Origin of the sequence: Agrobacterium sp. B1(2019) (assembly GCF_008274755.1) — a bacterium.
Taxonomy (GTDB): domain Bacteria; phylum Pseudomonadota; class Alphaproteobacteria; order Rhizobiales; family Rhizobiaceae; genus Agrobacterium; species Agrobacterium salinitolerans.
In genome coordinates, this window is record NZ_VTPB01000001.1 from 2,667,672 (window position 1) to 2,725,342 (window position 57,671).

Sequence of the window (57,671 nt, forward strand, 5' to 3'; positions counted from 1 at the left end):
ACAAAACGGATCTCAGGCAAAGCAGCCTATGTTTTTCGTCAGCCCGCCTCAGTCACCGAGCAATTGCTTGTCATCCGGGTCGCGATGTTCCACGAGCTGCTGCTTGATGTGACGTAACGTCACCATCGATCGTTGCCGTTGATGATAGGCAGCAAGCGTCGCCAGAACATCGACGGCGGCCAGATAGGCGTAGCGCGATGAGGTGGGGCGGAAGATATTGTTTCCCTCGGGCACATTGACAGCCACCACCATGTCTGCGGCCGCAGCGACTGGCGTGTCGCTCTGGGTGAGCGCAATGGTAGTTACCCCCATTTCCCGCGCCAGCCTGAAACACTTCACCAGTTCCATGTTGCGGCCGGAAAAGGACGAGCCGATGACGACATCTTCCTTGCGCGCAGCGGCGGTCATCATCAGCTGCATGCTGTGATCGGCGCTGGTCGAAACGCGCAACCCCAGACGAAACAACCGGTTCTGGATTTCCGAAGCGATCATCGAGGAATTGCCGCCCGCGCCGAAGGCATAGATCATGCCGCTATTGGCGATCCTGATCGCCGCTTCATCGGCAAGGGCTGGATCGAGCGTCCTGTGCAGCAGGAAAAGCGCTTCCTGCGCCTTGGCGAGCACTTCTTCCGCAACATCCGAGGGTCCCGTGCTGGAGGGTTCGGAGGTGAGATATCGGATACCCACATAGGCCGTCTTGGCGAGGCTGACCTTGAAATCCGAAAAGCTCTGGCACCCCAGCCGACGGCAGAACCGCGTCACGGTCGGCGGAGACACTTCGGCGCGGGCCGCCAGCTCGATGATCGAGGCATTGACGGCGAATTCGAAGTCCGAAACCAGAATATCGGCAATCCGTCGCTCAGACTGCGAGAATTGTCCCCTGTCTTCCTGTATTCTTGCAAAAATATCCATGTTCACCGGTCTCCGTTCCGCCAAAACTTAAGGCTTGGCCCCGTTTCCGATGCACCCTAAGAAAGCGCGCCCGTCAACCGCATAGATGCATGACTCTAGGATGTTTCGTCTTGCTGACGACACCACGCACACCTTTGATTTGAAAATTATTTTCTTTGTTGATTGAGAGATGAGCATATGCCAACAATCAACACCAGAGAAATCTCCAAATCTTGAAAATAATTTCAACAATGGACCAAAACCATGCGTGATCCCTTCAAAAACCCTTTTCCCGGAACAGACATCGCCCGCCATTCCATCTGGGAGATGCTGGTAACGCGTGACATCGATGCGTTCCTTGCCGCCGACTGGTCGAAGGTCGCGAATGACTTCGTCGAGGACGGCTTTCTCGGCATCAACGCCAACCGGGATGCGAACCCAAACAATTGGCGCCTGTCCTTCCCTTCGCTCAGCGCCTATCGCGACGAGTGGCTGCGGCAGGCGCAGGATTTTCAAACCCAGCAATTCGCAGAGGACCCGCGCGATGCGATCTTTGCGACCACCACGCTGGAAGAAATCGAAGTGGAAGGTGAGACCGCGCTGGTGCGCAAGAAGTTCGACGGTGGGCTTCGCAAGGCCGATGGCAGCTTCGACGTCATGAAATGGCAGACGCTCTATTATTGCCGGCTGCATCAGGGACGCTGGAAGATCAGCGGTTTCACCGGCTACATGCCCAACCCCATGCCGTGATGCAGAAGACATCTTGACAAGCTTTGCATGCCGGGTCGCGAGCCCGGCTTTATTTTTTCGTCTGGAAAGAGCAGGAGAATGCTGCCGGAGACGGATCGCGTCAGGAACAGCCGGGCATGGAAAAACAGATAACATGGCCCGGCTCCTGCGCCTTATTGGATCAGCTTGAGGACTGAAAGATCGACGCGCCGCTCCAGCGCAATACCGCTTTCGTCAAACAGATGGCAATCCGATGCCTTGATACCGGTGACGATGGGCTCATCCACGACCACAGGTGCGGAGCCGGAAAGCAGCGCGCAATAATTCTCACCCGTCGGCGCGACACCATAAGCAATGGTATTGACCCCGAGCCGCTCGATCACGCTGGGTGCGACCGTGACATTGAGGTCGGCCGGTTCGAGACCGGTATGTTCCGGGCGGATGCCGAGCGTCAGCTGCGCGCCTTCAAGACCGGCACGGGGCTCCACCGGCACGGTGATCGTCTGGCCCTCATAGTCCACAGTCACACCCTCGGCGCTGACGGATTTGCAGGTGACCTTCAGGAAATTCATTTTCGGGTTGCCGATGAATCCTGCCACGAAGAGATTAGCCGGCTTGTGATAAAGCTCGAGCGGCGCGCCGACCTGGGCGATTTCGCCGGCATTCAGCACCACGATACGGTCGGCCATGGTCATGGCTTCCACCTGGTCGTGGGTGACATAGATCATCGTCGCCTTCAGCGTCCGGTGAAGATTGGTGAGTTCGATGCGCATGTCAGCGCGAAGGGCAGCGTCGAGGTTGGAAAGCGGCTCATCGAACAGAAATATTTTCGGCTCGCGAACGATAGCGCGGCCGATCGCCACGCGCTGGCGCTGGCCGCCGGACAACATGCCGGGGCGCTGCTGCAGACGCTGGTCGAGCTGGAGGATTTTGGCCACACCCTCGACCTTCTGCTTGATCTTGTCCTCTTCCATCTTCTCGACGCGCAGCGGAAAAGCAATGTTTTCAAACACCGTCATGTGCGGATATAGCGCATAGGACTGGAACACCATGGCGATGCCGCGCTTGACCGGCGGCAAGTCATTGACCTTTACGCCATTGATGACGACGTCGCCGCCGGAAATATCCTCAAGACCGGCGATCATGCGCAGCAATGTCGACTTTCCGCATCCCGAAGGACCAACAAAAACGACGAACTCGCCATCCCTGATGTCGAGCTGAACGCCCTTGATGACTTCGAAATGTCCATAGTTCTTGCGGACGTTGTTGAGATAAAGCTGACCCAAGACTTGCCTCTCCCGGCAGCGGCCGACATCAGGCCGCGTTCAGAGATGTTCCGAAACAGGGGCAAAGCCACACCGGATCGGAACCGTTGAAAAACAGGGGAAAGAGCATCCCGGAAGACGCAAGGCATTCCCTCGGCGAAACTTGCCGGATGCGGACGGCCCCCGCCCGCATCCGTGCTCATGAAAGATTATTTATACTGCTCGAGAGCCGAAGCCGCTTTCTTCGCGGCATCTTCCGGTGTTGCCTGGCCCGTGACGACAGACTGCACCATCTCGATCATCGTGTCCTGGAAACCCTTGTAGTCCGTGAAGAGCGGCTCGGGACCGCCATAGGCGATACCGTCGATCAGCGGCTTCCAGAAGGGATCCTTGGCGATGAATTCATCGACCTTCGGCGACGGACGCAGCGGGGTGAGGCCGGCGCCGCCCTGCAATTCGTATTCACCCTGCGGACCAGGCGAGGTGATGAATTTGGCGAATTCGGTCGCCTTTTCTTCCACGCCCGTTCCCTTGAAGATCGCAAGGCTATCAGTGATGAGCAGCGTGCCGGGACCCTTGGCTTCCGGGCCGAGCGGCAAGGTCGCGATGCCCCAGTTGATCTTGGTTTCCTGCAGGCGCGTGGCCGCACCAGAACCGGCCTGGATCATGCCAACCTTGCCGTCGAGGAAGATGGCGCGAATTTCGTTCTGCTCATAGGCAGTCGGGCCTTCGACGGAATAGGGCGTAATGTCCTTGTAGGCTTTCAATGCCTCGACAACCTGCGGGCTGTCGACCGTGATCTTGTCGCCGTCGATCACCTTGCCATTATTGGTATAAACCCAGTGCATGAACTGGTGCATGGTGTTGTCAAAGGTCTTCGCGGACAGACCGTAACCGGCAACGCCGGTCTTTTCCTTGATCTGCTTGGCGAAGGCGATTTCTTCGGCCCAGGTCTTCGGCGGCGTTTCAGGATCGAGACCTGCCTGCTTGAACAGGTCCTTGTTCCAGTAGAGCGCCTTGGTCGAGAAGGCGACCGGCACGCCCCACTGCGTGTCTTCGAAAGTGACCGTATCGACGATGTTGGGGTAATAGCTTTTCTTTTCGTCTTCCGTCATCGGCACCGGAACGATGAGATCGTTCTGCGCGAACTGCTTCAGCGTGCGCGAACCGACATAGGCCATGGCGACCGGCGTGCCGGCAGCGGCGAGCGTGGTCGCCTTATCCTGGCACTGGGCCCAGCCGACGACTTCCGGCACGACCTTCCAGCCCTCGTTTTTGCCTTCCCATTCCTTGATGTACTTCTCATGAATGGGGTCCATCTTGTCGCCGCAATAGATCCAGCTGATCTCCTTGTCGGCGGCGTGCGCCGTCACCGTCGTAAGGGCAGTGGAACCGGCGAATGCGAAAGCGCAGAGCGCCAATCCGTAATGTTTCAGTGCCATAGGTAGTCTCCCGTTTTGGTGGTCGTTCCGATTGTTGATTATTTCACCGCGCCGGCGGTAAGGCCGCTGACGAGATATCGTTGCATGAAGAAGATCACGACCATTGCCGGCGCAATGCCGACGAAGCTGGCCGCCATCAACTCATTCCAGATGACTTCCTGACGACCGAAATAAGCGAAGAGGCCGATGGGCAGCGGCATATATTCGGTCTTGGAATTGAAGGTGAGCGCGAAGATGAACTGCTGGGCATAGGCGCCGATGAAGGTGGTGATGGAAACCACTGCGATGCCCGGCATCGCCAGCGGCAGGATCACCCGGCGGAAGGTATAGAAATAGCTCGCACCGTCCACATAGGCCGCTTCTTCCAGTTCCCGCGGGATACGCAGCATATAGGTGCGCAAAAGCCAGATGGCGGTGGGGATCAGGAAGGCCGCGCCGGGAATGATCATTGCCAGATAGGTGTTCAGCACACCCATGTTGCGCATCAGCCGGAAAAGCGGGATCAGAAGCACGGCGCCCGAGAACATGTTGATCGCGAGAAACGCGCCAAGCAATTGCCCGCGTCCGCGAAACTTGAAACGGGCGAAAGCATAGGAGGCCGGCACCACCAGAATAAGGACAATGATGGTCGAAATGGTGGAGATGAAGAAGGAGTTGAAAACGTAGCGGGCAAAACCGGGAACGCTGACCCACATGGTCCGATAGGCCTCGAAGGAACCGTTTTCCGGCCAGAACGTGTAGGGCGATGAGAAAAGCAGACTGAGCGGCTTCAGCGAAACCAGAAATCCTTCCACGAAGGGCGCCAGCACGAAAGTCAGGAATACGGCGATTCCGCAATAAATCCCGACGATTTCATACCATCTGTAGCGGTTGATCATCGCATTCTTGTCGGTCATCGGCTGGCCTCCTGCGAGATGCGGCTGGTGATGCGGAAGTAGAAATAGGTAAAGATCGACAGGAAGATGCAGATCAGCACGGCGCGCGCAGCACCTTCACCGTATTTGTAAGAGCCGATCGCCGTCTTGTACGTGTCGATGATCATGGTCGTGGTCTGGCCAGTCGGACCGCCCTGCGTCAGGATCCAGATGATATCGAAGGAATTGAAAGTCGAAATCAGCGAGATCATCGACATAGTAATCATCGCGGGCAGCATCAGCGGCAACGTGATGCGGCGGAAGCGGTAGAGGCGGCTTGCCCCGTCTGTCCACGCGGCCTCGTAGAGGTCCTGCGGGATGGCCTGAATGGCGGCCAGCAGATAGAGCGTGACCATCGGCACACCGATCCAGACGTCGGTGATGATCGTTGCCCAGAAGGCCGTATTGCCGTAGGCGAGGAACGCGACCGGCCCATCCACCAGACCGATGTTCTGGAGCACGCCGGAAATCATGCCGAACTGGCCGTTATACATCCAGCCCCACATGAAGATGCCGATAGCCATCGGCACGATCCATGGCGGCATGGTCAGGAGACGGAACAGCGCCCGGCCAGGCACGGCCGAATTCAGCAGAACCGCACCCAATGTGCCGATAATCATCTTTATCGAGACGGAAAAGAACGTCCAGATGAAGGTCCGCGTGATGACATCGGCAAAAGTCGCGTTGAAAATCTTCTCGTAGTTGATGAAACCGACCCAGTTCGTCGTTTTTCTAAGCGACGCATCGGTAAAGGACAGGATGAAGGTATCGACGAGCGGATAAGCAACGATAACCGTGATGTATAAAAGCGCCGGCAGAAGAAGAAGCCAGGCAAAGACGACCGCGCTGCGTTTCGCATCCATCGCGCCGCCCCCTCAAGCCGATTTCACGGCGGGGGATTTCAGCTGACCGTGCAGTGCAAGATCGTACTCCTCCCATACCGGCTTGAGATCGATCACCTTGCGGCCATGGCGCGCTTCGTCCATGGCAAGCGCCAGAATGCCGGCCTCGATCGCGTCGAGCGCGGAAACCGGCAAGGGCGCACCCTTGACGATATGGGCGATGACATCCTCAGCCATCTGCTCGTCCGCACCATAATGCTGTGAGAGCGCGGTTGCCGCCGAATAAGTCTTGGCTACGGTTTTTTCATTGGTCCGGGCATTGTGCACGTTCAGGAAGCCGCGCACGAAATCGCCCTCTGCCATGCCCTTGGCGCCGATGACGCAGAAACGGCGGAAATCGTCGGGAACGTTGAGATTGGTATGGAAGGCAAGCGATGCGCCGTTCTCATATTCGACGATGGCCGTCTGGTAATCGATGATGTCGCCGTCGCTGTCAAAAACCTTGTCGGACCCCATCCAGCCGCTCGGCTTGCGATGGTAGACCTCCATATCGTTGATGCCGTCATTCTGCGGCGCGTTTGCCGGCGTGAAGCTCTTGCGTCCGCCAAAGCTCGACACGAAACGCGGCCGCGCACCGACCACGCCATTATAGAGATCGAGGTCGTGGCAGCATTTTTCCAGCATGAACGAGCCGGAGTAATTTTCGTAACGTCGCCAGTCGCGCATGAAGAATGCGCCGTGATAGGGCGGGATATGCTCCGAGGCCTCGATGGAAACGACATCGCCCAGCTTGCCTTCCGCCTGTGCGGCGCGCAGATCGCGGTAGAGCGGGGAATAACGCAAAACGAGACCAACGAGCAGCCGCTCGTGACCATGCTTGTTGAGCAACCGGGCAAGCTCGAGGCTTTCCTCGATGCTGACGACGATGGGTTTTTCCGAGAAGATGGTGCAGCCGGCCTCAAGCCCGATACGGATATGCTCCAGATGCATGTGGTTCGGCGAGCCGATCATCAAGAGATCGAATTTTTCGTTTGCGATCAACGCCTCGGGACTATCGTAAGTCTTGCCGGCCGAAATGCCCTTTTCCTGCAGGCCCGGCAGGCCCGCCGGCGCGGGATCGACATAACCGACGATCTCGAAATCCTTGTCGATCTCATGAAAAACGTAGCCCAGATAACCGAGACGGAATCCGAGTCCGATAATTCCCACCTTCATGAACTTTGTTCCCTGTTCATTCGTAATTCATTTTCGCAGACGCGACCATTTCTCTGCTGGTCGTCCAGTTATCTGCGATAATTTCTTGCCACGATGAAATTAATTTTCACAACGGTCAAGCTAAATTCGATTTCGCAAACGCTGCCGCAAGTCAGAAACCGATTTTTCCGGCGCGACGGGTACGAAACGGATCGCCGCCGACCACCGACGCAAAAAACAATACCAAAAAAATGCCAATCGTCCAGAGCAATTCCGTTATCGGGAAAATTTTTTTGGTTAATGCGAAAATATCAAGCATCTAGCCTTATTATTTGGCAAAAAATCGAAAAAACCACCGAGTAATCGTACAAATCCAGCAATGGTTCTATTTTGGTATTGCCGATTGCGTGGCATATGATATAGCCAGAGCCGGCCATATCGCCGACCACATGGATCGTGACAGAGGTTATGGATGAACGGGGCAGCGCTTAATCTGGACGACCTGCAATCAGGCGGCGGCCCGCTTTACCTGAAGCTGCGCCAGACGATTGAAGACGCCATCAATGGCGGCCGCCTGAAGCACGGCGACGCCTTGCCACCGGAGCGGGATATCGCCGAAAGCGCCTGCGTCAGCCGCGTCACGGTGCGCAAGGCGGTGGACGATCTCGTCCGCGACGGTCTTCTCGTTCGCCGGCACGGCTCGGGTACTTTCGTCGTCAAGCCCATCACCCGCATGCAGCAGCCCCTGACCAAACTCACCTCGTTCACCGAGGACATGCGCCGGCGCGGAATGACGGCGAGTACCCGCTGGCTGGACAGGGGCCTGTTTCACCCGACCGGAGACGAGATGATGACGCTCGGCCTTTCCCAATCGGCCATGGTGGCCCGGCTCACGCGCCTGCGGCTTGCCAATGACCAGCCTATCGCGCTCGAAATCACTAGCCTGCCGGGCGATATTCTGCCTGACCCGCAACTGGTGGAAAACTCGCTTTATCTGGAGCTTGAGAAAAACGGCATTCGCCCGGTGCGCGCCATTCAGCGTATCTCCGCCCGTAACCTCACCGATGAGGAAACATTGCTGCTTGGGGTTCCACCGGGCTCGGCAGCGCTTTCCGTTCAGCGAATGGCCTATCTGGAAAGCGGGCGCCTCATGGAAATATCCCGCGCGCTGTACCGCAGCGACGCCTATGACCTCGTCGCCGAACTGACGATGGGGCCCGAGTGACAAATCTCTTGATCAAGGACACGAAACGATGACAACCCTGATGCGCCAGGAAATCGATGAGATTCCCGATGCAGTCGCTCGCCTGCTGGACAATGCCAATGCCGACTTCCGCGAAGCCGGAGGCAGGCTGAAGGCCCGTGACCCGGCCGTTATCGTCACCATTGCACGCGGCTCCTCCGACCACGCCGCGCATTTTTTGAAATATGCGATCGAATTGCAGACCGGGCTTCCGGTCGCGTCGCTCGGCCCCTCCCTCGCTTCGATCTACCAGACGAAGCTGCGGCTGGACCGGGCAGCGGCCTTCGCCGTCTCGCAATCGGGTAAAAGCCCTGACATCGTCGCTCTGTCGGAAAGCGCCCGCAAGGGCGGCGCGCTCACCTTTTCACTTGTCAACACCCTGCCCTCCCCGCTCGGGGAAGCAGCCAATCACGCCATCAATATTCAGGCGGGCCCCGAAAAAGCGGTGGCCGCAACCAAATCCTTCGTCAACTCCATCGTCGCCGGCCTCGCGATCCTTGCCGAATGGACGGAAGACCGCCTGCTTGCCAAGGCCGTCAGCGCCCTGCCGCAGAATTTCGCCAAGGCGGTCGCGCTCGACTGGAGCCAAATCGGCGAGGCGGTCCAAGGTGAAGAATCGCTTTACATGCTGGGCCGCGGTCCCGCCCTCGCCATCGCAGCGGAAGCCGCGTTGAAATGCAAGGAAACCTGCGAGCTCCACGCAGAGGCCTATTCGTCGGCGGAAGTCATGCACGGCCCCGTTTCACTGGTCGCACCGAAATTTCCCGTCATCGCCTTTGCCGCACGTGACCGCGCCGAAACCTCGGTGACGGATATCGCGGCCGGCCTCGCCGGCAAGGGCGCAAGTGTTTTTGTCACCTCCGCAAAGGGCAACCCGGCGAAGTCCCTGCCTTTCGTGGAAACCAATCATCCGCTGACTGACGCCCTGTTGCTGATCGCACCGTTTTACGGCTTCATCGAGCAATTGTCGCGTGCCCGCGGCTTCAACCCGGATGCGCCGGTGGCGTTGAAAAAGGTGACCGAAACCCAATGAGCAGCAGCAAGGCATTTGTCGGCGCCCGTATTTTCGATGGCGTCGCGTGGCACGAAGGCAAAGCGCTCGTGACCGGTGATGGCCACGTTGCCGACATCGTCGACCGCGTATCCGTGCCCGCAAACGCCGACATCTTCGACGCGGAAGGACTGTTCATTGCGCCGGGCTTCATCGACTTGCAGGTCAACGGCGGCGGCGGCGTGATGTTCAACAACGAGCCGGATGTGGAAGGCATTGCCCGCATCTGCTCGGCCCATGCGCAATTCGGCACTACGGCGCTGATGGTCACCCTCATAACAGACAGACCGGATATCACAGCCAAAGCCGCCGAAGCCGGCATCGCCGCGCACGAAGCAGGGGTGCCCGGCTTTCTCGGCCTGCATTTCGAAGGGCCGCATCTTTCTGTCGCACGCAAGGGCACCCATGACCCGGCGCTGATCCGAAAGATGGAAACGGCCGATCTTGCTGTTCTGACGGGCTGCAAGGCGAAGCTTCCTTTTGTGCTGACAACCATCGCCCCGGAAAACGTAACCGCGACGCAGGTCACAGCGCTGCACAAAGCCGGCATCGTTGTCAGCCTCGGCCATACCGATGTGGGCCTCAGCGTCGCGACGGCCTATGCCGAGGCCGGCGCATCCATGGTGACACATCTCTTCAACGCCATGAGCCCGCTCGGCCATCGCGAGCCGGGACTGGTGGGCGCGGCACTTTCGAACGGCAAGCTGGATTGCGGGCTGATCGCCGATGGTTTCCATGTCGATCCCGCAGCGATCGGCATTGCGCTTCGCGCCAAGACTAGTCCCGGCCGCATTTTCCTCGTCACTGACGCCATGTCCACCATCGGCACGCATGATGACGGCTTCGAACTGAACGGCAGGCGCGTCTATCGCAACGGCGGCAGGTTGACGCTGGCCGACGGCACGCTGGCGGGGGCGGATATCGATATGCTTTCCTGCATCCGTTTCATGCATGAAAAGCTGGCGACACCGCTGGAAGAGGCCTTGAGAATGGCGTCTGCTTATCCCGCCGAGGCGGTCGGCGCTTCCGGCAAGGGTAAGCTCCTGCCCGGCTTCGATGCGGATTTCGTCATGCTGACACCCGACCTTCAGATGCATTCGACATGGATCGGCGCAGAAAAAATCCACGATGCCACCCGTTCCGGAGCCTGAATCATGATCGTTTGTTTCGATATAGGCGGAACGACCATCAAGGGCGCGGTTGCCTACGCTCCCGACGATATTCGGCCCGTGCCGCGCATCCCGACGCCCAAGACCAGTTTCGAAGACTTCGCCGCCGGCCTGAAATCCATCATCGACAATAGCGGCGGCACACCCGCCTGTGTGTCGCTGTCGATTGCCGGCGTCATCGACCCCGACACCGGCAAGGCCACTGTCGCCAATATTCAGAGCATCCATGGCAGGGTCTTGAAGGACGAGCTGGAAAAGGCGCTGAACCTTCCCGTCATCGTGTCGAACGATGCGGATTGCTTCGTGATCGCTGAATCGGAAATCGGTTCCGGACGGGGTCATCGCGTGGTCTTCGGCGTCATCCTCGGAACGGGTGTCGGCGGCGGGCTGGTGATCGACGGCAAGCTCATCAACAGCCACGGCGGTTTCGCCGGCGAATGGGGCCATGGGCCGGTGGCCGCGACATTGGCCGGAAATCCGCCGGTTTCGCTGCCGCGTTTCGAATGCGGTTGCGGGCTTACCGGCTGCATCGACGCAATCGGCAGCGCCCGTGGCATGGAAAAACTGCATTCGCATCTTCACCGGCAGGCGATGACCAGCGAGGACATCATTGCGGCCTGGCAGGCGGGCGATGCGAACGCCGCAAGAACCATCGATGTCCTTGTCGATATTCTCGCCTCGCCTCTGGCAATGGTGATCAACGTTACCGGCGCAACCATCGTGCCGGTCGGCGGCGGGCTTTCGAATTCGAAGGCGCTTCTCGCCGCTCTGGACGAGGTTGTAAGGAGCCGCATTCTGAGGCGCTTCGACCGCCCGCTGGTCGTGCCCGCCATCTGCCGCATCGAGCCGGGGCTGATCGGATCCGCCGTTATCGGGCTGAAACATGAGAAAGAAGCCGAAGGCACTGCCTGAGCGGCGTCACATCGTCTCGATCTTTTCCCGGCGAAAACCCAGCCCTACCAGCCGGCCGGTCAGATGGGAAAGGAGCGGAAACCGCATGATGGCCAGCACAAAAGCTGGCGGTCCTTTCGGTTTTTCCGCATCCGCCCGTCCCTTCTTGCGGCCGATACGCATCATCCGCTGCAGAAATTGCGTGGCCTTGGTCGGGAAGGATCGCCGCTTTTCAATTGCGGCAAGATCCTCGTCGGTAACGGCGCGGCCGGATACGAGCACCGGCACCAATATATTGGCCGCCGCAACCGCATCCTGAATGGCCAGATTAATGCCGACACCGCCGACGGGGGACATGGCATGGGCCGCGTCACCAATGCAGATCAGACCCGGTTTCCACCAGCGCTTCAGCCGGTCGATACGGACGGTGAGGAGATGCACATCGTCCCAGCTCTTGAGCTCATCGAGCCTTTCGCGTGGGAAAGGGCAGATTTCCGCGACCCTGTCCCTGAAGGCTTCAATTCCCTGCAGCTTTATGTCGGCGAAAAATCCCTTTCGCACCACATAACCGCATTGCCAGTAATCACCCCGGTTGATCATGACGAAACCCTGCCGCGAGCCGGCATGCCCCATGGTTTCCGTCGGATCGTCGGACTGCTTGGAAAGGCGCATCCACAGCACCTCCGTCGGAATGCCGAAGCGCTGCACTTCCAACCCCGCCGCCTCACGGACGGTGGAGTTGCGCCCATCCGCCCCCACCACCAGATCGGCTTCGATCTCGATGATGCCTTCAGGTGTGCTGACCGTGAGACCCCCGACATGCTCGCCGCGCTCGATCAGTCCGGTCACCGGCGCATTCATCAGCAATCGGAAATTTTCGTATTGCCCCGCCTTACCGACGATGAAATTGAGAAAATCCCATTGCGGCATAAAGGCGATGAAGCGGTGGCGGACCGGCAGGCGGGAAAAATCCGCGATCGTGATACGCTCGCCGCCGATAACCGCATTCAGTCTTGGCGCGCGCGTATGCGGCAGGCTCAGGAACTCATCGATGAAACCGAGTTGCTCCATCAATTCAAGCGTTGAAGGGTGGATAGTGTCGCCGCGAAAATCGCGGAGAAAATCTCCATGTTTCTCAACGACGACAACATCGATACCGCTACGCGCAAGCAGCAGGCCAAGCATCAAGCCCGCCGGCCCGCCGCCAGCCACGGCGACGGATGTACGGATATGCTGAACGGACTTGCCGTCATTTTCCGGAGCGTTTGTCGCTTCCTCCATCACCTTCCCCTTATGGCCCGCTGAAAGTCTTTATCGTATATCCGCCGCCGGAAGATTTGCATTTTTCGGTTGCGGCCAGCCCTGCGCATCAAACCGGAACAGCATTTCGGACCGGGCAAAGATAAAGGCGAAGGCCATGGCCGTCCACATACCGAGCAAAAGCCCGGCGGCGACATCGCTTGGATAATGTGCGCCGACGATGACACGCGAAACACCGATGACAAGGGCAAGCAGGAGAAACGCCCAGCGGAAGCGCGGCATCAACATGGCGAAAGCGCCGAAAAACGCCCCGGCGGCGGTCGAATGGCCTGAGGGGAAACTTTCATAGAGATTGTCGCCGGTGAAAGGAGTGAGGCTATAGGCGCCCATTTCAAGAAGAAGCTCCGGCCTTGCCCGTCCTATCAGGAATTTCAGCGTATGGACGAGAATGCTCGCCGTTCCGATCGTCAGGAAGAAATAGCTGAGAAGCCGCCATGCCGTCCTCAGCCGTCCATTATAGGTCTGCGCCTTTAAAACCCGTGCGGCGACATAGGCCAATATCGCCAGAAGGCCGGTGGAATAGAGCATCCAGCGGAAGGTTCCGAAATCGGTAATTGCGCGGTTAAAGGAAACCACTCCACCCGGCAGGGCCTGCGCACTTTCTGAAAGACGCGGATCAAAAGGAATGAAGACCAGGACCAGCACAAGACTTGCCGCAAAGACCCACCCGCTGGAGACCAGAAAACGTCGCATCGATATCCTCTCATTGTTTTTCTTGCATATGGCTTTGTCCTCCGCAAAAACAATAGCCCGGGCTTTGTCCTTGTGATGGCTGGTTTTCGCAGGTAGAGGCTAAGAAATGTTGCCCGAAAGCGCATGGCGGTTTCGGGGAAAACGACATGTACCAAGGGGTGCAAACCGGAAACGACCGACGGACTGAAGATGACAAATGCCAGTGAAATGCCACGCAAGCTGACAATATTGGGTTCGACCGGTTCGATCGGCGCCAATACGCTGGATGTCGTCCGCCAGCTGGGTGGCCGCGACGCGTTCGAGATCACGGCTTTGACCGGCGCGGGCAATATCGCGCTTCTGGCGGAACAGGCGCGGGAATTCGGCGCGCGGCTGGCGGTTACCGCCGAGGACGACAAATACGAAGCGCTGAAATCGGCCCTTGCCGGCGCCGGTATCGCGGTTGCGGCAGGCAAATCCGGCCTCGAAGAAGCCGCTTCGGCGGATGCCGGCTGGGTGATGGCGGCGATTGCCGGAACTCCCGGCCTTGAACCCACTCTTACAGCCGCGCAACGTGGCGCAGACATAGCGCTCGCCAACAAGGAATGCCTGGTTTCGGCTGGCGATGTTTTCCTGCGCACGGTCAAGCAGGGCGGCGGCAGGCTGATCCCGGTCGACAGCGAGCACAGCGCAATCTTCCAGTGCCTGACGGGCGACCATAAGCAGGCCGTGGAACGCATCGTGCTGACCGCATCCGGCGGGCCGTTCCGCACCTGGTCGCGCGAGGAGATGGCCAATGTTACGGCGGATATCGCCCGCGCCCATCCCAACTGGTCGATGGGGCTGAAGGTCTCCATCGGCAGCGCCTCCATGTTCAACAAGGGGCTGGAAATGATCGAAGCGAAATATCTCTTCGATCTGAGGCCCGATCAGGTGGAGGTGATCGTCCATCCGCAGTCGATCATCCATTCAATGGTGGGCTACACCGACGGCTCCTATATCGCCCAGCTCGGCTCTCCAGACATGCGCACCGCTATTTCTTATGCCCTCACCTATCCGCAACGCGGCAATCTGAACGTTGAGCGGCTGGATTTCGCAAAACTGGCGCGGCTCGATTTCGAAGCGCCGGATGAAGCCCGTTTCCCGGCGATCCGTCTGGCCCGCACCGCGCTGGAGCGCGGCGGTTTGCAGGGCGCCGCCCTGAACGCCGCCGAAGAAGCCGCCTTTCACGCCTTCGTCGCAGGCGGTATCGGTTTTCTCGATATGGCCGAGATCGTCGAAACGGTCATGGACCGCATGCATGACGGCCGATCTGCCGCGACCATTGAAGACGTCTTCGCAGCGGATGAAGAAGCCCGCCGTCACGCCCGTGAATTGATCGCCATAAAAGAAAAGGCCGCGTAAACGCGGCCCGGTCTTCTTTTATCTTAACTGCGGCCTCACGCCACCGCACGCGCCAGTGCACAATGCGACCAGAGCTGGTGCAACGCGCCAACGAGATGCTCGATATCGGCATCGCTGTGCAGCGGCGTGGGCGTAATACGCAGGCGCTCGGTCTTGCGCGGCACGGTCGGATAGTTGATCGGCTGCACGTAAACGCCGTGACTGTCGAGCAGGATATCCGAAATCCATTTACACTTGGCGGCATCACCCACCATGACCGGCACGATGTGGCTGGGATTGTCCATGTGCGGAATACCGCGTGCATCGAGAAGACCGCGCAGCTTGCGCACCCGATCCTGATGGCGGGCGCGCTCGAAGGGGCTTGCCTTCAGATGCTGGATCGAAGCGATCGCACCGGCGGCAAGCGACGGCGGCAGGGCCGTCGTGAAGATGAAGCCGGAGGCGAAGGAGCGAATGAAGTCGCAGACCGCGGTGGACCCGGTAATATAACCACCCATCACACCGAAGGCCTTTCCGAGCGTACCCTCTATGATCGTCAGACGATCCATCAGGCCTTCGCGCTCGGCAATGCCGCCGCCGCGCGGGCCGTACATGCCAACAGCGTGAACTTCATCGAGATAGGTCATGGCGCCATAACGGTCTGCCAGATCGCAGATTTCCTTGATAGGCGCGATATCGCCATCCATCGAATAAACGGATTCGAAGGCGATCAGCTTCGGCGCATTCGGATCGGCGGCCTTAAGCTTGGCTTCGAGATCTTCGAGATCGTTGTGTTTCCAGATCACCCGCTCGCAGCGGCCGTAACGGATGCCTTCGATCATCGATGCATGATTGAGCGCGTCGGAGAAAATGATCAGGCCCGGAATTTTTTGGCCGAGCGTGCCGAGGGTGGCCCAGTTGGACACATAACCCGACGTGAAGATCAGCGCCGATTCCTTGCCGTGGAGATCGGCAAGCTCCTGCTCCAGCATGACGTGATAGTGGTTGGTGCCAGAAATATTCCGGGTGCCTCCCGCACCCGCGCCACAGTGATCGATGGCGGCCTTCATGGCTTCGATGACTTTCGGGTTCTGGCCCATGCCGAGATAGTCGTTAGAGCACCAGACGGTAACGTCCTTGCGTTCGCCATTGGCGTTGTACCGTGTGGCGCGGGGAAAATTTCCCTGCTGGCGCTCGATATCTGCAAAAACGCGATAGCGTCCCTCGGTATGCAGGCTTTGCAGTTCCGTTGTGAAAAATGCCTCGAAGTCCATGCCATGCTCCAGAATTGACCAGATCGTTTTCTGCCTCGTCGCCGGGACCGTCAACCCTTGCGGGCCACATTAACCGCGTCTGCGTCAATTCGCCGTTGTTTTGAACCATTCCAATAAACCGTTTATAGAACCCGATGAAAAGTTCAAAATTGATTCACATCAAAAAACCGGGATTTTTGGAACCTTTTTTGCGCCGCGCCGTTGTTTGGGACGCAATCGATTTACGCTCGGAGGAATGCCTGCAAAGAGGAGGCTTCCCTAAACGACATCGAATTGTTAGTTATCTGTGGCGGTCGGAGGTAGCAGTCGCCGCAGATAAATATGGGACGCCTACCGAGCCACAAGAGCTCATTGTAACGTTGGAGAGAGTTTCATGAAAAAGGCAATCATATTTGCGCTGGTCGGCCTGTCGCTCGCAAGCTGCACGCAGACCGAAAAGGGTGCTTCCATCGGCGCCGTTTCCGGTGCGGTCATCGGCGGCGCCGTAACTGGCAACGTTCGTGGTGCGGCAGTGGGTGCAGCAATCGGCGGCGTAGGCGGCGCCCTCATCGGCAATGCTTCCGAACCGGGCTATTGCTATTATCGCGACCAGTACGGTCAGCGTTACACGGCGCGTTGCCGCTAATCGCTTCGCGAAATACCGTTGCACAGAAGCCCCGGTCACCCGGGGCTTTTTGCGTTATGGCAGGCAAAACACAAGCGCAAGGGTCCTCAAAGCAGTTTATTTATGATTAAATTGCACTGTTAACGGACAGGAAACGGGTTAGGGCGACAATAAAGGCTCAACCATAAAGCAGCTTATGCGAAGAACACGAACTAACCCGAAGACAGGTATTGCGTATCGGAAAGCTGGCACCGCACTTGCGGTCGCCGTGACGTTCGCCCTGTATCCGGCGTTGACCCGTGATGCATTTGCCTTCAAACTGTTTGGCATGCGCCTCTGGGGTTCGGAAGAACCGGAAGTGGAGGTTATAAACCCTGTCAAATTCACCGTCACGCTTGATGCCGCGGACGCCGATAAATCCCTGAAAAACAGCCTGGAAAACAGCTCGCTCCTCCTAGCTGACAAGGACAAGCCCACCTCCGGCGATCTCGGACTTCTGATAAAGGCAAGAGACGACAGGGACAGGCTGATCGCGGCGCTTTATGAAAACGCCCGTTATGGCGGAATCGTCAACGTCACCGTCGCCGGCAAGGATGTGGATAGCCTGCCGCCCAATCCGGTGTTCGATCATTCCGCTCCGGTGCCCGTGGTCATCACGGTTACGCCCGGTCCGGTCTTCAAACTTGGAAATGTGCGGCTGGAAGGCGATGTGACTGGCCGTAACCTTGAGGAATATGGCCTGACGACCGGCGGCCAAGCCGGTTCTCTCGCCATCATCCGCGCCGGCAACAAGCTGATCGATGACCTGAAGGCCGAAGGCCGTCCGCTTGCGAAGCTGACGAAACGCGAGGCCGTCGCCAACCACGCGACGAACACGGTGGACATTACCATGGCGGCTGAAGGCGGTCCCGTGGCACCCCTCGGCACGGTCACCGTCACGGGTGAAAAAACCGTCGACGGCGATTTCATCCGCCGTTATTCGCGCCTCAATGGCGGCGAGCCCTATTCCCCGGAAAAACTGCGCAAGGCCGCCGACCGGCTGCGCCAGCTCGGCGTTTTTTCCAGCCTGACAATCAAGGAAGCGGGAACGCTGGCGCGCGACGGCACCATTCCGCTGACCATCGAAGTGTCCGAAGGCAAGCACCGTTATTTCGGTGTGGGCGCGCAATATTCCACCACGGAAGGCATCGGCCTCCAGGGTTATTGGGGCCACAGGAACCTGTTCGGACAGGCGGAATCGCTGCGTATCGAAGGTTCGGTTTCGCGCATCGCCGAAGCATCGAGCGTCGATGGCATGGATTATTCGGCGGGCATTACTTTCACCAAGCCCGGCATGTTCAATCCGCGAACCACCTTCAAGACCAGCCTGATTGCCAAGACCGAACACCCCGACACATACGATGCCAAGACGGTGACGGGCACAGCCGGTTTCGCCTACGAGCTCAACGATACCGACACAGCCGCAGCCGGCCTTGAGGTGCAATGGGCCGATACGGAAGACGCATTCGGCAAAAACGAATACCTCACCGCCTCCATCCCGCTGGAATTCGTTCGTGATACACGCGACGACAAGCTCAACCCCACCGAAGGCTTCCGTGCCTCGCTGGCCGCCAAGCCAAGCTACGAGGCACTTAACGGCACGTTCTTCTCCTCCTTTGAGGGCTCGATCACCGGCTACAAGGGACTTGGAGCCGAAGACCGACTGATCATGGCCGGAAAGCTTTCCGGCGGCGTGCTCGTCGGCGGCAGCGATCTGCAGGACATTCCCACCACAAGGCGCTTTTATGCCGGTGGCGGCGGATCGGTGCGCGGCTACAGCTATCAGGAAATATCGCCGTATAATGCCGCTGGCGACGCGACGGGCGGCCGTTCTTATGTGGTTGGCTCCGTTGAGGCCCGCATCAAGGTCACCGATACAATCGGCATCGTGCCGTTCATCGACGCCGGCGTGGTTTCGGATGAGGTGACCCCTGATTTTTCCGATATCCGGGCTGGCGCCGGTATCGGCCTGCGTTACGCGACGCCCTTCGGGCCTCTGCGTCTTGATGTCGCCATGCCGCTCGACAAATATGACGGCGGCAACAGTTTCGGCATTTATGCTGGCATCGGTCAGTCTTTTTAAACGCCGCAGTCGAACACCCTTGCAACAGAGTGTAGATTATCCTTTATGAAAACGTTGATTCGATTGCTGAAATGGCTGGGCTACGCTGCTTTATGCGGCGTGGTGGTGGTGTTGCTTGCGGTTCTGTTCGTCGGTTTCACCCCGATGGGCGCGAGAATTGCCGCAAAGCAGATTTCATCGCTCGTTTCCACGCCCGATCAGGTAATCGATATTTCTCCCCCGAGCGGCCTTTTGACCGGCCGCCTGCGGCTCGACAATGTCACTCTTTCAGACCGGCAGGGACCCTATGCCCGCGTGAACCAGATCGCCGTCGACTGGTCGCCGCTGTCACTGCTTGCCGGCACCTTCCATGCCGACCGCGTCTCGGCCGGATCGATCGATGTCGAGCGCAAACCGCTTGCAGCGGAGCAGACATCGACCAAAAGCTCCGGTAACTCCTCGTTGCCGATCGAAATCGCCGTCGACAATTTCAGCTTTCCCGATATCAGCCTTGGCACGTCGCTTCTCGGCCGCCCCTTCGACCTGAACGCGGAAGGCAACCTGACGGCTGCGCAGGATGATATGCGGCTATCGCTCACCGCCCATCGGCTCAATGCGCCGGATGCGGAGGTGAATGCCGACATCGCCTTCCTTCCGAACGAAAACGTCCTGAAGCTGAAAGCGGAGATGAAGGAGCCCGAAGGCGGTCTTCTCGCCACGCTGCTTTCGCTTCCCGGAACACCTGCGGTGGCGATAGACCTCAACGGCGAAGGCCCGCTTTCCAACTGGACAGGCACGCTGCGCGGCAACGTCGCCGGCAACCAAGTCGTCAACGTCACCGGCCGCCATCTTCTTGCTGATGATGGCACCCGCCGTATCGAAATTGCAGGCGGTGGTCAGCCGGACCTGCTTTTGCCCCCCGCTTTACGCCAGCTTTTTGCCGGCGAGACAAAGCTCGACGCAAACGCCACGCTCTCCCCGCAGGGCCGCATCGAAATCGGCAGCAGCACGCTGGAGACCGGCACCCTGCTGTTGACGGCGTCAGGCACGATCGATCCGAGCGGTCAGAACGATCTCGCCGCCAATCTCATCGGCACCGCCGGCCCCGTGGATTTTCGCTGGCCGCTGGAGAATGGCGAGGTTCAGGCCCTCATCAACGGCCTTGATCTTTCCCTCAAGGGCGGTGCAGACGCCGCGCATCTCAACACGGCGGTATCGTTGCGCAGCCTTTCCCTGCCGCAAGGCAGACTCGATGACGTCAAGCTGACGGCCGAGAGCACCGATCTCAACATCGCCAATCGCAGCGGCACGATCGCGACGGTCCTGTCCGTGGCGCAATCCTCCTTCGTCAGCCCCGATATCGACCGGCTGGTGCGGGCGCCCCTTACCGTCAAGGCGCCGCTCGGCCTCACCTCTTCCGCCATCGGCTTTGATGGCGCGACGCTGGAAAGCGCCAGTGTCGGCGGAACGCTGAGCGGCAGTTTCGATCTCGCCGGCAATCGCCTGACCTCCAGCGTGCAACTCTTCGCGCTGCCCGCCACCCTTCCACCGGTTCTCGCGGAAAAGTTCGACACCACCATCGCCCTCCAGGGTGATGTCGACGTGACCATCGGCGGACGCACCAGCCTTGAAAACCTCGTCGTCAAGTCGGGAACGATCGAAGCAACCGGCAATGTCGGCCTCGACAACAATGCATTGAGCGCCAGCCTGACGGGTAAATTTCCCGCTCTTGAAAAACTGACGCCACAGGCGAAGGGCGTCGCCGATTTTGCAATCGAGGCCAGCGGCGCGCTGACAGCACCGGATTTTAACGTCACCCTGAGTTCCGAAAGCGCAATCCTTGCCGGACGAACACTCGAATCGCTGAAGGTCAATGCAACGGGCAAGGCCGATCCCGCCGCGCCTCAGGCAAAGCTCACCGCCAGCGGCAGTCTCGACCGGCAGAAAATCGACGCCAATGCCGATGTGGTGCAGACCGAAAACGGCACGGCTATCCCCGAGCTGCACGTGGCAGTGGGACGGAATATCCTGAACGGACAGCTGCAATTCTCGCAGCAATTCCTGCCATCGGGCAATCTCTCCTTCAGTTTCCCCGACCTTGCCCTTCTCGCCGCCCTCGCCGCGCAGCAGGCGGACGGCGATATTGCCGGCGACATCACCCTGAGCAATGCCAATGGCCGGATTGCCGCAACGATCAAGGCCAATGGCGGCAGCATCCGCCAGGGCACGACAACGATCTCCAAGCTCGCCGCCGATATCTCCGTCGATGACCTTCAGGCTCTCGCCATCAATGGCAAGGTCAGCGCCGATAGCGTCAATGCCGGCGCCGCCGCTATATCAGGCCTGAATGCCACCATCGGTCATTCCGGCACCACGACACAGTTCGACGTCAACGGCCGTTACGACAACGCGCCGCTGGTGGTGAAGGGCAGCGCTGAGACCGGCGGATCGCCGATGACGGTGCGCGTCGACGCCTTTTCGGCCGCCCCCAAGGGCATTGCGGTTCGACTTGAAAAACCGAGCACCATCGCCATCCAGAACGGCACGGCCCGCATCTCCGATCTGACCGTCATCACGGGTGAAGGGCGCGTCGAGGTCAACGGCACCGCCGGGTCGACGCTCGACATCAATGCCGACATCCGTTCGCTGCCCGCCAGTCTCGCAAATGCCTTCGCCGCCGGGCTGGATGCGGCAGGCAGCATCTCCGGCACGGTGACGGCCAAGGGAGCAGCATCAAACCCCGCGGTCGATTACAATCTGAACTGGACCAATGCCGAGGTCGCGCAGACACGCGCGGCGGGGCTTGCTGCGCTCGGCATCAAGGCGAACGGCCGTTTTGCCGGCGGCACCTTGCAGATCGACACCAATGTATCCGGCCAGGGCGGCATGTCGCTTTCCGGCGGCGGCTCGCTCGGCATCGCCGGCAATCGTCCGCTTTCCATGGCGTTTTCCGGCAGGCTGCCCTTCTCCGCCGTCGCGGCACAGACGGCAGCGCAGGGTCTTGACGTCAACGGCACGGCCGCCATCGACGTGAAGATCTCCGGTAGCGCTTCCGCACCCGTCGTTACCGGCAGCATTACCACCGATGGCACGCGCCTGACAGACGTGCGGCGGAACCTGACCATCAACGATCTGGGCGCCACCATCACCTTCGACCGCGACCGCGCCGTTATTTCGCGACTGACGGGCAAGCTGGCGGGCGGCGGCACGATCTCGGGAACCGGCAGCGTCGGCATAGCCGGTGGCTCAGGTTTCCCCGGCGATATATCGATTACCCTTAATCGTGCCGGTTATAATGACGGCACGCTGGTGACAACGGTGGTAAGCGGCACGCTGACGCTGAAAGGCCCGCTGCTGAATTCCCCCGTACTGGGCGGTAACCTGACGCTGGACAGAAGCGCCATCACCATTCCGGAAAAACTTCCGGCCTCGCTGACGGAAATCGATGTCAAGCACAAGAACGCCCCCCCGAAGGTACGCGCGCAGGCCGAGGCGCTCGGAGCCGATCAGGGCGGCAGCGGCAGTTCGTCCACCATCAATCTCGATTTGCAGGTGAACGCACCGAGCGGTATCTTCGTGCGTGGACGCGGCATTGATGCGGAACTGACCGGCAGTCTGACCATCCGTGGTACGGCAGCCGTTCCTGTCATCTCGGGCGGCTTTGAAATGCGTCGCGGCCGGTTGGAAATCCTCACCCGCCGCCTCGATTTCACAACCGGTAATATCACCTTCGGCGGGGGCCTCGTTCCGGTTCTCGATATGAAGGCCGACTCGACGGTGGGGGCGACCACGGTCACCGTGTCGGTGTCCGGCAACGCCAATGATCCGACCTTTGCTTTCTCCTCCGCGCCCGCCCTGCCGCAGGATGAAGTTATGGCGCAGCTGATCTTCGGCCAGTCCATGTCGAAACTCTCGGCTTTGCAGATCGCAAGGCTGGCCGATGCAGCCGCACAGTTGGCCGGCGGACGTTCCACTTCGCTGTTTGACAAGCTCAGAAGCAATCTCGGCGTCGACGATCTCGATATTTCGACCGATTCCGAAGGGCAGGCCCGCGTTTCCGCCGGTAAATATCTCAACGAAAGAACTTATCTCGAGCTGCAGCAAAGCGGCGAATCCGGCGCAAAAGCCATCATCAACCTCGATGTCGGGCGGGGCGTGAAGCTGCGCGGAGAAGCGGGCGGCAATGGCGAAGGCGCAGCCGGCATATTTTACGAGAAGGAATATTAGCATTTCCACTAAGAGGGCGTAACGATTTGACGCCCGGACAATGCGTAAAATATTCCAGGGTCGCTTCGCATTTAGGTTTGCGAAACCATCTCATGCTACGAATCATCCATTGAAGACGGAAATATTGTTTCCGGCTGTTCAGGCACCAGGCAGAACGCCGAATCCGCATATGCAAGTGTCGGTGCACTTGCGCCGGCCTCCACAGCGAGCATTGGGAAGAATTCTGATGGCAATGATTAACTCTACCAATTTTGGCGGTGAGACGCTCGAAATCATCGCATTCCGCCTGCATGATCAGGAATTCTGCGTGAAGACGACGACCATCCGCGAAATTCGCGGCTGGGCCCCTTCCACGCCCATTCCCCACGCGCCGAAAGACGTCATCGGCGTCATGAACCTGCGCGGCTCTGTCATTCCGATCATCGATCTGGCTCACAAGCTCGGTATGAAGAGCACTGTCGCCAATGAAAGAAGCGCCATTGTGGTGGCGGAAGTGCACAACATGGTCATCGGCATGCTCGTCGACCGCGTTTCCGACATTTTGACGATCCCGGCAAATCAGGTTCAACCGGTTCCGGAGATCTCGGCCTCTTTCGACAAGTCCTATTCGGAAGGCATCATCGCCAACGAACACGGCATGATCTGCTTCCTCAATCTTGCAAAAATGTTCAAGGGAACAGAAGCGGAAGATCTCGCGGCCTAATCAGGCTTTTTCGCCTGGCCTCGCCACACGAAGACTATCTATAAATCCGAGCCGCCGGAGCACCCGCCCGGCGGTTTTGTTTTTCCTCTTTACATCGTTTCATCAAATAAGAACATTTTAATATTATGGATGTCTAATATTAAAGACCCTAGATCAGTATCGCGCCATTACGCATATAAGGCGAACCCGATACCTGACCGAGGCGGAAAGATGGAAGTGCCTGCCTTGCTGCCTTCGGCGGCAAAATCTGTTCGTTGTTCAACATGATTCGATGTAGACCGCATGTCCTGTGCGTCGCGTCGTGGACCGATTTTGGGGGACGTATAATGCTGGGGTTAGGGAAAAGCGCAGATAACAGAAATATGCTCGACGCGATATCGAGATCGCAGGCGGTCATAGAATTTGATCTCAAGGGTAACATCCTCACCGCGAATAAAAACTTCTGCGCGGCGCTGGGTTATGATCTCACCGAGATCGTCGGAAAGCATCATCGCATCTTCTGCGACAGCGAGCTTGCCGGGTCGCGGGCTTATCAGGAATTCTGGGACTCTCTCGCCCGTGGCGAGTTCCAGGCAAAGGAATATCGCCGTGTCCGCAAGGACGGATCGGTTATCTGGATCGAGGCCTCCTACAACCCGGTTTTCCGGTCGGGCAAACCCTATAAGGTCGTGAAGATCGCCACCGACATCACCGCCAAGAAGATCAGGGCCGTGGACGACGCGGGCAAACTGGAGGCGCTCTCCCGTTCGCAGGCCACAATCGAGTTTTTTCCGGATGGCACCATCATCACCGCAAACCCGAATTTCTGCGCAACGGTGAATTACGACCTCAAGGAAATCGAGGGCAGGCACCACCGCATGTTCTGCGATCCGGACTATGCCGCCTCACCCGCCTACATTAATTTCTGGCAGCGGCTGGCGGCAGGGGAGTTCATCTCGGATGAATTTGTCCGCTATGGAAAGAACGGCAAGGAAATATGGATACAGGCTGCCTATAATCCGGTGATGGACGAAGCCGGCAAGGTGGTGAAAGTGGTGAAATTCGCCACCGATGTCACGCCGCGCATGAGCGCCATTAGTGTGCTTGCCGATGCCCTGCGGGCGCTGGCCGAGGGTGACCTTGTACAGCGCCTCGACAGCAGCTTCGTACCCAGCATGGAAAAGCTGCGCGCGGATTTCAACGAAGTTGTCGCCAAGCTGCAGGCCACCATGCAGACCATCGCCCATAATGCTTCGACAATCGCCTCGGGCTCCGGGGAAATCCGCATCGCCGCCGATCAGCTTTCGCAGCGCACGGAACAGCAGGCCGCTTCACTCGAAGAGACAGCGGCCGCGCTGGAAGAAATCACCACCACCGTTACCGATGCCAGCCAGCGCGCCGGCGAGGCCGGAAAGCTGGTGTTGCGGACCAGAGAACATGCCGAACATTCCGGCGAAATCGTCCAGCAGGCAATTTCTGCCATGGACGCGATTTCGCGTTCCTCGGGCGAAATCACCAACATCATCGGCGTCATCGACGACATCGCTTTCCAGACCAACCTTCTGGCTCTGAATGCAGGCGTCGAAGCCGCCCGGGCAGGCGAAGCGGGCAAAGGCTTCGCCGTCGTGGCGCAGGAGGTCCGCGAACTCGCACAGCGATCCGCCGTTGCGGCCAAGGAAATCAAGTCTCTTATCAACACGTCACGCGAACAGGTCGCCAATGGCGTTGATCTGGTGGGCAGAACCGGCGGCGCGCTCAGGGATATCCAGTCCCAAATGAGCGAGATCGACACCAATGTCTCGGCCATCGTTGAAGCTTCCCGCGAACAGTCGAGTGGTCTCAGGGAAATCAATCAGGCCGTCAACATCATGGATCAGGCCACTCAGAAAAACGCCGCCATGGTGGAGGAAACCACCGCCGCCAGCCACGGCCTCGCCACGGAGGCGGAAAATCTACACGAATTGCTGCGGCAGTTCAAAATATCGCATGAGGCATCGGCGTCAACCGCCCGCCCGGCCGACAAAAACCCAGCCATCGTCACCCGGCTCCCGGCACCGCAACCACGATATGCCGCCGCTCCAAGATCTCACGGAAACGCAGCCGCCGAATGGGCGGAATTCTAGGCCCGCTCTGAAGCCAAGGGCCGCCGGGAAACGGCGGCCTCAATGTTTATAGAACGATACGATCCGCCCGGGTGAAGATTTCAAAATCTTCACCCCGCACCAGCGCCACAAGTGTGATACCCGAACTCTGCGCCGTTTCGATGGCAAGCGCAGTAGGCGCGGAGATCGCCGCCAGAATCGGGCTGCCAAGGATAGCCGTCTTCTGGACCATTTCCACCGACAGTCGGCTGGTGACCACCACAATACCCCTATCGGACGATAGCTCCGCATTAACGACCGCACCTGCGAGCTTGTCGAGCGCATTGTGGCGGCCGACATCTTCGCGGACAGCAAGCAGCCCTTTTTGAGGATTGTAGAAACCCGCGCCGTGAACTGCGCGCGTTTCGCGATTGAGGCTTTGCGCTTCGTTCAGCGCCCTCACCGCAGCAACGATGTCATCACCCGCAACGGAGACTCCCACGCCGCTCAACTCCGGTACCACGCGGACCGCTTGTTCTATGGATTCGATACCACAAAGACCGCAGCCGACAGGGCCTGCCATATGCCGCCGTCTTGCCCTCAGCGCATCCGCATTGGCATCTTGCAAATCCACCTGAACATCGAAGCCCTGCCCGGCCTCGATCACCTCGATGGAACGGATTTCCGCCCTTGTGGATATGATGCCTTCCGTAAGACTGAAACCGACTGCGAAATCGACGAGGTCGGCTGGGCTGGCCATCATCACGGCATGGGTGCTGCCGCCATAGGAAAAGGCAACCGGCACCTCCTCGGGCACCGCCCTCTCGCCCGCCACTATGGCACCTTCGCGCAAAGCGGTTCTTGCGACCCTTCGGTAACTTGCCTTTGCCGACACGCGATCACTCCTCCATGACGAAAATCCGCCTCGTCTCGCTCAAGATACCAAAGCAGCATTTCTTCCCGGTATCACATCTAACCGAAAGCCCGGAAAATCGGAATCGATTTCCCGGATGCACCCGTTGAAGGCGCTACCCTGCCTAATCCATTTTCGGCGCGTCCATCACTGATGCGATCCCGCCAAGGCCATGCCGAAGCTCTGAGCAGGCCAACTGACGTTTTCTATGCGAGGCCAGCCATGCTTCGCCTGATATGGGGAGGCAACAGCGCAAAACAAAAAAGCGACCGAAACGGCCGCTTTCTGCTTTAGTTTTTTTGTGGGCAGTCATTCTTTCGAACCCGCCCGGTGCTTTCAAGCAGCGACGAGAACCTCATGCAGGTTCGTCAGTTCGTAAAGATGCTTTTCAAGCTTGGTCAAATGCTCGTGGTGATGATTGCCCTCTTCGATTTCGGCCTTAGCCGCATCGATACGCTTCTGCAGCGTGTCGGGAGACATATCATCGGCCGAGACGGCCGATTCGGCGAGAAGCGTGCAGCCGGTCGGCAGAATATCGGCAAAACCACCGAAGACGACGTATTTATGCGTTTCGCCAGAGGCGAACTTCACCGTCACAAGACCCGGCTTGATTGTGGTCATCGTCGGCGCATGATTGGCCAGAACCGTCATTTCACCCAGCGTAGCCGGGATGACGACTTCCGTAACCGTTTCGGAAACGAGCAGACGCTCCGGGGAAACGAGATCGAATTTGAAACTGTCAGCCATGGCTATTCACTTCTTTTCAATTACGCGGGCGTCGCAGACTTGTCTGTTACAACAAAGGCAAAGCCGTTCCGGTTTCGCCGTCATTGGCTGGAAGGCGCGCGGTTAAACCACGCGCCCGCCAATTCATTATTATGCAGCTTCGCCAGCCAGCTTCTTTGCCTTTTCGATGGCTTCTTCCATCGAACCGACCATGTAGAAGGCAGCTTCCGGCAGATTGTCGTATTCGCCGTTGACGAGGCCCTTGAAGCCCTTGATCGTGTCTTCGAGAGCAACCAGCTTGCCCGGAGAACCGGTGAAGACTTCAGCAACGAAGAACGGCTGCGACAGGAAGCGCTCGATCTTGCGGGCGCGGGCAACCGTCAGCTTGTCTTCTTCCGACAGTTCATCCATGCCGAGGATGGCGATGATGTCCTGAAGCGACTTGTAGCGCTGCAGGGTCGACTGAACCTTACGGGCCACTTCATAGTGCTCTTCGCCGACGATCATCGGGTCCAGCATGCGCGAGGTGGAGTCGAGCGGGTCAACAGCCGGGTAGATGCCCTTTTCAGCGATCGAACGAGACAGAACCGTCGTTGCGTCCAGGTGGGCGAACGAGGTGGCCGGAGCCGGGTCGGTCAAGTCGTCGGCGGGAACGTAAATCGCCTGAACCGAGGTGATCGAACCCTTGTTCGTGGTGGTGATGCGTTCCTGCATCTGGCCCATGTCGGTTGCGAGCGTCGGCTGGTAACCCACGGCCGAAGGAATACGGCCGAGCAGAGCCGACACTTCCGAACCAGCCTGCGTGAAGCGGAAGATGTTGTCCACGAAGAACAGAACGTCCTGGCCTTCGTCACGGAAGTTTTCAGCGATCGTCAGACCGGTCAGAGCAACGCGAGCGCGGGCGCCCGGCGGTTCGTTCATCTGGCCGTAAACGAGAGCTGCCTTGGAGCCTTCGCCGCCGCCGAGCTTGTTGACGTTCGATTCGATCATTTCGTGGTAGAGGTCGTTACCTTCGCGGGTACGTTCACCCACGCCGGCGAATACGGAGTAACCGCCGTGCGCCTTGGCGACGTTGTTGATCAGTTCCATGATGAGAACCGTCTTGCCAACGCCGGCGCCGCCGAACAGACCGATCTTACCGCCCTTGGCGTAAGGAGCCAGAAGGTCGACGACCTTAATGCCGGTGACGAGGATCTGCGCTTCGGTCGACTGCTCGACGTAGGAAGGTGCATCCTGGTGGATGGCGCGCTTCTTGGCCGTGGTGATCGGACCAGCTTCGTCTACCGGCTCGCCGATGACGTTCATGATGCGGCCGAGCGTTTCCGGACCGACCGGAACTTCGATCGGTGCGCCGGTGTTGGCGACGGCCTGACCGCGGACGAGACCTTCGGTCGAGTCCATGGCGATCGTGCGAACGACGTTTTCACCGAGATGCTGCGCGACTTCCAGAACGAGGCGGTTGCCATTGTTCTCGGTTTCGAGCGCGTTCAGGATCGGAGGCAGTTCGCCTTCGAACGCCACGTCGACAACAGCGCCGATAACCTGGGTAACCTTGCCCGCGCCGTTCACCGCTGCGGTTTTCTTGGGGGTAGCTGCCTTAGCCATTATCCTTACCCTCTTTCCTTACCTCAGAGCGCTTCCGCGCCCGAAATGATTTCAATGAGTTCCTTGGTGATCTGAGCCTGACGCTGACGGTTGTAGGAAAGCGTCAGCTTGTTGATCATCTCACCGGCATTGCGCGTTGCGTTATCCATCGCGCTCATCTTGGCGCCCATTTCACCGGCAACGTTTTCGAGCAGAGCCCGGAAAACCTGAACCGAAATGTTGCGCGGAATAAGGTCTTCCAGAATAGAAGCCGCATCCGGCTCATATTCATAGACGGCGCTCTGCGTCGCGGCATCCTCTTCCACAACAGGCGTTGCGGCCGGAATGAGCTGCAGGCCGGTCGGGATCTGGCTGATGACGGACTTGAATTCCGAATAGATCAGCGTGCAGACGTCGAACTCACCGCCGTTGAAGAGCGAAATCACCTTCTTGGCGATCTGGTCGGCATTTTCAAAACCGACCTTCTTCACGTCGCGCAGTTCGATGCGCTCGATGATGTTGGCTGAAAATTCGCGACGCAGGGCGTCGTAACCCTTTTTGCCAACCGTGATGATCTTGACCGTCTTGCCTTCCGAAAGCAGCTTGCGGGCGTGATCGCGGGCAAAACGGGCGATTTGCGAGTTGAAACCGCCGCAAAGACCACGCTCAGCCGTGCAGACGACGAGCAGATGCACGTCGTCCTTGCCGGTGCCGGTCATCAACGCCGGAGCAACGTCCGCCTCGACCGCATTCGCGATGTTGGCAAGAACGGCGCTCATGCGCTGAGAATAAGGCCGGGCGGCCTCCGCAGCTTCCTGGGCGCGCCGAAGCTTCGCCGCGGCGACCATTTTCATCGCCTTGGTAATCTTCTGCGTCGCCTTTACGGAGGCAATGCGGTTTTTCAGATCCTTTAGTGAAGGCATCCGTTATCCGTCCGAGTAAAAGAGCCCTGATTTAAGAGAAAGACTTGGCGAAGTTATCAAGAGCGCCCTTGAGCTTGCCCTTGGTATCGTCGCTGATAGCCTTTTCCGTGCGGATGGTGTCGAGGATCGCCTTGCCTTCCGACCGGAGGTAGGAGAGCAGACCCTGCTCGAACTTGCCGACCTGTGCGACTGCAACCTTGTCGAGGTAACCGTTGACGCCAGCGAAGATCACCGCAACCTGTTCTTCCGTCTTGAGCGGCGAGAACTGCGGCTGCTTCAGAAGTTCGGTCAGGCGTGCACCGCGGTTCAGCAGGCGCTGCGTCGAAGCATCGAGGTCCGAACCGAACTGGGCGAAGGCTGCCATTTCGCGATACTGGGCGAGTTCACCCTTGATCGAACCGGCAACCTGCTTCATCGCCTTGATCTGGGCGGCAGAGCCAACGCGCGAAACCGACAGACCGACGTTAACAGCCGGGCGGATACCCTGGTAGAACAGGTCGGTTTCAAGGAAGATCTGGCCGTCGGTGATCGAGATCACGTTGGTCGGAATGAACGCCGAAACGTCGTTACCCTGGGTTTCGATGACCGGCAGAGCCGTCAGCGAGCCAGCGCCCATTTCGTCGGAGAGCTTCGCAGCGCGCTCGAGAAGACGGGAGTGAAGGTAGAAAACGTCGCCCGGATAAGCTTCGCGGCCCGGAGGACGGCGCAGCAGTAGCGACATCTGACGGTAAGCAACAGCCTGCTTGGAAAGGTCATCGTAACCGATGAGAGCATGCTTACCGTTGTCACGGAAATATTCGCCCATGGCGCAACCGGCAAACGGTGCCAGATACTGCATCGGAGCCGGATCGGAAGCGGTCGCAGCAACGATGATCGAGTACTGCAGCGCGCCGCGCTCTTCCAGAACCTTGACGAACTGGGCAACGGTCGAACGCTTCTGACCGATAGCGACGTAGACGCAATAAAGCTTGTCGCCGTCAGGACCATTGTCGTGAATGGCCTTCTGGTTCAGGATCGTGTCGAGAATAATGGCGGTCTTGCCGGTCTGGCGGTCGCCGATGACGAGCTCGCGCTGGCCGCGACCAACCGGGATGAGCGCGTCGATGGCCTTGAGGCCGGTCGACATCGGCTCATGAACCGACTTGCGCGGAATGATGCCGGGAGCCTTGACGTCAACGCGCGAACGCTTGGCGGCATTGATCGGGCCCTTGCCGTCGATCGGATTGCCGAGCGCGTCAACGACGCGGCCGAGCAGTTCCGGACCAACGGGAACGTCAACGATAGCGCCAGTCCGCTTTACGGTGTCGCCTTCCTTGATGTCACGGTCGGAACCGAAGATAACCACGCCGACATTATCAGCTTCGAGGTTGAGCGCCATGCCGCGGATGCCACCCGGAAACTCGACCATTTCACCGGCCTGAACATTGTCAAGACCGTAAACGCGGGCAATACCGTCACCGACGGAAAGCACCTGGCCGACTTCCGAGACTTCCGCCTCATTGCCGAAATTTTTGATTTGATCTTTCAGAATTGCGGAAATTTCCGCGGCGCGGATATCCATCAGCCAACCTCTTTCAGTGCAAGCTTAAGGGTGGAAAGTTTGGTGCGAAGAGACGTATCGATCTGGCGGGAGCCGACCTTGACGATCAGACCACCGAGGATCGACGGGTCGACGGTAACGGAAATCGTCACATCCTTGCCGGTAACGCTCTTCAGCGCCGCTTTCAGTTCAGTTTCCTGCGCCTCGTCGAGCGCATGTGCCGAGGTGACCTCGGCGGTGAGTTCGCCGCGATGGGCGGCGGCAATGGTGCGGTAGGCGCGGATCATGCCGGGAACAGCAAAGAGACGGCGATTATTCGCAACGACCTTGAGGAAATTCAGAGCGAGACCGGAGATACCGGCCTTTTCGCAGATAGCGGTGATTGCCTTGAACTGATCCTCGGCAGAGAACACCGGGCTCGCAACCAGACGCTTCAAATCATCGCTTTCGTCGAGAAGTGCGCCAAACTTGTCCAGTTCGGCCTGAACCGCTTCGACCGTACCCGCTTCCAAAGCAAGCTCGAAAAGCGACGACGCATACCTTTCCGCTACACCGGATGTTCCATGGGAGGTGTCTGCCACGGGCACTTTTTCCCTGCTAATCGTCCAAGACCCTCAGCGATGGGGCTCCACCGCATCAAATTCTTGAAATCGTTTCAATTTCCCCGAAAAAGACCGGAATTCCCCCCTGCCTTTTCCCAATTTCGCGGTCCGTCTAGCATAGGACGCCGGGACTCGCAACACGCGTAATAGCGGAAAGCGCCGTTTGGGCAAGGGGGAATGCGTTTAAATTTTCCGATTTCGCCCAGGATGCGGCATCTGTGCGTCACAAAAGGCAAAAAACCCGCCTCAGACCAGCCCGAACACGTAGCTCAACGACAGTGCAGCGAGCAGAAAGTGTACAACCAGAAGTAAGAAATTCCGCATGGTTGCGCCACCATCTGAGAGTATGGAGAGAACACCGCCAAAGACACTGAGGCCGAAGGCCGCACCAAAGGCGAGATAGACCATGGGCTGCGCAAGAAGCAGGGCGGCGGCGCCGAGACCGAGATAGAACCCGGCAAGCGACGAGCGCACGAGCGTATAACCATCGCGGCGCTCACCCGCTGGCTGCAGCGCGAAGGCACGCAGCGTAATACCCGGTGCAAACATAAAAAAAAGGCCCATCATGGCCGAAACTACTGCCGCTCCGAAAGCCAGCTGCTCGCCGAACTCGGCGGGAAAATAAAACTCCATCTCGTTCCCCAAATCACCTTTGATTGCCTGCTGCGTTATGACACGGTCATGACAACGGGAAAACGCCCCGTCGGCGAGTTTCAAAGGAAACTTTGCGGGTCGATATCGAGCTGCACATGCACGCTGCCGCGCTCTTTCGGGCCATTGGCCAGAAGCGTGCGCAGAAAAGACTGCATGTCGGAATTGCGACGCCCGTGCACCAGGAGGCGGAAACGGTGGCGTCCGCGGATGAGCGCCAGCGGCGCCTCCGCCGGGCCGAGCAGCATGATGCCTGTGACCTGCGGCGCGGCGGCCCTTAAACCCCGTGCATGGGTTTCGGCCTCTGCACGCGTATCGGCGGAAACAATGATGGAGGCAAGGCGTCCGAAGGGGGGCAGAACAGCCTTTTCCCGCTCCACGATCTCTCTTTCATAGAAAGCCGAAGCGTCACCCGAAACGATGGCCTGCATGACCGGATGCTGCGGCTGATAGGTTTGCAGCAAGCCATGGCTCTTCAACCCGGTTCGCCCGGCGCGTCCCGTCACCTGTGAAAGCAGTTGGAAGGTTCGCTCCGCCGCACGCGGATCGCCATTGGCAAGGCCGAGATCGGCGTCGACAATGCCCACAAGCGTCATCAGCGGAAAATTATGTCCCTTGGCGACGAGCTGTGTGCCGATGACTATGTCGGCCTCACCCTTGACGATCGCCTCCAGTTCCAGCCGCAGTCGCTTGACGCCCATGAGATCGGAGGAGAGCACGATGGTGCGGGCCTCGGGGAAATGTTTCTCCACCTCCTCGGCAATGCGCTCCACGCCGGGGCCGCAGGCCACCAGATGATCGAAGGTGCCGCATTCCGGGCAATGATCGGGCGTTGGCTCATTATGGCCGCACTGATGGCACTGCAATTGATTGCGAAACCGGTGCTCCACCAGCCAGCTGGAACATTGCGGGCACTGGAAACGGTGACCGCAGACGCGGCAGAGCGTGAGCGGCGCATAACCGCGGCGATTGAGGAAGAGCAGCGCCTGCTCGCCCTTTTCGATGGTCTTGCCGATGCCGCGCAGCAGGACGGGTGAGAGAAACCCTCCCCGTTCCGGTGGATGGCGGCGCATATCGACAAGATGCAGATCCGGCATCGCTGCATCGCCGAAACGTGTATGCAGGTGAATGGTGTTATAACGCCCGGAACTACCATTAACCTGGCTTTCGACCGACGGTGTGGCAGACACCAACACCACCGGGAATTCCGCGATCCGCGCTCTCACTACCGCCATATCGCGGGCATTATAAAAGACACGATCTTCCTGCTTGTAAGCCGGGTCATGCTCTTCATCGACAATGATGAGACCGAGATTGTCGAACGGCAGGAAAAGCGCCGAACGTGCTCCAGCCACCACCTTAACTTCACCAGTGACAGCCTGCCGCCAGACCTTTTCGCGCATGCGCGGTGACAGGTCCGAATGCCATTCCGCCGGTTTCGCGCCGAAACGATCCTGAAAACGCTCCAGGAACGCCGCCGTCAACGCGATTTCGGGCAGCAGGATGAGAACCTGCCTGCCCTGACGGAGCGTCTCGGCCACCGCCTCGAAATAAACCTCGGTCTTGCCAGAACCTGTGACACCGTCGATCAGCGAAACATGAAATCCGCCCTTGCGCACATCCTCGAGTATCTCCGAGGCGGCCTGTTTCTGTGGGCCTTCCAGACGCGGCTCGACATAATCAGGATCGGGTTCAGCCACCACAGGCGGCGCGGGCAGAAACACCGTCTCGAACACGCCCTGCTTGACGAGACCGTCGATGACGCTTGTCGAAACGCTGGCGGCATGGGCAAGCCCGCTCTTCGTCCAGCCATGCCCTTCCGCCGCCAGTTCCATCACCCGTTCGCGGGCGGGGGTAAGGCGCTCCGGCCGACCCTCCGTCAGTCGCAGCCCCTCGATCATGGGCTCGGGATCGAATGCGGCAGGCGCTCTGAGCGCCATGCGGGCCACGAGGCCGGGCGGAGACAGCGTATAGGCGGCGACCCAGTCGACGAAGCGGCGCATCTCCGCCTTCAGCGGCGGGCACTCAAAACTCTTGGTGATGGGCCGCAGCTTCTTCGGATCGACGCCCTTCTCGCCCGCATCGTCCCACACCACGCCGAAGACCTGTCGGGGGCCGAGCGGAACCTGCACGACGGAACCGGTCTCCACCACCATATCCTCGGGCACAGAGTAGCTGTAGGGCCCGGGCGCCGGCATGGGCACGAGAACGGGCACCGTGCGCGTGGGCGACGGCGGGTCGAACAGAGCCCCAAACAGATCGGACGAATCTTTTGCCATGATGTGGCGACCATGCCCCGGAGACAGGAAAAAGGAAACCGCCCGGATGTAGTGGGCGCGCCTTGCAAAGTCTACCTCTTAACCAAATGCTGACCATAAGCGCATAGCATAAATCCATGGAATGGAGCGCCGCGTGACCGAAATCCTGACATTTGCCCAACCCGATCTGCTCGCCGAGCGCGAGGCCTGGCTGACGGCACTTGCCGGTGAACGCCGCCTTTCCGACAACACCGTCGAGGCCTATGAGCGCGATACCCGTCAGTTCCTGACCTTCCTGACCGGCTATATCGGCAAACCAGCCTCCATAATCGATATAGCGGATTTGCGCCCCGTCGATCTTCGCGCCTTTCTGGCCAACCGACGCAAGGAAGGCGCCGGTGCTCGGTCACTCGGGCGGCATCTGGCGGGTCTGCGCTCCCTGTTGCACCACCTGCAGAAGAAGGGGCTCGTCAATGCCGCCGGCGCCACTGCCATGCGCGCGCCAAAACAGCCGAAATCGCTACCGAAACCGCTGACCGACCGGCAGGCGCTGAAAATCACCACGAGTGAAGCGCAACTGAACGACGAACCATGGATCGCCGCCCGCAACGCAGCGGTCCTTTCACTGCTTTATGGCTGCGGCCTTCGCATTTCCGAGGCGCTCGGTCTTACCCCGGCCGATTTCCCGCCCGGCGCCCGCAGCCTGCGCATTACCGGCAAGGGCAACAAGACGCGGATTGTGCCCCTGCTGGCGGTGGTGACGGAAGCAGTCGATACCTACAGGAAGCTTTGCCCCTATGCCCTCTCGTCGGATGAACCCCTGTTCCTCGGCGCGCGAGGCGGCAAGCTGCAGCCCGCCATCATCCAGCGGGAAATGCAGAAGCTGCGGGGTGCTTTCGGCCTGCCGGAAAACGCCACGCCGCATGCGCTGCGCCACTCCTTCGCCACGCACCTTCTCGCCGGCGGCGGCGACCTTCGCACCATTCAGGAACTGCTGGGCCATGCGAGCCTGTCCACCACACAAGTCTATACCGGCGTCGACACCGCAAGGCTGCTGGAAATCTATGACAACGCCCATCCGCGCGCATGAAGGAGGAATGGTTAACCATAACCATTAACCAGACATCCAAGCCGCCGTTCTATAAGCGAACGACAACCGGATTGAACCGATGAATAGCCTGATAAAACCGCAAAACTTCACCGCAACCCTGATGGGCAAGACCGGCGACGCCCTGCTGTGGCTGCTTGCCGCCCTGCATGTCACCGCCGTCGCAATCCTGCTCATGACTTTGCTTTCTTTGGGGCAAGCAGAAGCCGCGCAGCAGCAGATCGCCTGCACCGGCAGCGACATTCTCTTGGAAATGCGCAAGACCGATCCGCAGGCCTTCGCAAAGATCGAACAGGAAGCGACAGCTATCCCGAACGGCAAGGGCAATTTCTGGCGCATCGAAAAGGCCGGAACGCCCACGTCCTATCTTCTCGGCACCATGCATGTCACCGATCCGCGTGTCCTGGAAATGCCAACCGCTGCCAGCCCGGCCTTCGAAAAAGCCGCGACGGTGATCGTGGAATCGGACGAAATCGTCGATGACAAGAAGGTCGCCGCCTCGCTGCTGAGCAAGCCTGAACTCACCATGTTTCTGGATGGCAAATCGATCACCGATATCCTCTCACCGGAAAATGTCACGCGTCTGGAAAAGGGCCTCAAGGAACGCGGCATTCCGTTGAACGCCGTTTCACGCATGAAGCCGTGGATGCTTTCGAGCTTCGTCGCCCTTCCCGCCTGTGAATTCGCCCGTAAGGCCACCGGCCTTTCCTTTCTCGACAAGAAGCTGGCGGAAGACGCCATTGCGGACGGAAAACACCTTGTCGGACTGGAGGCCATGGTGGAACAGCTGACGGCCATGTCCGAGCTGCCGATGGAGTTTCATCTTCAGGCGCTGATCGAAACGCTCGAACTGGGCGATCGGATGGATGACATCATGACAACCATGACCGATCTATACGTCGCCGGCGATATCGGCATGACCATGCCCATGCTGAAAAGCCTGGACCCCAAAAAGGCAGCGGCCGAAAGCGAACAGGGCTACGCCGCCTTCGAACAGCGCATCATCACCGACCGCAACCATGTCATGGCGGAGCGGGCCGCACCAGAACTTGCCAAGGGCAATGTTTTCATGGCCGTTGGCGCACTGCATCTGCCGGGCGAGGAAGGCCTCGTCGAATTGCTGCGCGCGGAAGGCTTCACCCTCACGCGGGTCGATTGACCGGCTCATTCCCGATGCTGACGGGCCGGACATTGGCGCAGAACGGCCGCATCGTCGCCGGCACGATGCGGCGGTGAAACGGTCCGACGACAAGAAGATAAAGCCGGCCGAACAGGTTCTTGCGCCTGACGATGGTGGTGACACTCACCAGCTGGCGGTTTTCCTTCTCTTCGAGATCTACGACGATCCGGAAATCGAGATGGCGGTCGTCGAAGCCGAGCACAGTCCGCTGTGGCGTGGATGACAGGACGGGAAAACCGCCTGCCGATGTGCCAGCCGCGATTTCTACCATTCTCAATCCGAAAAGCGCTACCACGCGGTTTCGAAGCGCCATTAGGCTGCGGATCCACGGCGGCGGATGATCGAGAAGCAGCCTGCTCACATCGAGCGACGTTATGCCCGTCCTCATCATCTCGCCCTGAAATCGATCACACCAATCGGCGCCCGGCAATATGTCTTCACTGTTTCGCATCTCTGTACCCCAGCCGCCCATTGCGGCAAGGGCACCATCGCCTTTTTCCGGCGAACCGAAAACGCGACAAACCGCCGCTCAACCGTGTGTCATGCGCTTGAGAATATTGGTACGCCAATAGACCTGGTGAACCAGAACGGCGGCGACATGGCCGACAATCAGTACCCACATCACAGCCTTGAAGGGACCGGAATGCAACTCTCCTGCCGTTGCGATACCGAAGTAATAAGCAGCGATGCCGGAAAGCGGCAGAACGAAGAACAGGACATAGAAGGTGAAATGGGCCACCTTGGCTGCAATCTGCGACACACGCGGTTCTTCAGCCGGATGCGGCGGCACGCCTTGGAAAAAACGAAGACAGAGACGCAGAACCGCAAGCAACAGAATGGCAAAGCCGACATAGGCATGAATATTGGCCGAAGAAATCTGATCCGGTGTCAACGTCTCACCCCGCCGCATCAGCCGGTAGGCTTGCTCCATGCCATCGGGAAACAACAGGTTGAAGAAGATCAGAAGCGCCATCGACCAATGAATGATACGCTGCGGCACAGTGAAGGAAACTTGACTGGAAAACGCCATTTTATTGCCTTTTATCAAAAGCTTAGACAGGCTGCGGCGCGCAGTATGGAAAACCCCGGCCTGCATGGCAAGCCGGGGTTTGGCAGATGACTGAAATTTAATGATGGAGCAACGGGCTCCAAAAACCGATCACATGTGGATTGGCTTGAAGAAGGTCGCCAGCGCCGCTTCCTTCACGGCTTCCGACATGGTCGGATGCGCATGGCAGGTGCGGCCGAGATCTTCCGAGGAGCCGCCGAATTCCATCAGCACGGTGATTTCGTGGATCATTTCGCCAGCGCCGAAACCGACGATGTGACCGCCGAGAACCCGGTCGGTTTCCTTGTCGGCAAGGATTTTCACGAAACCATCCGTCACCTGCATGGCGCGGGCGCGGCCATTGGCGGTGAAGGGGAACTTGCCGACCTTGTAAGCGACGCCGGCAGCCTTGAGTTCCTCTTCAGTCTTCCCGACGGAAGCCACTTCCGGCTGCGTATAAACAACGGCCGGAATGACGTCATAATTCACATGGCCATGCTGACCGGCAAGGATTTCCGCGAGAGCAACGCCCTCGTCTTCCGCCTTGTGCGCCAGCATCGGGCCTTTCACCACGTCGCCGATCGCATAGATGCCGTCAACATTGGTCTTATAATGACCGTCGATTTCGACGCGACCGCGGCTGTCCAGCACAACGCCGGCTTCCGCAAGGCCGAGACCTTCAGTGTAGGGCTTACGGCCGGTGGAGATCAGCACGACATTCGCTTCCAGCGTTTCGGCAGCGCCGCCCTTGACCGGTTCGAACACCACCTTTGCACCGGCAGCGGTCTTTTCAACAGCCGTCACCTTGGCGCCGAGCTTGAAATCGAGACCCTGCTTGGCAAGCAGTCGCTGCGCCTGCTTGGAGACTTCGCCATCCATGCCGCCGAGAATAGTGTCGAGATATTCAACGACGGTAACCTTCGCGCCGAGACGCGACCAGACCGAACCGAGCTCGAGGCCGATGACGCCGCCGCCGACAACGATGAGCTTTTCCGGAACCTTGGAAAGAGCGATCGCGCCGGTGGAGGACACGATGACGCTTTCATCGATATCGACCTGAACGCCCGGGATGCCGGCAACGTCGGAACCTGTTGCAATGACGATGTTCTTGGCTTCGATTTCCTGTGTCTCGCCCTTGTCGTTGGTGACGGAAACCTTGCCGGCGGAAACCACCTTGCCCGTGCCCTGGAAGGCATCGATCTTGTTCTTCTTGAACAGGAAGGACACGCCGTCGACATTGGCCTTCACCACGCCGTCCTTGTGGCCCATCATCTTTTCAAGGTTCAGCTTCGGAGCGGCGACTTCGATACCGAGCGTATCGATGCCATGGGCAACATGCGCAAACGTTTCGGAGGCGTGCAGCAATGCCTTGGAGGGGATGCAGCCGACATTGAGGCAGGTGCCACCATAGGTCGCGCGCTTTTCGATGACAGCGACCTTGAGGCCCAGCTGTGCCGCCTTGACCGCGCAAACATAACCCCCGGGGCCTGTGCCGATTACAACTACATCATATGCCATGTTTCTGTTCCTGATTGATTGCGGGCAGGATTTTGAACCGCCCTGCTTCCGTTTGACCTGAAACTCAGGCCGCTTTTTCCGTTGCGAGTTTTATACCAAGAGCGATGAAGACAACACCACTGGTGCGGTCGATCCATTGGCTGGCGCGCTGAAACGCGGCGCGCATGCGTGGTGTCGTCATGAACAGGCTGACGCCGACGAACCACAGGATAAGGCAGCTTGCCATGACAAGCCCGTATCCGAATTTGATGGTAACCGGCGTGTGGGCGTGAACCACCGTCGAAAAGATCGACAGGAAGAAAAACACCGGCTTGGGATTGAGCGCATTGGCGGCAAAGCCGAGCGTGAAGGCCTTCAGCGCCGTCTGGGTGCTTTTTGCCTGAACAGGCTCACCCTCGACGCCGGGTAACTCCGTCTTGCCGGCGCGCAGGGCCTTGATGCCGATATAGATCAGATAGGCGACGCCAAGCCATTTGACGATGTTAAAGAGGTAGATCGACTGGGAGATGATAAGGCCAAGTCCGAGGATCGTATAGGTGACGTGGAACATCAACGACGTTCCGACACCGAAACTGGTGATGATGGCCCGCTTGCGCCCATGCACCATGGCCTGACGCATGACCATCGCAAGATCGGCGCCCGGCGATACAATTGCGAAAGCGAAGATAGCCATCAAAGATGTCAGTTCGATAAGATATTGGTGCATCACAGACAGCCTCAGAACATCAACACGACAAACATCAGCGCCAGCCCGAGCATCGAACCCAACCAGATGAAAGACCGGATATAGGGCACGCCTGCCAGATAGAGCGGAATATAGATGATGCGGCAGATCAACCACAGCCACGCACCAATAAGCGCTAACCCGGATGGGTCACCCGCCATGATAACGCCGAAGGCGAGTGCCACAAAAGCCGGATAGGTCTCCCGGAAATTCGCCGATGCGCGCGAAGCGCGACCAGAGTACTTGCCCTGTGGCTTCTGCTCACCGTCTCTAGGACCGGCATTCCATTCACGCCCCAACTCTCTGGTCGCCGTCATCCCCTGCAGGAGGACATGTACGACGAGAAGAAGAACGCTTAGACCGATAAGCGGTAAAAAAGGCGAAGCGGCAAGAAATGTCGGCTGCACGTCTGCTCTCCCGGGTGGTCTTTCAGCGGGGCTTCAATTGAAACCCCGCCGAAACGAAAAGCAAGACCGATTAAAGATCGAGAACCAGACGTTCCGGATCCTCGAGGCTTTCCTTCACGCGAACGAGGAAGGTCACGGCTTCCTTGCCGTCAACGATACGGTGATCGTAGGAGAGCGCGAGATACATCATCGGACGGATGACGACCTGGCCGCCGATGGCGACCGGACGCTCCTGGATCTTGTGCATGCCGAGGATCCCCGACTGCGGTGCATTGAGGATCGGCGAAGACATCAGCGAACCGTAGACACCGCCATTGGTGATGGTGAAGGTGCCGCCCTGCATGTCGGCCATGCCAAGCGAACCGTCACGCGCTGCCTTGGCGAGGCGGCCGAGTTCCTTTTCGACGCCGGCGATGGAAAGCTGGTCGGCATCGCGGATAACCGGAACAACAAGACCCTTATCCGTGCCGACAGCCATGCCGACGTGACAATAGTTCTTGTAGATGATGTCCGTACCGTCGATTTCAGCGTTGACGGCGGGCAGTTCCTTCAGCGCGTGGGTCACGGCCTTGGTGAAGAAGCCCATGAAGCCGAGCTTGACGCCATGCTTCTTCTCGAACACGTCCTTGTAACGATTGCGCAGATCCATGACGGCGCTCATGTCCACCTCATTATAGGTGGTCAGCATGGCGGCAGTGTTCTGCGCGTCCTTCAGGCGACGCGCGATCGTCTGGCGCAGACGGGTCATCTTCACGCGCTCTTCGCGAACCTGATCCTGCTCGGCGGACACCGGACGCGGTGCAGCAACCGGAGCCGGAGCGGCGGCAGGTGCCGAAACGCCCTTGGCGACGGCAGCGAGCACATCACCCTTCAGAACCTGGCCACGCTTGCCCGAACCGTCGACCTGATCGGCAGACAGGTTGTTTTCAGCGAGCAGCTTGCCAGCGGCAGGTGCCGGCGGCATGGCGCTGGCGGCAGAAGCGGCGGGTGCCGGAGCGGGGGCTGCGGCAGCAGCAGGCTTTGCCGGTTCTGCGGCAGGTGCAGAGGTCGCAGCGCCGGCAGCACCTTCAGCGATCTGGCCGAGAAGCGCGTCGAGACCGACGGTCTCGCCATTCTGCGCAACGATTTCGGTCAGCACGCCGGAGGCGGGCGCCGGAACTTCGACGGTAACCTTGTCGGTTTCCAGTTCTACGAGCGGTTCGTCGGCCTTGACGGTGTCGCCGACCTTCTTGAACCAGGTGCCGACGGTCGCTTCGCTGACGGATTCGCCGAGGGTTGGTACGCGGATTTCAGTGGCCATGATCTAGTTCCGTTATTCGGGTGTCTTTTTTGCGGGGCGATGCGGGAGAGCTCTCACTCTCCCAGCGCGTCTTCCAGGAACGCAGCAAGCTGCGCCAGGTGCTTGGACATCAGGCCGGTCGCCGGAGAGGCGGCAGCCGGACGGCCCGTGTAACGGACCTTCTGGTACTTGGCATCGATATGAGCCAGAACCCATTCCAGGTAAGGATCGATGAACGACCACGCACCCATGTTCTTCGGCTCTTCCTGGCACCAGACCATTTCCGCATTGCGGAAGCGCGACAGCTCGTTGATGAGCGCCTTGGCCGGGAACGGATAGAGCTGTTCGACACGCAGCAGGTAGATGTCGTCGATACCACGCTTTTCACGCTCTTCGAGCAGATCGTAATAGACCTTGCCCGTGCACATGACGACGCGGCGGATCTTCGAATCCTTCTGCAGCTTGATCGGACCGTCCTTGATGACTTCAGCATCGTCCCACAGGAGACGGTGGAAGGAGGACTCGCCTGCAAGCTCGGCCAGCGAAGAGGTGGCGCGCTTGTGACGCAGCAGCGACTTCGGCGTCATCAGGATCAGCGGCTTGCGGAAGTCGCGCTTCACCTGGCGGCGCAGAATGTGGAAGTAGTTGGCCGGCGTCGTGCAGTTGGCAACCTGCATGTTGTCTTCGGCGCACATCTGCAGCCAGCGCTCCAGACGGGCGGAGGAGTGCTCCGGACCCTGACCTTCGTAGCCATGCGGCAGAAGGCAGACGAGACCGGACATGCGCAGCCACTTGCGTTCACCCGAAGAGATGAACTGGTCGAACACCACCTGCGCGCCGTTGGCGAAGTCACCGAACTGGGCTTCCCAAAGGGTCAGCGCGTTCGGACGGGCCAGCGAGTAGCCGTATTCGAAACCGAGAACGGCTTCTTCCGAAAGCATCGAGTTGATGACTTCGTAACGGGCCTGCGTCGGCGAAAGGTTGGCGAGCGGAATATAACGCTCTTCGGTCTCCTGATCGTAGAGGACAGAGTGACGCTGCGAGAAGGTGCCGCGTTCGCAATCCTGACCGGAAAGACGGATCTTGTGGCCGTCGGCAACGAGCGAACCGAACGCAAGCGCTTCCGCCATTGCCCAGTCGATGCCTTCGCCCGTCTCGACCATCTGCGAGCGGTTTTCCATGAAGCGCTGGATCGTGCGATGGGCGCTGAAGCCTTCCGGAATGGTCGACAGCTTCTTGCCGATTTCCTTGAGCTGCTTCATCGGTACACCGGTCTTGCCGCGACGCTGCTCATCGGCATTGTCGGCAGCGCGCAGGCCGGACCACTGGCCATCCAGCCAGTCGGCCTTGTTTGGCTTGTAGGACTGGCCTGCCTCGAACTCCTGCTCGAGATGCGCGCGCCAGTCGGCCTTCATCTTTTCGAATTCACCTTCGCTGATCAGGCCTTCCGCGATCAGCCGGTCGGCATAAATGCGCGCGACCGTCTTGTGACCACGGATAACCTTGTACATCTTCGGCTGCGTGAACGCCGGCTCATCGCCTTCGTTATGGCCGAAGCGACGGTAACAGAACATGTCGATGACGACAGGCTTGTGGAACTTCATACGGTATTCGGTCGCAACCTTGGCCGCATAGGTAACCGCTTCCGGATCGTCACCGTTGACGTGGAAGATCGGCGCTTCGATCATCTTGGCAACGTCCGACGGATAGGGCGACGAACGGGAGAAGGCCGGGTTCGTCGTAAAGCCGATCTGGTTGTTGATGATGAAGTGCATGGTGCCGGCAACGCGGTGACCGCGCAGACCGGAAAGGCCTAGAATTTCGGCAACCACGCCCTGACCCGCGAAAGCGGCATCGCCATGCAGCAGGAGCGGCAGCACCTTGGCGCGTTCAGACAGCGGAATGATGTCGCCGTCCCATACCTTGGCCAGCTGGTCCTGCTTGGCGCGGGCCTTACCCATGACAACGGGGTTGACGATCTCAAGGTGCGACGGGTTGGCCGTCAGCGACAGGTGAACCTTGTTGCCGTCGAATTCGCGGTCGGAGGAGGCGCCGAGGTGGTACTTCACGTCACCCGAACCTTCGACATCGTCAGGCTTGAACGAACCGCCCTTGAACTCGTGGAACACGGCGCGATGCGGCTTGCCCATCACGTTGGTCAGAACGTTCAGGCGACCGCGGTGGGCCATGCCGAGAACGACTTCTTCCAGACCTTCCTGGCCGCCGCGCTTGATGATCTGCTCGAGCGCCGGGATCAGCGATTCCCCGCCATCAAGGCCGAAACGCTTGGTGCCCTTGAAACGCACGTCGAGGAACTGCTCGTAGCCTTCGGCTTCGACCAGCTTCGACAGAATGGCCTTCTTGCCTTCGGCCGTGAAGGCAACGCCCTTGTCCGGACCTTCTATGCGCTCTTGAATCCAGCCTTTTTCTTCCGGGCTGGACATGTGCATGAATTCGACACCGATGGTGGAGCAGTAGGTGCGCTCCAGAATATCGATCATCTCGCGCACGGTCGCATATTCGAGGCCGAGCACGTTATCGATGAAAATCTTGCGGTCGTAATCGCTTTCCTCGAAGCCGTAGGACTTCGGCGAAAGCTCGTTGTAATCCTCAACGGCAACGGCAATACCGAGCGGGTCGAGCTTGGCATGCAGGTGGCCGCGCATGCGGTAAGCGCGGATCATCATGATGGCGCGAACACTGTCACGGGTCGCCTGCAGCACTTCAGCTTCGCTGACCGGCTTGCCGGTGTCGGCGCTCTTGGCCTCAGCTTTCGCCTGAACCTTCTTTTCGATGGCCTTTTCGACCGTGGCCCAGTTGCCGTCGAGTGCGGATACCAGTTCGCCATTTGCCGGGATCGGCCAGTTGGCGCGCTTCCAGGAGGCGCCCTTGGCCGCCTTCTTCACGTCTTCCGGATTATCGGACAACGCCTTGAAGAAGCTCTGCCACTCCGGCGACACGGAAGAGGGATCCTCTTCGTACCGGGCATAGAGCTGCTCGATATAGGCTGCATTCGCGCCGTCCAGAAACGACGTGATCTGAAACTGCTCGTTCGCTTCTTGCCTTGCCATTGTGTTCTTGCGGACTTATCCGTCCGCCTCCTCGATGCCGTTAGGGCCGTTCAACCGGCCTGCCGCTTTGATTATTGCTGTCTGCCGCCGGGGCGGTATGCCGTCTGTCTGTCGTTCTTGCGGCATCGGGCAGCGCAAGCTTGAAGCCGCGCCGCCCGTCACCGTTTCATGTGGTCTCAGCCCTTGAGGACTTCAACCAGCGTCTTGCCGAGGCGCGCCGGGGAAGGCGAAACCTTGATGCCCGCTGCTTCCATGGCAGCGATCTTGGATTCCGCATCGCCCTTGCCGCCGGAAACAACAGCGCCGGCGTGGCCCATGGTGCGACCCTTCGGAGCCGTACGGCCCGCGATGAAGCCTGCCATCGGCTTCTTGCGGCCCTTCTTGGCTTCGTCGATCAGGAACTGTGCTGCATCTTCTTCAGCCGAACCACCGATTTCGCCGATCATGATGATCGACTGCGTGGCGTCGTCAGCGAGGAACATTTCCAGGACGTCGATGAACTCGGTGCCCTTGACCGGGTCGCCGCCGATGCCGACAGCCGTCGTCTGGCCGAGGCCTTCGTTGGAGGTCTGGAATACGGCTTCATAGGTGAGCGTGCCGGATCGCGAAACGATACCCACCGAACCCTTGCGGAAGATGGAGCCCGGCATGATGCCGATCTTGCATTCTTCCGGCGTCAGGATGCCGGGGCAGTTCGGGCCGAGCAGGCGGGACTTCGAACGGTCGAGACGAGCCTTGACGCGGACCATGTCCATGACCGGGATGCCTTCGGTGATGCAGGTGATGAAGGGAATTTCCGCATCGATGGCTTCGATGATCGCGTCTGCTGCACCTGCCGGCGGAACGTAGATCACGGACGCGTCTGCGCCGGTCTTTTCCTTGGCTTCGGCAACCGTTGCGAAGATCGGCAGGCTTTCGCCCTTGGAACCGGTCCAGGTTTCGCCACCCTTCTTCGGATGGATACCGCCGACCATCTGCGTGCCGTAATAGGCAAGCGCCTGTTCGGTGTGGAAGGTGCCGGTCTTGCCGGTCAGACCCTGAACGAGGATCTTGGTGTCTTTATTAACGAGAATAGACATTATTTCCGGTCCCTCAATTAGCCGTTGATCGCCGCGACGATCTTCTTGGCTGCGTCGTCCAGATCGTCAGCAGCCGTAATCGCAAGGCCCGATTCGTTCAGAAGCTTCTTGCCGAGTTCGACGTTGGTGCCTTCGAGGCGAACAACGAGCGGAACCTGCAAACCGACTTCCTTCACCGCGGCGATGACGCCCTCGGCGATAACGTCGCACTTCATGATGCCGCCGAAGATGTTGACGAGGATGCCCTCGACCTTCGGGTCGGCAGTGATGATCTTGAAGGCTGCCGCAACCTTCTCCTTGCCGGCGCCACCGCCGACGTCGCAGAAGTTTGCCGGCTCCTTGCCGTAAAGCTTGATGATGTCCATCGTCGCCATGGCAAGGCCAGCACCATTGACCATGCAGCCGATGTTGCCGTCGAGCGCCACGTAAGCGAGGTCCCACTTGGAGGCTTCGATTTCCTTGGCGTCTTCTTCGGTCTCGTCGCGCAGCGCCTTGACGTCGTCATGGCGGAACATGGCGTTGCCATCGAAGGAAACCTTGGCGTCGAGAACGCGCAGATGGCCATTTTCCATGACGATCAGCGGGTTGATCTCGAGAAGAGCCATGTCCTTCTCGCTGAAGGCCTTGTAGAGGATCGGGAAGAGCGACTTGGCGTCTTCGGCAGCAACACCGTCGAGCTCAAGCGCCTTGGAGATCGCAGCAACGTCGGCATCGGAAACGCCCTTTTCAGGGTTGATGGCGATGGTGTGGATCTTCTCAGGTGTGTCGTGAGCGACAGCTTCGATGTCCATGCCGCCTTCAGTGGAAACCACGAAAGCAACCTGGCCGACCGAACGGTCTACCAGCAGCGAGCAGTAGAGTTCGCGCGCGATATCAGCGCCGTCTTCGATATAGAGGCGGTTAACCTGCTTGCCGGCATCGCCCGTCTGCGCCGTTACCAGCGTGTTGCCGAGCATGTCCTTGGCGTGGGAAACAACCTCTTCGATGGACTTCGCCAGACGAACACCGCCCTTGGCGTCCGGGCCGAGTTCCTTGAACTTGCCCTTACCGCGGCCGCCAGCATGGATCTGGCTCTTGACGACGTAAAGTGGGCCGGGAAGCTGCTTTGCGGCAGCTTCTGCTTCTTCAACCTTGAGAATGGCAACGCCTTCAGCGACCGGCGCGCCGTAGCCCTTCAGAAGAGCCTTGGCCTGATATTCGTGAATATTCATGGAATAATCCCTGTTTGGAGCCGCTTGAGGCTATTACTTCAGCGACGGAGCGATGTTGACGCAAGCTTCGCAAAGCCCGGCGACGGCACCGACGGATTTCTGGAAGGCGGCTTCTTCTTCCTTGTTGAGTTCGATCTCAATGATGCGCTCGATACCGCCTGCACCGATGATGGTGGGAACGCCGACATACATGTCGTCGACGCCATACTGGCCCGAAAGGTGGGCAGCGGCGGGCAGAACGCGCTTCTTGTCCTTGAGGTAGGATTCAGCCATTTCGATTGCCGATGCAGCCGGAGCATAATAGGCCGAGCCGGTCTTCAAGAGGCCAACGATTTCAGCGCCGCCGTCACGGGTGCGCTGGATGATCTGCTCGAGACGCTCTGCCGTCAGCCAGCCCATCTTCACGAGGTCGGTCAGCGGAACGCCGGCAACCGTGGAGTAACGGGCGAGCGGCACCATGGTGTCGCCGTGACCGCCGAGAACGAAAGCGGTAACGTCTTCAACCGAAACGTTGAATTCTTCAGCGAGGAAGAGGCGGAAGCGCGCGCTGTCGAGAACACCGGCCATGCCGACAACCTTGTTCTTCGGCAGGCCGGAGAACTTCTGCAGCGCCCACACCATGGCGTCGAGCGGGTTGGTGATGCAGATGACGAAAGCGTTCGGCGCGTACTTCTTGATGCCGGCGCCGACCTGTTCCATGACCTTGAGGTTGATGCCGAGGAGATCGTCGCGGCTCATGCCAGGCTTGCGGGCAACACCTGCGGTGACGATGCAGACGTCAGCGCCTTCGATGGCGGCGTAATCGGAAGCACCGGTGAGCTTTGCGTTGAAGCCTTCAACCGGGCCGGACTGGGCAATATCCAGACCTTTGCCCTGCGGGATACCGTCGGCAATATCGAAGAGGACGATATCGCCCAGTTCCTTCAGGCTGGCCAGATGCGCCAGCGTGCCGCCGATCATGCCAGAACCAATAAGTGCAATCTTTTTGCGAGACATCGAATGCTTCCTCTTGAGCTTCAATTCAATTTCACCGCGCCAAACCGGCAGCCAAATTGTCGCACTTCGATTAGCCCCATTGGCTAAAATTGGCAACAGATTCTTTTGTGATCAGTATTTTCAATCGTTTAGATCATTATTTTCTTACGTAAACGTAAGAAAATACGTCACGAAAGTGTCAAAGTTTCTGCCGCTTTTCATGATGGAGCGCCAGATAATCCGCACTGCGCATCTCAAACAGACGCGAGGCGGTACGATCGAACTCGAAACCTTCCGTACCCTTGCGTTTGCCGAGCAGATCCTCCGGCATGGCGGCAGCGGAGGCAAAAAGCCTGACACTATGATCGTAAAGTGCGTCGATGAGGATGATGAAACGCTTGGTCTCGTTGCGCTTGTCCGCGTTCAAGAACGGGATATGGTCGATGAAGACAGTATCGAAACGATTGGCGATGGCCAGGAAGTCCGAAGCTCCAAGCGGTTTTTCGCAGAGATCGGAAAAGGAAAAACGGGCGACCCGGCCGCTGGCTCGCGGCACCAGAATGGAACGCCCCTTCATCGGTATCTCGGTCGGCGCAACAAGGTGGCCGCCAGTCATATGCCGCCAGGCCATGTCCATCGCCTGATCCGCCGAACCGTCGAGCGGGGTGACATAGACCGGAAGGCTTTCCAGCTTCTCCATCCGGTAGTCGGTGGGGCTGTCCAGCGTCACCACCTCAACATATTTCTTCAGCAAGTCGACGAAAGGTAGGAACAGGCCGCGATTGAGCCCGTCTTTGTAAAGATTGTCGGGGACGACGTTGGAGGTCGTTACCAATGTGCAGCCATTAGCGAACAATTCGGTGAACAGCCGGGCGAGGATCATTGCATCGGCAATATCCGTGACGGTGAACTCGTCGAAGCAAAGGAGCTCCGCTTCCGCCAGAAGTTGGGCCGCGACAGGCGGAATGGGGTCTGCCTGTTTGGTTTCGCCATTTTTCAGTTTCTGCCGGTGCGCATGCACACGATTATGCACATCCGCCATGAATTCATGAAAATGGCAACGCCGCTTGGAAGAAACGGGCGCCATCTCGTAGAACATGTCCATCAGCATCGTCTTGCCGCGACCGACGCTGCCATAGACATACAGCCCCTTGACGGCTGCCGCAGGTCCGGACTTGCGCGCGAACATCCAGCCAAGCGCACTTTTTTTTCTGGCGGGCTTGCGCGCTTTCAGATCGGCAAGGATACGGTCGAGATGGGCCGCCACGCCAAGCTGGGCGGCGTCGGCCTGCAAAGTGCCAGCTACCGTCAATGCGTTGAGCTGTTCAACGACACTATGGTTATAGTCAGGCAATGGCTTCATGAAAAAGCGCCCCGGACGCGGGCGCAAATCCGCACCCGCGACGAATGGAATGGCTTAGAGCGAAGAAAGCAATCCGGCTGCACCGGAAATGCTCATCGGCTGAGGCTGAGCGGCTGGCCGCTATTGGTCGTGCCGTCAAAGCGAGCATCGGCGCTTTTGTAGACACGGCCGATCGTATTGCCGGCGCGGTCCTTGAAGAGGACCATCTTGCCGGAGACTTCCCAGGAACCCATTGCCGTCAGCTCGCCCGCACAACCGCGCGTGCCGCCACGGGAGCCGGCGCCGAGATTGGTGAGTGTCAGGAACATGTCGCAATTGGCGCCGCCGTTGGAAACGCGCCAGTTGCCGACCATGGATTCCTTGGTAACGTCAAGGGCCGTTGCCGGGGGCGCTGCAGAAGCGACATCCACGCCGCCAGGTGCTGCGGATGCCGGAGCCGAAGGGAACTGGCTGCCCGAAGCGCCGCCAGGCGGAGGCAGGGCGCCGGACTGAACGGAAGGAACCGGCTGCGCCTGCAAAGGCGGCGTATAACCGGGATTGTTGCTGCCGTTATTATTGTAGTCGTAGGAGGTACGTTGGCAACCGGCAAGGCCCATCACAACCGCAAGGCCCGTCACCACATATCTGAATTGCATATCAAGCTCCCGATTCTCTCGCTTCCGGAAAGACAGTGATCAAACAAGAAGGCTGAATTATTACCAAAGCCTTATCTTGCGCAAGCGATGGCCGGGATAATTACAATTTCGGTCGATTTTTACCGAAATTTCCCATGCCGGGTTGTAAAAAGGGCCACGGTCGAGACCGTGGCCCGATAGGGTTTCCGTCGCCAGCGAATCGCCTTCAAACGCGGCGCTCGACCATCATCTTCTTGATTTCCGCAATCGCCTTGGCCGGGTTCAAGCCCTTGGGGCAGGCCTGCGCGCAGTTCATGATGGTGTGGCAGCGGTAAAGGCGGAACGGATCCTCGAGATTGTCCAGACGCTCGCCGGTCGCCTCGTCGCGGCTGTCGATCAGCCAGCGATAGGCCTGCAGCAGAACGGCCGGACCGAGATAACGGTCGCCATTCCACCAGTAGCTGGGACAGGAGGTGGAGCAGCAAGCGCAGAGAATGCATTCATAAAGACCGTCCAGCTTCAGGCGGTCCTCATGGCTCTGCTTCCACTCCTTGGCGGGCGTCGGCGAAACCGTCTTCAGCCAGGGCTCGATGGAGCGGTGCTGCGCATAGAAGTTCGACAGATCGGGAACCAGGTCCTTCACCACAGGCATATGCGGCAGCGGATAGACCTTCACCGTCCCGTTGATCTCGTCCATGCCCTTGGTGCAGGCGAGCGTATTGGTGCCGTCGATGTTCATCGCGCAGGAACCGCAGATGCCTTCGCGGCAGGAGCGGCGCAGCGTCAGCGTCGGGTCGATATTGTTCTTGATGTAAAGAAGAGCATCGAGAACCATCGGTCCGCAATCATCGACGTCGATATAGAAAGTATCGATGCGCGGGTTCTGGCCATCATCCGGGTTCCAGCGATAGACGCGGTATTCGCGCACATTCTTGGCACCATCCGGCTTCGGCCAGACCTTGCCTTCGCTGATCTGGGAATTCTTGGGGAGAGCGAGTTCAACCATATCCAGTTCCTCAAATCAGTAGACGCGCGCCTTCGGCTCAATCTTTTTCGGATCGATGCCGTCGGCGATGAGGTCGGTGTGAACCGGGCGATAATCGAGCTTGACGTCGCCTTCGGGGCTGACCCAGGCAAGCGTATGCTTGCGCCAGTTCACGTCGTCGCGACCACCGAACGGACCGTCGACGAAATCCTCGCGGGCGTGCGAACCACGGCTTTCCTTGCGCGCTTCCGCGCCATAGACCGTGGTGATCGCGTTGGCCATGAGGTTGTGCAGCTCGAGCGTTTCGACCAGATCGGAGTTCCAGACCATCGAACGGTCGGTAACCTTGACGTCGGGCAGCTCTTTCCAGATGGCGGAAAGACGCTGGCAGCCGCTCTCGAGCGATTCCTGTGTACGGAACACAGCCGCATCGTCCTGCATGGCGCGCTGCATCTTGTCGCGCAACACAGCCGTCGGCGTCGAGCCATTGGCGTAACGCAGGCTGTCGAAGCGTTCCATGATCTTGTCGCATGCCGCAATGTCGAGCGCGGGAACCGGCGCATCGCGGTCGATGACCTGGGCTGCGCGGATGGCGGCAGCACGGCCGAAGACCACGAGGTCGATAAGCGAGTTCGAACCAAGGCGGTTTGCACCGTGAACCGAGGCGCAACCGGCTTCACCCACCGCCATCAGGCCGGGCGCGATGCGTTCCGGGTTGTTGGCATCGGCGTTCAGCACTTCACCCCAATAGTTGGTCGGAATGCCGCCCATATTGTAGTGAACGGTCGGGAGAACCGGGATCGGCTCGCGCGTCACGTCAACGCCGGCGAAAATCTTGGCGCTTTCGGAGATGCCCGGAAGACGCTCATGCAGGATCGCAGGATCGAGGTGATCGAGATGCAGGAAGATGTGGTCCTTGTTCTTGCCGACGCCTCGGCCTTCACGGATTTCCATCGTCATGCAGCGCGACACCACGTCGCGCGAGGCAAGGTCTTTCGCGGAAGGCGCATAACGCTCCATGAAGCGCTCGCCTTCGGAGTTGACGAGATAACCGCCTTCGCCGCGCGCACCTTCCGTGATGAGGCAGCCTGCGCCGTAAATGCCGGTCGGGTGGAACTGGACGAACTCCATGTCCTGGAGAGGCAGGCCCGCACGGGCGATCATGCCGCCGCCGTCACCGGTGCAGGTGTGGGCAGAGGTCGCCGAGAAATAGGCACGGCCGTAACCGCCGGTCGCCAGCACCACCATCTTGGCGGAGAAGCGGTGGATCGTGCCGTCATCGAGGTTCCAGGCGACGACGCCGGTGCAGCGGCCATCAGGCGCCATGATGAGGTCGAGCGCGAAATATTCGATGAAGAATTCAGCGTTGTTGCGCAGCGACTGGCCATAAAGCGTGTGCAGAATGGCGTGGCCGGTACGGTCGGCGGCAGCGCAGGTGCGCTGCACCGGCGGGCCCTCACCGTAATTCTGCATGTGGCCGCCAAACGGGCGCTGATAAATCTTGCCTTCTTCGTTACGCGAGAAAGGCACGCCGTAATGCTCCAGCTCATAGACCGCCTTCGGCGCTTCCATGGCGAGATACTGCATCGCGTCGACATCGCCCAGCCAGTCGGAACCCTTTACGGTGTCGTAAAGGTGCCACTGCCAACAGTCGGGCGTCATATTGGTGAGCGATGCAGCGATGCCGCCCTGCGCTGCGACGGTATGGGAGCGCGTTGGAAAAACCTTGGTGATGCAGGCGGTCTTGAAACCCTGCTCGGCCATGCCGAGCGTGGCGCGCAGACCCGCGCCGCCGGCGCCCACCACGATCACGTCATAGGAGTGATCGACATAGGTATAGGCCTTGCCATTCTGGGAAGGTGAACTGATCGAAGCCATGGCGAACTTATCCTACGAATGCGATTTTCAGGATGGCGAAGATCGAAAGGCCACCGATGAGGATCGCGAAAAATGTATTCAGCATCAGAAGAACGAGCTTCGAAACTTCGGCGTGAATGTAGTCTTCGATGATGACCTGCATGCCGAGCTTCATGTGGATGAGGCCGGAGACCAGCACCAGAGCCATAATGACAGCGACGAGCGGGTTCGACAGCGCGGCGGCGACTACCGGATAAGGCGCGCCAGCATATTTGATGAGAAAGACCACGAAAAAGATCAGTAGCGGAACGTTGGCGACCGCAGTGACGCGCTGGCGCAGGAAATGGTCCGTACCTTCCTTGGCAGAGCCGAGACCGCGAACCTTTCCGAGAGGTGTACGCATATCCATGAAAAATCTCCTCAGCGCACGATCAGGGCAATGACCCAGATCAGCGCGGTCAGACAGATCGACACGACCCACGAGGCCTTTGCCAGCTTGGTGGTAAAGTGCTTTTCAAAGCCATGCCCCAGATCCCACATGAAGTGGCGAAGACCACCCAGCATGTGGTGAACCAGAGCCCAGGTGTAACCGATCAGGATGAGCCTGCCGATAATGGTGCCCATCGCCCAGTTGACCCAGTCGTAATAGGCAGGGCCCGAGGCAAGCGCGATCAGCCACCAGGCAACCAGAAGTGTTCCGAAATAAAGTGCGCCGCCGGTGATGCGGTGCACGATGGATGCAACCATCGTCGGAATCGGCTTGTAAATTTGAAGATGCGGCGACAGAGGCCGGTTATTAGTCGCATTCGCCATCAGAACCTCGCGGCGTTTTCCCGTGCACCCATCAGACAGGGCGCCCCCAAGCAACAGCACATGACGAAAGAATGTGCATTGCACCAACCGCGACGTTTAATCACATGCCAGCGTCACCACAAGCACATTTCACGGCCGATTCGAATTTAATCGATTGGTTCACGAATTTTTTTTGGATTTTTTTGCGTGAAAATAAAAAAACAAGCGTTTCCAAGATTTACGCCCCCGAAATATTTACCTTTACGTAATTCAGAAAAGGTGTAATTTACGATTGGTTAACCTCAAAAACCGGAGCATGAAGCTCATGTTACAGCGCCGAATCGCCGCCCTGACCATGACGGTCGCTGGCGCAATTTTCACCTTCGCGCCACCGGCGGCGGCAGGGGATTTTTATGGTCGCCACCAATATCGGCATCATCAATCCGAGGTAAGCTTCTCTGCCGATGGGTTGCCATCAACCCTTCCCGGCGGCACCTATGTCGGCGGCATAGCAGCCCTGCGGGTGCGCGGGAATGGCAACTATTTCGCGATCAGCAGCGGCTTTTCACGAAGAGGTGCGGCCGATAAAACGGGCATGCAACTGGCCCCCAGGGCGAAAATCATCTCTGTCCATGCCGAAAACGCCGACGATGCCTGCGCGTATGAGCATGGCGTCTGCATCATCAGGCCCTGATCAGATAAAACGCCACACCGTGGTCTTCTTCACTTCGCTGTCTTCCAGCGCCCGCGTCACCGGCACCTGATAGGTCGCCTCGGCGCGAAGGCGCTCTTTGGGCAGATAGGCCCGCCCCGGATCGCCGACGAGGACGCTCACACCCTTCTCAGTCAGCGCCAGAAACCACGGCACGAGAAGATCGGCAAAGTCGCGGTCGTAGAACACGTCGCCCGCCAACAGGACATCGGCCTCGACCGGCTTGCCGACCAGGTCGAACCCCGTAAAGCTGATATCCACGTCATTGAGTGCCGCATTCAACCGAATGGCTGTTTCCGTCCACGGATCGATATCGGCGGCCAGAACCTTGGCTGCACCGGCCTTTGCCGCCGCGATGGCAACCAGCCCGGAACCACTGGCGAAATCCAGCACATGCTTGCCGCAAACACTCTCAGGATGATCGAGAACATAACGGGCAAGCCCTTGCCCGCCGGCCCAGGCGAAGGCCCAGAACGGTGGCGGCAGACCGATCTCTTCCAGCTCATCTTCCGTCTTTAGCCACAGCTCATGAGCCTCCGTGGCAAGATGAAGACGCAATTCCGGCACATGCGGCGGGTGCATGATGCCAGTATTGTCGAGAATGAAGCGTTCGGGATTGGTCTTCACCGAAGCATCAGTCCGGTGACTTAGGCGGGTTGGCGAGGCCGCCCATGCGACAAACCTCGAGATACTCCTCCTCCGTCACTGGCTGCACGGAAAGCCGCATGGAGGTGACGAGAGACATCTTTTCCAACTTGGGATTAGCCTTCACATCCTTCAGCGAAACCGGCTGCGGCATATCGCAGACGGCGCGGATATCGACGCAATCCCACTTCAGATCACCTTCCGCCGTCGAGTCCGGATGCGACAATGCACAGACTTCGACGATACCGACGACATCCAGCCCCTCATTGGAGTGGTAAAAGAAACCCTTGTCGCCGATCTTCATGGCCCGCATGTTGTTGCGCGCCTGATAATTGCGCACGCCGGTCCATTCTTCACCCGCCTCGCCCCTGGCCTTCTGCATCTCCCAGGACCATTTGAACGGCTCGGACTTGTAAAGCCAATAATTCGCCATGTCCGGTCATGCTCCCGGATTGTTGAAGACCCAGTTATAGGGCTTCACATCGACGCTTTCGAACAGGCCGGCCTTGGCATAGGGATCGGCGTCGGCAAGGGCCTTGGCCGCATCGATATCAGCCGCTTCCACGATGACGAGGCTGCCATTCGGCTTGCCTTCGGCATCCAGAAACGGGCCGGCGATCTTCAGCGTGCCCTCGGCATTCAGTTTGTTCAGATGTTCCAGATGGGCCGGGCGCGTTTCCATGCGCACGTTCAGATGGCCGGACTTGTCCTTGCAGATAAAGGCAAACAGCATTGTCGTCTCCTTGCTGGAGCATGTCTCCCAAAAGCGTCAGCGGTTTCGGGACCAGGACATGCGTAAAAACTATTCAAAGGCCCAACCCTCATTCGGTGGTGATGGGCCGTGTCATCAATTGTTGCATGGCGCTCGCCACATCCAGATTGCCGTCGATGATCGCAGCCACCGCTTCGGTAACCGGCATGTCGACGGCGTGACTTTCTCCGAGCCGGGCGGCGACGGCAGCCGCAAAGGCACCCTCTACCAGCCCGCTGGACGTGTCCTTGCCCTCACCCCGGCCAAGCGCGATGCCGAAACGCAGGTTGCGCGACTGGTGGCTGGTGGCGGTCAGCACCAGATCACCAAGCCCGGAAAGACCCCGTACCGTATCGGCCTTGCCGCCCATGGCAACGATGAGACGCGACATTTCGGCAAGCCCACGGGAGATCAGCGCCGCCCGGGCGGAATCGCCAAGCCCCGCGCCTTCGACGATGCCGGCGGCAATGGCGAGGACATTCTTCAGCGCCCCGCCAAGCTGCACGCCGATGCGGTCAGTGGAGGCATAAAGCCGGAAGGTCCTGCCGGAGATCGTGGTCGCCAACCGGTCGGCAACCCCTGCATCTTCCGCCGCAATCGCCATGGCTGTCGGCAATCCGCGCGCGATATCCGCCGCAAACCCCGGGCCGGAAAGGACCGCAATCGGGTGATGCGGCAGTTCCGCTTCCAGAAGCTCCGTCAGCAGACGACCGGAGCTGCGGTCGATGCCCTTGGCGCAGGTGACGATGATAGAGTCGTTAGCCAGATAAGGACCATAATGACGCGCCGCATCCGCATGAGCCTGCGAGGGCATGGCGAAGAGCACGACATTGGCGCCAGCCAGCACATCCGGCTCGGCTGAAAATTCAAGCGCGTCCGGCAGTTCGACACCCGGCAGAGCCGCCTCGTGCACGCGGTCGCTCCTGAGGTCGGCCATCAGCGATGGATCGCGGCCGAGCAAGGTGACGTCATGCCGGTTTTCCAGCGCAATGACGACGGCAAGCGCTGTTCCGAAGGCGCCGGCGCCGATAACGACGATTTTTTCCCGCTGCATCAGGCCTTGGCTCCCCTTTTGCCGAAACCGATCAAAGTCTCCGCATTGCCATCAAGTGGCCAGCGCGAGCGCGGCGGTACCTCCAGCGGATCGGCTTGCCTGCCATCCGCCATGCGCTCTAGCCCC

General features: G+C 59.1%; 53 protein-coding genes (1 of these 53 only partly in view). 14 read left to right on the forward strand and 39 right to left on the reverse strand.

The window, feature by feature from the left end; genetic code table 11:
* Positions 1-48 precede the first annotated feature (48 nt).
* Positions 49-912, reverse strand: a complete 864-nt coding sequence (locus tag AGR1_RS13345; protein WP_080792542.1) for a MurR/RpiR family transcriptional regulator — start codon at positions 910-912, stop codon at positions 49-51.
* A gap of 243 nt (positions 913-1,155) precedes the next feature.
* On the opposite strand from AGR1_RS13345, the gene AGR1_RS13350 reads away from it, so the two are divergent.
* The gene (locus AGR1_RS13350) at positions 1,156-1,641 is read left to right on the forward strand and encodes a hypothetical protein (protein WP_080792539.1); all 486 of its coding nucleotides are present in this window, start codon (positions 1,156-1,158) and stop codon (positions 1,639-1,641) included.
* Between the two features lie 152 nt (positions 1,642-1,793).
* Here the strand turns inward: AGR1_RS13350 and ugpC are convergent, their stop codons facing one another.
* The 6 genes from ugpC to AGR1_RS29580 form a co-directional block, all read right to left on the reverse strand.
* Positions 1,794-2,906: a sn-glycerol-3-phosphate ABC transporter ATP-binding protein UgpC gene (gene ugpC / locus AGR1_RS13355; protein ID WP_080792536.1), complete on the reverse strand. Its 1,113-nt coding sequence runs from the start codon at positions 2,904-2,906 to the stop codon at positions 1,794-1,796.
* Between the two features lie 188 nt (positions 2,907-3,094).
* Positions 3,095-4,327: an ABC transporter substrate-binding protein gene (locus tag AGR1_RS13360; RefSeq protein ID WP_077985536.1), complete on the reverse strand. Its 1,233-nt coding sequence runs from the start codon at positions 4,325-4,327 to the stop codon at positions 3,095-3,097.
* A gap of 38 nt (positions 4,328-4,365) precedes the next feature.
* Positions 4,366-5,223: a carbohydrate ABC transporter permease gene (locus AGR1_RS13365; protein ID WP_077985535.1), complete on the reverse strand. Its 858-nt coding sequence runs from the start codon at positions 5,221-5,223 to the stop codon at positions 4,366-4,368.
* Positions 5,220-6,104: a sugar ABC transporter permease gene (locus AGR1_RS13370; RefSeq protein WP_077985534.1), complete on the reverse strand. Its 885-nt coding sequence runs from the start codon at positions 6,102-6,104 to the stop codon at positions 5,220-5,222. The genes AGR1_RS13365 and AGR1_RS13370 overlap by 4 nt, the downstream gene beginning before the upstream one ends.
* 12 nt (positions 6,105-6,116) lie before the next feature.
* Positions 6,117-7,298, reverse strand: a complete 1,182-nt coding sequence (locus AGR1_RS13375) for a Gfo/Idh/MocA family oxidoreductase (RefSeq protein ID WP_080792533.1) — start codon at positions 7,296-7,298, stop codon at positions 6,117-6,119.
* 151 nt (positions 7,299-7,449) lie between these two features.
* Positions 7,450-7,596: a hypothetical protein gene (locus AGR1_RS29580; RefSeq protein ID WP_162927489.1), complete on the reverse strand. Its 147-nt coding sequence runs from the start codon at positions 7,594-7,596 to the stop codon at positions 7,450-7,452.
* Between the two features lie 153 nt (positions 7,597-7,749).
* Here AGR1_RS29580 and AGR1_RS13380 point away from each other — a divergent pair, with 153 nt between their 5' ends.
* From AGR1_RS13380 to AGR1_RS13395, 4 genes are read left to right on the forward strand one after another with little or no spacing between them, the layout of a single operon-like run.
* Entirely contained in the window at positions 7,750-8,502 is a 753-nt protein-coding gene (locus tag AGR1_RS13380; RefSeq protein WP_080792531.1) for a GntR family transcriptional regulator, read from the forward strand.
* A gap of 28 nt (positions 8,503-8,530) precedes the next feature.
* Entirely contained in the window at positions 8,531-9,553 is a 1,023-nt protein-coding gene (locus tag AGR1_RS13385) for an SIS domain-containing protein (RefSeq protein WP_149147104.1), read from the forward strand.
* On the forward strand, positions 9,550-10,722 hold the full coding sequence (nagA, locus tag AGR1_RS13390; protein WP_149147105.1) for an N-acetylglucosamine-6-phosphate deacetylase: 1,173 nt from the start codon (positions 9,550-9,552) through the stop codon (positions 10,720-10,722). Before AGR1_RS13385 ends, nagA begins: the two co-directional genes overlap by 4 nt.
* Positions 10,723-10,725: 3 nt before the next feature.
* Positions 10,726-11,652 (forward strand): ROK family protein, encoded by a 927-nt coding sequence (locus AGR1_RS13395; protein WP_149147106.1) that lies wholly within the window; start codon positions 10,726-10,728, stop codon positions 11,650-11,652.
* A gap of 6 nt (positions 11,653-11,658) precedes the next feature.
* Here AGR1_RS13395 and AGR1_RS13400 read toward each other — a convergent pair whose 3' ends face one another.
* Positions 11,659-12,912, reverse strand: coding sequence for an FAD-dependent oxidoreductase (locus AGR1_RS13400; RefSeq protein WP_149147107.1), 1,254 nt, complete (start codon positions 12,910-12,912; stop codon positions 11,659-11,661).
* A gap of 30 nt (positions 12,913-12,942) precedes the next feature.
* Positions 12,943-13,644, reverse strand: coding sequence for a phosphatase PAP2 family protein (locus AGR1_RS13405; RefSeq protein ID WP_149147108.1), 702 nt, complete (start codon positions 13,642-13,644; stop codon positions 12,943-12,945).
* A 189-nt stretch (positions 13,645-13,833) separates the two neighbouring features.
* Here AGR1_RS13405 and dxr point away from each other — a divergent pair, with 189 nt between their 5' ends.
* Positions 13,834-15,027 carry a 1-deoxy-D-xylulose-5-phosphate reductoisomerase gene (gene dxr, locus AGR1_RS13410; RefSeq protein WP_149147109.1) on the forward strand — a complete coding sequence of 398 codons (1,194 nt, stop codon included), beginning with the start codon at positions 13,834-13,836 and terminating at the stop codon, positions 15,025-15,027.
* Positions 15,028-15,062: 35 nt separating this feature from the next.
* Here the strand turns inward: dxr and hemA are convergent, their stop codons facing one another.
* Positions 15,063-16,280 (reverse strand): 5-aminolevulinate synthase, encoded by a 1,218-nt coding sequence (gene hemA, locus AGR1_RS13415; RefSeq protein WP_149147110.1) that lies wholly within the window; start codon positions 16,278-16,280, stop codon positions 15,063-15,065.
* Between the two features lie 373 nt (positions 16,281-16,653).
* On the opposite strand from hemA, the gene AGR1_RS13420 reads away from it, so the two are divergent.
* The 5 genes from AGR1_RS13420 to AGR1_RS13440 all read left to right on the forward strand — a co-directional run bounded on the left by AGR1_RS13420 (position 16,654) and on the right by AGR1_RS13440 (position 26,017).
* Positions 16,654-16,905, forward strand: a complete 252-nt coding sequence (locus tag AGR1_RS13420; protein ID WP_004443753.1) for a YMGG-like glycine zipper-containing protein — start codon at positions 16,654-16,656, stop codon at positions 16,903-16,905.
* A 175-nt stretch (positions 16,906-17,080) separates the two neighbouring features.
* Positions 17,081-19,006, forward strand: coding sequence for an autotransporter assembly complex family protein (locus AGR1_RS13425; protein WP_149147111.1), 1,926 nt, complete (start codon positions 17,081-17,083; stop codon positions 19,004-19,006).
* A 45-nt stretch (positions 19,007-19,051) separates the two neighbouring features.
* A complete protein-coding gene (locus AGR1_RS13430) occupies positions 19,052-23,212 on the forward strand; it encodes a translocation/assembly module TamB domain-containing protein (protein WP_149147112.1) in 4,161 nt (1,386 codons plus the stop codon).
* A 226-nt stretch (positions 23,213-23,438) separates the two neighbouring features.
* On the forward strand, positions 23,439-23,915 hold the full coding sequence (locus tag AGR1_RS13435; protein WP_003504949.1) for a chemotaxis protein CheW: 477 nt from the start codon (positions 23,439-23,441) through the stop codon (positions 23,913-23,915).
* A gap of 362 nt (positions 23,916-24,277) precedes the next feature.
* Positions 24,278-26,017, forward strand: a complete 1,740-nt coding sequence (locus AGR1_RS13440) for a methyl-accepting chemotaxis protein (RefSeq protein WP_187772137.1) — start codon at positions 24,278-24,280, stop codon at positions 26,015-26,017.
* A 46-nt stretch (positions 26,018-26,063) separates the two neighbouring features.
* Here the strand turns inward: AGR1_RS13440 and fdhD are convergent, their stop codons facing one another.
* From fdhD to AGR1_RS13480, 8 genes are all read right to left on the reverse strand, one after another.
* Positions 26,064-26,870, reverse strand: coding sequence for a formate dehydrogenase accessory sulfurtransferase FdhD (fdhD, locus tag AGR1_RS13445; RefSeq protein WP_149147114.1), 807 nt, complete (start codon positions 26,868-26,870; stop codon positions 26,064-26,066).
* A gap of 354 nt (positions 26,871-27,224) precedes the next feature.
* Positions 27,225-27,635, reverse strand: coding sequence for a F0F1 ATP synthase subunit epsilon (locus tag AGR1_RS13450; protein ID WP_003492358.1), 411 nt, complete (start codon positions 27,633-27,635; stop codon positions 27,225-27,227).
* 129 nt (positions 27,636-27,764) lie between these two features.
* A complete protein-coding gene (atpD, locus tag AGR1_RS13455) occupies positions 27,765-29,219 on the reverse strand; it encodes a F0F1 ATP synthase subunit beta (protein WP_080792503.1) in 1,455 nt (484 codons plus the stop codon).
* A gap of 23 nt (positions 29,220-29,242) precedes the next feature.
* Positions 29,243-30,121, reverse strand: coding sequence for a F0F1 ATP synthase subunit gamma (locus AGR1_RS13460; protein WP_080792501.1), 879 nt, complete (start codon positions 30,119-30,121; stop codon positions 29,243-29,245).
* A gap of 31 nt (positions 30,122-30,152) precedes the next feature.
* On the reverse strand, positions 30,153-31,682 hold the full coding sequence (gene atpA / locus AGR1_RS13465; protein ID WP_077985521.1) for a F0F1 ATP synthase subunit alpha: 1,530 nt from the start codon (positions 31,680-31,682) through the stop codon (positions 30,153-30,155).
* Entirely contained in the window at positions 31,682-32,248 is a 567-nt protein-coding gene (locus AGR1_RS13470) for a F0F1 ATP synthase subunit delta (protein ID WP_187772138.1), read from the reverse strand. Before AGR1_RS13470 ends, atpA begins: the two co-directional genes overlap by 1 nt.
* A 261-nt stretch (positions 32,249-32,509) precedes the next feature.
* Positions 32,510-32,896, reverse strand: a complete 387-nt coding sequence (locus AGR1_RS13475) for a phage infection protein (RefSeq protein WP_149147357.1) — start codon at positions 32,894-32,896, stop codon at positions 32,510-32,512.
* An 80-nt stretch (positions 32,897-32,976) separates the two neighbouring features.
* Complete coding sequence (locus AGR1_RS13480) at positions 32,977-35,193, reverse strand: primosomal protein N' (RefSeq protein ID WP_149147116.1); 2,217 nt, start codon at positions 35,191-35,193, stop codon at positions 32,977-32,979.
* A gap of 121 nt (positions 35,194-35,314) precedes the next feature.
* On the opposite strand from AGR1_RS13480, the gene AGR1_RS13485 reads away from it, so the two are divergent.
* The gene (locus AGR1_RS13485; protein WP_080792496.1) at positions 35,315-36,262 is read left to right on the forward strand and encodes a tyrosine recombinase XerC; all 948 of its coding nucleotides are present in this window, start codon (positions 35,315-35,317) and stop codon (positions 36,260-36,262) included.
* 79 nt (positions 36,263-36,341) lie between these two features.
* Positions 36,342-37,439: a TraB/GumN family protein gene (locus tag AGR1_RS13490; RefSeq protein ID WP_149147117.1), complete on the forward strand. Its 1,098-nt coding sequence runs from the start codon at positions 36,342-36,344 to the stop codon at positions 37,437-37,439.
* Here the strand turns inward: AGR1_RS13490 and AGR1_RS13495 are convergent.
* The 16 genes from AGR1_RS13495 to sdhC all read right to left on the reverse strand — a co-directional run bounded on the left by AGR1_RS13495 (position 37,423) and on the right by sdhC (position 54,404).
* Positions 37,423-37,911 carry a DUF2867 domain-containing protein gene (locus AGR1_RS13495; protein ID WP_149147118.1) on the reverse strand — a complete coding sequence of 163 codons (489 nt, stop codon included), beginning with the start codon at positions 37,909-37,911 and terminating at the stop codon, positions 37,423-37,425. The genes AGR1_RS13490 and AGR1_RS13495 overlap by 17 nt on opposite strands.
* Before the next feature lie 78 nt (positions 37,912-37,989).
* Positions 37,990-38,490 carry a cytochrome b gene (locus tag AGR1_RS13500; RefSeq protein ID WP_080793387.1) on the reverse strand — a complete coding sequence of 167 codons (501 nt, stop codon included), beginning with the start codon at positions 38,488-38,490 and terminating at the stop codon, positions 37,990-37,992.
* A 129-nt stretch (positions 38,491-38,619) separates the two neighbouring features.
* Positions 38,620-40,026 carry a dihydrolipoyl dehydrogenase gene (gene lpdA / locus AGR1_RS13505; RefSeq protein WP_149147119.1) on the reverse strand — a complete coding sequence of 469 codons (1,407 nt, stop codon included), beginning with the start codon at positions 40,024-40,026 and terminating at the stop codon, positions 38,620-38,622.
* 64 nt (positions 40,027-40,090) lie between these two features.
* Entirely contained in the window at positions 40,091-40,732 is a 642-nt protein-coding gene (locus tag AGR1_RS13510) for a LysE family translocator (RefSeq protein ID WP_149147120.1), read from the reverse strand.
* An 11-nt stretch (positions 40,733-40,743) separates the two neighbouring features.
* Positions 40,744-41,157 carry an MAPEG family protein gene (locus AGR1_RS13515; protein ID WP_149147121.1) on the reverse strand — a complete coding sequence of 138 codons (414 nt, stop codon included), beginning with the start codon at positions 41,155-41,157 and terminating at the stop codon, positions 40,744-40,746.
* Between the two features lie 70 nt (positions 41,158-41,227).
* Positions 41,228-42,457: a 2-oxoglutarate dehydrogenase complex dihydrolipoyllysine-residue succinyltransferase gene (gene odhB, locus AGR1_RS13520; RefSeq protein ID WP_149147122.1), complete on the reverse strand. Its 1,230-nt coding sequence runs from the start codon at positions 42,455-42,457 to the stop codon at positions 41,228-41,230.
* A gap of 53 nt (positions 42,458-42,510) precedes the next feature.
* A complete protein-coding gene (locus AGR1_RS13525; protein ID WP_077985511.1) occupies positions 42,511-45,507 on the reverse strand; it encodes a 2-oxoglutarate dehydrogenase E1 component in 2,997 nt (998 codons plus the stop codon).
* Positions 45,508-45,683: 176 nt separating this feature from the next.
* Positions 45,684-46,586 (reverse strand): succinate--CoA ligase subunit alpha, encoded by a 903-nt coding sequence (sucD, locus tag AGR1_RS13530; protein WP_003492390.1) that lies wholly within the window; start codon positions 46,584-46,586, stop codon positions 45,684-45,686.
* A gap of 17 nt (positions 46,587-46,603) precedes the next feature.
* Positions 46,604-47,797 carry an ADP-forming succinate--CoA ligase subunit beta gene (gene sucC / locus AGR1_RS13535; protein ID WP_004443803.1) on the reverse strand — a complete coding sequence of 398 codons (1,194 nt, stop codon included), beginning with the start codon at positions 47,795-47,797 and terminating at the stop codon, positions 46,604-46,606.
* 33 nt (positions 47,798-47,830) lie between these two features.
* Positions 47,831-48,793: a malate dehydrogenase gene (mdh, locus tag AGR1_RS13540; RefSeq protein WP_080792486.1), complete on the reverse strand. Its 963-nt coding sequence runs from the start codon at positions 48,791-48,793 to the stop codon at positions 47,831-47,833.
* A gap of 178 nt (positions 48,794-48,971) precedes the next feature.
* A complete protein-coding gene (gene zapE / locus AGR1_RS13545; RefSeq protein ID WP_149147123.1) occupies positions 48,972-50,135 on the reverse strand; it encodes a cell division protein ZapE in 1,164 nt (387 codons plus the stop codon).
* Between the two features lie 92 nt (positions 50,136-50,227).
* Entirely contained in the window at positions 50,228-50,770 is a 543-nt protein-coding gene (locus AGR1_RS13550) for a protease inhibitor Inh/omp19 family protein (protein ID WP_149147124.1), read from the reverse strand.
* 205 nt (positions 50,771-50,975) lie between these two features.
* Positions 50,976-51,755 carry a succinate dehydrogenase iron-sulfur subunit gene (locus tag AGR1_RS13555; RefSeq protein WP_149147125.1) on the reverse strand — a complete coding sequence of 260 codons (780 nt, stop codon included), beginning with the start codon at positions 51,753-51,755 and terminating at the stop codon, positions 50,976-50,978.
* A gap of 15 nt (positions 51,756-51,770) precedes the next feature.
* Positions 51,771-53,612: a succinate dehydrogenase flavoprotein subunit gene (sdhA, locus tag AGR1_RS13560; protein ID WP_149147126.1), complete on the reverse strand. Its 1,842-nt coding sequence runs from the start codon at positions 53,610-53,612 to the stop codon at positions 51,771-51,773.
* A gap of 7 nt (positions 53,613-53,619) precedes the next feature.
* Positions 53,620-54,000, reverse strand: a complete 381-nt coding sequence (gene sdhD, locus AGR1_RS13565; RefSeq protein WP_149147127.1) for a succinate dehydrogenase, hydrophobic membrane anchor protein — start codon at positions 53,998-54,000, stop codon at positions 53,620-53,622.
* An 11-nt stretch (positions 54,001-54,011) separates the two neighbouring features.
* Positions 54,012-54,404 carry a succinate dehydrogenase, cytochrome b556 subunit gene (sdhC, locus tag AGR1_RS13570; RefSeq protein ID WP_077985505.1) on the reverse strand — a complete coding sequence of 131 codons (393 nt, stop codon included), beginning with the start codon at positions 54,402-54,404 and terminating at the stop codon, positions 54,012-54,014.
* A gap of 304 nt (positions 54,405-54,708) precedes the next feature.
* Between sdhC and AGR1_RS13575 the strand changes: the two genes are divergently transcribed.
* A complete protein-coding gene (locus AGR1_RS13575) occupies positions 54,709-55,077 on the forward strand; it encodes a hypothetical protein (RefSeq protein WP_162927541.1) in 369 nt (122 codons plus the stop codon).
* Here AGR1_RS13575 and AGR1_RS13580 read toward each other — a convergent pair whose 3' ends face one another.
* From AGR1_RS13580 to tsaD, 5 genes are all read right to left on the reverse strand, one after another.
* Complete coding sequence (locus AGR1_RS13580) at positions 55,078-55,722, reverse strand: methyltransferase (RefSeq protein ID WP_149147128.1); 645 nt, start codon at positions 55,720-55,722, stop codon at positions 55,078-55,080.
* Between the two features lie 7 nt (positions 55,723-55,729).
* Entirely contained in the window at positions 55,730-56,173 is a 444-nt protein-coding gene (locus AGR1_RS13585) for an EVE domain-containing protein (protein ID WP_080792466.1), read from the reverse strand.
* Positions 56,174-56,179: 6 nt separating this feature from the next.
* On the reverse strand, positions 56,180-56,473 hold the full coding sequence (locus AGR1_RS13590) for a YciI-like protein (protein WP_080792463.1): 294 nt from the start codon (positions 56,471-56,473) through the stop codon (positions 56,180-56,182).
* An 88-nt stretch (positions 56,474-56,561) separates the two neighbouring features.
* Positions 56,562-57,545 (reverse strand): NAD(P)H-dependent glycerol-3-phosphate dehydrogenase, encoded by a 984-nt coding sequence (locus AGR1_RS13595; protein WP_149147129.1) that lies wholly within the window; start codon positions 57,543-57,545, stop codon positions 56,562-56,564.
* On the reverse strand, positions 57,545-57,671 hold the final stretch of the coding sequence (gene tsaD / locus AGR1_RS13600; protein WP_149147130.1) for a tRNA (adenosine(37)-N6)-threonylcarbamoyltransferase complex transferase subunit TsaD. The gene runs 971 nt beyond the window's last position; the window shows 127 of its 1,098 coding nt (coding positions 972-1,098); its start codon lies off the right edge, out of view — the gene reads right to left on this strand; its stop codon occupies positions 57,545-57,547. The genes AGR1_RS13595 and tsaD overlap by 1 nt, the downstream gene beginning before the upstream one ends.

Excerpts from the sequence above, each read along its gene's own strand:
- AGR1_RS13345 (WP_080792542.1), bottom strand. The coding sequence starts at position 912 with ATGGATATTTTTGCAAGAATACAGGAAGACAGGGGACAATTCTCGCAG.
- AGR1_RS13350 (WP_080792539.1), top strand. The coding sequence starts at position 1,156 with ATGCGTGATCCCTTCAAAAACCCTTTTCCCGGAACAGACATCGCCCGC.
- AGR1_RS13360 (WP_077985536.1), bottom strand. The coding sequence starts at position 4,327 with ATGGCACTGAAACATTACGGATTGGCGCTCTGCGCTTTCGCATTCGCC.
- AGR1_RS13365 (WP_077985535.1), bottom strand. The coding sequence starts at position 5,223 with ATGACCGACAAGAATGCGATGATCAACCGCTACAGATGGTATGAAATC.
- AGR1_RS13370 (WP_077985534.1), bottom strand. The coding sequence starts at position 6,104 with ATGGATGCGAAACGCAGCGCGGTCGTCTTTGCCTGGCTTCTTCTTCTG.
- AGR1_RS13375 (WP_080792533.1), bottom strand. The coding sequence starts at position 7,298 with ATGAAGGTGGGAATTATCGGACTCGGATTCCGTCTCGGTTATCTGGGC.
- AGR1_RS29580 (WP_162927489.1), bottom strand. The coding sequence starts at position 7,596 with ATGCTTGATATTTTCGCATTAACCAAAAAAATTTTCCCGATAACGGAA.
- AGR1_RS13380 (WP_080792531.1), top strand. The coding sequence starts at position 7,750 with ATGAACGGGGCAGCGCTTAATCTGGACGACCTGCAATCAGGCGGCGGC.
- AGR1_RS13385 (WP_149147104.1), top strand. The coding sequence starts at position 8,531 with ATGACAACCCTGATGCGCCAGGAAATCGATGAGATTCCCGATGCAGTC.
- nagA (WP_149147105.1), top strand. The coding sequence starts at position 9,550 with ATGAGCAGCAGCAAGGCATTTGTCGGCGCCCGTATTTTCGATGGCGTC.
- AGR1_RS13395 (WP_149147106.1), top strand. The coding sequence starts at position 10,726 with ATGATCGTTTGTTTCGATATAGGCGGAACGACCATCAAGGGCGCGGTT.
- AGR1_RS13400 (WP_149147107.1), bottom strand. The coding sequence starts at position 12,912 with ATGGAGGAAGCGACAAACGCTCCGGAAAATGACGGCAAGTCCGTTCAG.
- AGR1_RS13405 (WP_149147108.1), bottom strand. The coding sequence starts at position 13,644 with ATGCGACGTTTTCTGGTCTCCAGCGGGTGGGTCTTTGCGGCAAGTCTT.
- dxr (WP_149147109.1), top strand. The coding sequence starts at position 13,834 with ATGACAAATGCCAGTGAAATGCCACGCAAGCTGACAATATTGGGTTCG.
- hemA (WP_149147110.1), bottom strand. The coding sequence starts at position 16,280 with ATGGACTTCGAGGCATTTTTCACAACGGAACTGCAAAGCCTGCATACC.
- AGR1_RS13420 (WP_004443753.1), top strand. The coding sequence starts at position 16,654 with ATGAAAAAGGCAATCATATTTGCGCTGGTCGGCCTGTCGCTCGCAAGC.
- AGR1_RS13425 (WP_149147111.1), top strand. The coding sequence starts at position 17,081 with ATGCGAAGAACACGAACTAACCCGAAGACAGGTATTGCGTATCGGAAA.
- AGR1_RS13430 (WP_149147112.1), top strand. The coding sequence starts at position 19,052 with ATGAAAACGTTGATTCGATTGCTGAAATGGCTGGGCTACGCTGCTTTA.
- AGR1_RS13435 (WP_003504949.1), top strand. The coding sequence starts at position 23,439 with ATGGCAATGATTAACTCTACCAATTTTGGCGGTGAGACGCTCGAAATC.
- AGR1_RS13440 (WP_187772137.1), top strand. The coding sequence starts at position 24,278 with ATGCTCGACGCGATATCGAGATCGCAGGCGGTCATAGAATTTGATCTC.
- AGR1_RS13450 (WP_003492358.1), bottom strand. The coding sequence starts at position 27,635 with ATGGCTGACAGTTTCAAATTCGATCTCGTTTCCCCGGAGCGTCTGCTC.
- atpD (WP_080792503.1), bottom strand. The coding sequence starts at position 29,219 with ATGGCTAAGGCAGCTACCCCCAAGAAAACCGCAGCGGTGAACGGCGCG.
- AGR1_RS13460 (WP_080792501.1), bottom strand. The coding sequence starts at position 30,121 with ATGCCTTCACTAAAGGATCTGAAAAACCGCATTGCCTCCGTAAAGGCG.
- atpA (WP_077985521.1), bottom strand. The coding sequence starts at position 31,682 with ATGGATATCCGCGCCGCGGAAATTTCCGCAATTCTGAAAGATCAAATC.
- AGR1_RS13475 (WP_149147357.1), bottom strand. The coding sequence starts at position 32,896 with ATGGAGTTTTATTTTCCCGCCGAGTTCGGCGAGCAGCTGGCTTTCGGA.
- AGR1_RS13480 (WP_149147116.1), bottom strand. The coding sequence starts at position 35,193 with ATGGCAAAAGATTCGTCCGATCTGTTTGGGGCTCTGTTCGACCCGCCG.
- AGR1_RS13485 (WP_080792496.1), top strand. The coding sequence starts at position 35,315 with ATGGAGCGCCGCGTGACCGAAATCCTGACATTTGCCCAACCCGATCTG.
- AGR1_RS13490 (WP_149147117.1), top strand. The coding sequence starts at position 36,342 with ATGAATAGCCTGATAAAACCGCAAAACTTCACCGCAACCCTGATGGGC.
- AGR1_RS13495 (WP_149147118.1), bottom strand. The coding sequence starts at position 37,911 with ATGCGAAACAGTGAAGACATATTGCCGGGCGCCGATTGGTGTGATCGA.
- AGR1_RS13500 (WP_080793387.1), bottom strand. The coding sequence starts at position 38,490 with ATGGCGTTTTCCAGTCAAGTTTCCTTCACTGTGCCGCAGCGTATCATT.
- lpdA (WP_149147119.1), bottom strand. The coding sequence starts at position 40,026 with ATGGCATATGATGTAGTTGTAATCGGCACAGGCCCCGGGGGTTATGTT.
- AGR1_RS13510 (WP_149147120.1), bottom strand. The coding sequence starts at position 40,732 with ATGCACCAATATCTTATCGAACTGACATCTTTGATGGCTATCTTCGCT.
- odhB (WP_149147122.1), bottom strand. The coding sequence starts at position 42,457 with ATGGCCACTGAAATCCGCGTACCAACCCTCGGCGAATCCGTCAGCGAA.
- AGR1_RS13525 (WP_077985511.1), bottom strand. The coding sequence starts at position 45,507 with ATGGCAAGGCAAGAAGCGAACGAGCAGTTTCAGATCACGTCGTTTCTG.
- sucD (WP_003492390.1), bottom strand. The coding sequence starts at position 46,586 with ATGTCTATTCTCGTTAATAAAGACACCAAGATCCTCGTTCAGGGTCTG.
- sucC (WP_004443803.1), bottom strand. The coding sequence starts at position 47,797 with ATGAATATTCACGAATATCAGGCCAAGGCTCTTCTGAAGGGCTACGGC.
- mdh (WP_080792486.1), bottom strand. The coding sequence starts at position 48,793 with ATGTCTCGCAAAAAGATTGCACTTATTGGTTCTGGCATGATCGGCGGC.
- zapE (WP_149147123.1), bottom strand. The coding sequence starts at position 50,135 with ATGAAGCCATTGCCTGACTATAACCATAGTGTCGTTGAACAGCTCAAC.
- AGR1_RS13550 (WP_149147124.1), bottom strand. The coding sequence starts at position 50,770 with ATGCAATTCAGATATGTGGTGACGGGCCTTGCGGTTGTGATGGGCCTT.
- AGR1_RS13555 (WP_149147125.1), bottom strand. The coding sequence starts at position 51,755 with ATGGTTGAACTCGCTCTCCCCAAGAATTCCCAGATCAGCGAAGGCAAG.
- sdhA (WP_149147126.1), bottom strand. The coding sequence starts at position 53,612 with ATGGCTTCGATCAGTTCACCTTCCCAGAATGGCAAGGCCTATACCTAT.
- sdhD (WP_149147127.1), bottom strand. The coding sequence starts at position 54,000 with ATGGATATGCGTACACCTCTCGGAAAGGTTCGCGGTCTCGGCTCTGCC.
- sdhC (WP_077985505.1), bottom strand. The coding sequence starts at position 54,404 with ATGGCGAATGCGACTAATAACCGGCCTCTGTCGCCGCATCTTCAAATT.
- AGR1_RS13575 (WP_162927541.1), top strand. The coding sequence starts at position 54,709 with ATGTTACAGCGCCGAATCGCCGCCCTGACCATGACGGTCGCTGGCGCA.
- AGR1_RS13585 (WP_080792466.1), bottom strand. The coding sequence starts at position 56,173 with ATGGCGAATTATTGGCTTTACAAGTCCGAGCCGTTCAAATGGTCCTGG.
- AGR1_RS13590 (WP_080792463.1), bottom strand. The coding sequence starts at position 56,473 with ATGCTGTTTGCCTTTATCTGCAAGGACAAGTCCGGCCATCTGAACGTG.
- AGR1_RS13595 (WP_149147129.1), bottom strand. The coding sequence starts at position 57,545 with ATGCAGCGGGAAAAAATCGTCGTTATCGGCGCCGGCGCCTTCGGAACA.